Source organism: Hydrogenophaga sp. (assembly GCF_051860785.1).
GTDB lineage: Bacteria > Pseudomonadota > Gammaproteobacteria > Burkholderiales > Burkholderiaceae_C > Hydrogenophaga.
The window spans coordinates 53,849-96,024 of the sequence record NZ_JBIMLB010000021.1 but is presented as its reverse complement, the minus strand read 5'-3'; the positions used below and the strand labels follow the sequence as shown (position 1 = coordinate 96,024).

Genomic DNA, 42,176 nt, shown 5'->3' with positions numbered 1-42,176 from the left:
CGCAGCGTGTCCGCCATCGTCTGGAACGCTGTCCGCGATGGGAATGGAATCACTGTCCGCCATCAGTGGAATGCGCACCTCGGTACAGCAAGGTGCCCAGCATGGCCATGGATGTACCAGCCAGGAGATGCAGGATCGAATCGTTGAAGGCTACCGGAAATTCAGTCGATCGGGTGTGCATCTCAACACCATCTACCGTCGCACAGTTGTAGAAATTTTTGGTTGCGTGCCCCAAAGGGGCCCGTCGGGAAATATGAAATTCATCCATCCAGCAGGACTCCCTTTCCCGAGCGAAGACCAATTTAACTATCGAATCGGCCAAGCGTTCTCCCTCAAGGAGCGGCAGATTCACAAGCTCGGCCAAGCCAGAGTGAGGAACCACCTGGCCCATTCATTGGGACGTTTCACCGAATCGGTCAGCAGCCTGATGGAGCGGACGGAACAAGATGGATATCAATGCGAAGAAGTGTGCAAGGGCTACCTGCCCGGCAGTCATCTGCCTCCCCTACTGACCGTGCGGATTCGGTGCACTGCCTCCGGAATCATTGCCGGGGTAGGTTTCTCGGTGGGCGCCGAAAAAGCATCGGCCTACCGCATGGCGTTATTCTGCGCCGCGATCGACAAGGTCAAGTTCGCGCAGCTATTTGGCTTGGAGTTGACGCCGCAAGACTGGCCAAGTCGAGGAGTATCTCCCCACGTGATCAACGACCGCGGACCTGGCAGCACTTCCAAGGCGGACGGGAAAGAGGAGGCATTCCAATTCATCATCAAGGAAGGCGCACCCAGCTATTCAGGGCAATCCAAGGCCACGGTGGAGACTCTGCACCCAAAGGCCGTTAAGAATGAGGGGAGCCCGACCTACAAAGAAACCCAAAAAACGATTCCCCAGCTTGCTCAGCAAGAGATTCTTCGTGCCGTTCGCGACAACAACGCAACCGATGTTTCTGATCGGTTAAATCACCGCTCATTGATCGCCGGTGTGCTTCCCAATCCTGTGGCGATTTGGAACCACCTTGATAGCCTGGGCCGCAGCCACGCGATGAACATGAGGTTTGAAGAGGCCGTCAGGGCCTACCTCACGCCGATCGAAGTAACGGTACAGGATGACGCTGTGTACTTTCGGGACGCACGGTTCGCCTCGAAAGCATTGACCGAATCGGGTGTGCTCCAAGCGGCGCACGACACCGGACGGTTCAAGCTTCGGGGCTACGCCCTGGATGTGTGTGTCAGGCACATATGGGTGGATCTGGGCCACCAGTTGATCGAAGTGGACGCTCAGCTTTCGATCCGCGATGGCGATGGCCAGCTTTACGTGTCGGTCGTCGAGTTGGAGAAAATCCAGCAGATTCGGCGGGATGGCAAACGCGAACACCGGCAACACCGCCAGGCCGTCCATGCCGACTTCGAAATGCGACTCCAGAGCGCCACTGGTGAGAAATTCGACCAGGCGACCAACAAGCCTGGGCGCTCGAAGCGCGGGAAGAAGGCATCGATTGCGGATCGGCAGCAGACCGTGCCGCACATGCAGTTCACTGAAGGTCGTAAATGATGAGCGCAGACCCGACCAGTAACTGGCTGTCGTGGTTCGAGGGACTTGAGACTGACGAGTCGATTCGCACCCTGGCGTACGCGCCCTGCCGGGAAATCACTGGTCTTTCATCGATGCCATCAGAGCAAGCTGGCAAAGCACTTGAAGATGCCTGGAAGGAGGTGTTCGTGCCGGGCAAGGACCATCTGGATCTGCTTGGACGGCTCTTGCAGATTGCCAAGACGTTCGCTCAAGACCAGTTCCCCACTCTCAATGCGTATAACCGGTTGCGAAGCGCCACGCCGACTGAGGAAGCTGCGTCTGAGTCGCTGATCTGCCTATGCGGACTCGCCGGCGTCAGCAAGTCATCGCTGATCAAGGCACTGGTGCGTGTGCTTCAGCCCGCGAACGGCACCAGTTTCGCGGCGGCGGGTCAGGTGCTGTCCATACATCCCGCGAAGCTGGCCACGATCAGCGGGAAACCCAGTGTCGCCAGCATCCTCAAATCACTTTCCAACCCAGTGATTGCATCCAGCAATTCGGTGTACTCCCTGCCGTTTCTCAAGACACACCTTCGCGATTGGTTTGGGGCCACTGCGACCTGCATGCTGGCGGTCGACGAGATGCAGTTTTTCACCCAGAGCAGCACTGCCAGCACACAAACGTCACAACTGATCATGACGTTTGCCAATTTGGGGGTACCGATGGTTTACATCGCCAACTACTCGCTGGTGAACAAGCTGAAAAAGCGCGCGCATGAAGAGACAGATCGACTGCTCGCACGCCCTATGGTTCTGAATCCACCGACGGTCGAGGACCCTGTGTGGCGTGATGTCATCGACGAGCTGCTGAAGGTCTCGCCCTCAATATTCTTACTCGATTCGTCCCGGGATGGAGAGGAGCTCCATCGCTACACCGGGGGCCTGTATCGGTTGCTTCGGGAGTTGCTTGTCGCAGCGTACAGAGACGTCCGCGACCAAGGTCGTTTCGATGTCACGATGCAGGACGTGCGACGGGCCTACCGCGGCCGTAGCTTTAGCATATCCCGGCGAAATGTGGAGGCCTTGGCGTCGCTGGCGGTATCCCGCACGATGGAGGAAAGCCGTCCCGACCTGGTGTGTCCATTCGAGGATCTGGATCCTCCCGCATGGAGACGCCCTGCTGCTCCTCCACGAACTCCGGCGACTCAAGCATCACCACCAGCCGTATCGACTCCCGAGGCGCTTATTCAAAGCACGCTGAGCGTCGCGGCCCGAGCGGCGCTCAAACAGCTCCGGGCTTCAGCCGTAGCTGCTGAAGACTCTGTCCCCTCCCCAACGCCGAAGGCAAAAAGGGCCCGAACCGTTCCTGTCACCGCTGAGGCATTGCTGCGAGGAGATCAGCTCCTCCGGAGCACCTCACCGAAAGCACGTCGGCCAGTCCCTCAAGGCCCCGCAGAAGGTGCGTCCCGTGAACAACCAAACTGAAATTCCAGGGTTCGTTTTTCGGCTACGTCCGTTTGGGGACGAGACACTGTTCAGCTGGTGCAGCCGGTACCACCGGCTGTCTGCGAATGGACGCGACGCAGCAACCTGTCTGCAGTTATTCGGAGACCGAAGAATCGGCACCGCACACGATCTCCCCGCCAGACTGGACGCTTTGGTGACCCGGAGCGGTGGTGCGATAGGAGATGCCGTCTCGATCATCAACCAACGCACCTTGCTCCCGTTTTACCTGCCCTTCCGATCGCCGAGGCTTGCAGCCCTCGCCCACGAGGCCATGCGAGGGCCAAGCATCGGGAGCCTTAAATACCAGCTTGGACTGCTCACCAGTGGGCTCGGGGCGGCCCACCCGCTGAAGTCTTGTCCTCGCTGCATAGCCGTTGATCAGGAGCGCCACGGCTGGGCTTATTGGCACAGGGTTCACCAGCTGCCAGGAACCTGGATCTGCACTACACACCATGTGCCTTTGAGAATTTCTCCATACAAGCTGGATCAACGAGCGCGGTTCGCTTGGGTGCTGCCGAGTCCCTCCTCCGAATCGATCCCCAGTGCAGTTTCACTGAACGCCAAAGATAGAGATTCGATGCGCTGGCTGACCAAATTGGCTTCCATGGGTGAGGAGCTGGTTCAACTAGAACACAGCACGTTCCATGACCCAGTGGGCCTCGGCCTCGCTTTGCGGCGTCGGCTGATCGATCTGAACTTGGCCAGCCAGTCCGGACAGATTCGATGGCGGGACATCGAACCCTCGCTTGATCTGCTTTCTAAACGCCAGTTGGCGCTACCTGAGATGCAGCACCTAGCGGACAAAGATCTCCTCAAGGGCCAGTTGCTGCGGGCGCTTTCTGGACGTTCGGTGACGCACCCACTGCGCTGGCTGCTCTGGTGTTCGGTCTGGTTCAAGGATCTACATGCACTCATGGCGTCGTATGACCAATCAGCACCGAGCGAGGAAGTGCAACCCGATCCCACCCCCACCCGCACCCCCACCACAAATGGCCCCCATGCTTGGCAGGGAACGATTCTGTCCGAGGCATGCGCCGGAAAGATCAGCATGTCCCGCGCTGCCCAACAAGCCGGCGTCTCGTACAGCACATTCACAGCGTGGGCGAGTGCGCAAGGAACTGAGGCCCCTCACCGTCCCCAAAAGCTCACCCACGAAATACGCGAGACGATCGTGACCCGTCTCCAACTAGGTCACGAAAAAAGCGATATGGCAACAGAGCTACAGCTGTCGATAGAAACGATCACCCGTGTTCTCCGAACCACCCCCGGTCTCCAGGTACAGTGGCACCAGTCTCGATTTGACCTCCGCCTTGCTAAGGCGCGAAATGGCTGGAATGGACTGCGCCAAGGTGAAAATGGCCTTGCTACTAAAGCTGCAAGAAGAGTGGCGCCTGCAACTTACGCTTGGCTGTATCGAAATGATCGGCAGTGGCTGGAGGATTCAGGTCAAGCATTCAACTTTGCAAATCGTGGGAACCACGCAACGCAGAGGCTGACAAATGCACAGCAGCGGCGATCAAGGGCAGTCGAACAACTTCGCGATAGGCTTGAGGGGTTCTCTGGTAGACAGGCTCACGGAACTTGAGACGCGGTAAATACGGCTGTGCTGCTCTACATACTTCATGACCCGCTTGGCAGCGTTTCCCGTCACTCGAGTTGCCTCGTTGATGACCCGATGAGAGGCTAAAGCAGCCATCTGCCCGGAAACACGTGGTCGCCAAACGATTGGTGCCACTGTCGACGCAAGTTGCCTTAAGCCTCAAAGAAGTCCTCGTCCACCTTTTTGAGGTGCAGCACATCCTCATCGCGGCAGCCCACGTTGTAGCGAATCATCAGCCGTGAGAGCTGCAGGCCATCGATCAGAACGATCCGTGAGCCGAGCCCGCGCGCAGTGTCGACCGCGGGCTGGCTGAAGGCCGAGGTCGTGACGAAGATGCCCTTGTGGGCCTTCTTCAGGCTCAGGGCGCCGTAGAAGTCGCGGATCGCGCCGGCGCCGATGTTGTTGCCTTCTGCGTAGCGCTTGGCCTGGACGAAGATCTGGTCCACGCCGAGCGGGTCTTGGTCTATGACCCCGTCGACGCCGTCGTCACCGCTCTGGCCCAGCGCACGGCCGGCCTCTTCTGATGTGCCGCCGTAGCCCATGGCCAGCAGCAGCTCAACGATCAGTTTCTCGAAGAAGGCCGGCGTGGCCTTGCGCACGCGGTCCAGCAGGTCGGTGGCCAGGGCCCCGGTGATGGCACTGTGGGCCTTGCGCAGGGCCTCGTCCGGGGTCTCGGTGCCAACCTGGGCACTGAAAGGTGCTGACGCCTGCGCTGTCGTCGCGGCGTTGGCACCGTCGGCCTCGTTGACCTTGGCTTTGAAGTCCTGGAACTCCTTGAACTGGTCGAGGTAGGCATTGTTGATTGTGGCCGTGACATCCGCCAGTGCGGCCTGGCCGCGCTGCGTGATGCGGAAGTAGCCGCGCCGCGTGTTTTCGACCAAGCCGGCCTTGGCCAAGTAGGCCTTGGCCCAGTTCACTCGATTCGCGAACCGGGATTGCTTACCGCTGGGTAGCAGCTCAGCGCACTCGTCAGGAGTCAGGCCCAGCTGGTTGGCCAGGTGCTCGACGGCATCGCCGATCCGGGTCTCGCCAGCCACAGCGCAGGCCAGAACGGGACGCATGAGGGTTTGGTAGTCGGGGATCATCCGAGCGCCTCTTCCATCTCACGATTCACTTGCAGGTCTGTTTCCGTGAACGCTCTCGCCAGCAGCGATCGGAACGTTGCTTCGGCCTTCTTAGCCGCAGCATCCTGCAGCGCGCCGACCCCCTCGACGGCCTCGACTTGCCGCCTGAAGCTCTCTTGCGCGGCCAACGGCGGAAGCAGAACCGGGAACGCGCTGAGCTGCGTCTTGTTGATGGACGCAATGCCTGTGGTCTTCTTTGCCACGCTGAGGAAGTACGCCTTCCCGTACGCGCTGCCGACCAGGGAGCGCAGGTACTCGGGGACCAGGCGATCCCTGTGGCTGCGGACCTTGAAGATGTGGTTCTGATGGACGCACAAGTTGATCTCGCCGCACCAGAGCGCTGCTCGCCCCAACTTGTCGGGGTCGCCGCCCTCCGTCATCAGCAGATCACCGGGCACGATGCGGAGCTTCTCGACCTCTGTCTTCTTGATGAGGATCGTCTTCACTTCATTCAGGTCAAGGCGGCCGTCCTTGACGTTGGCGACGCGCATGTAGGGCAGCTCGACGCTTTCATCGGCGGCCAGATCGCGACCCTTGGCGACGCCCGAGATCACCTCGGAGACCGCGCTCAGGGGGAACACAGGCCAGCCCTTCGGGTTCGTCACCGGGTCGCCGAACATGTCCACGAAGATTGCGGGGATCAGTTCAGCGGCCTTCTGCTGCGCTTGGCAGCGCAGGCGCACGATGCCTTCGGCGCGGGAGAGCTGATCGACGATGCGAAGTTGCTCGCCCATCGCCGGCAGCGGTATCTGCAACCCCAGAACAAAGCCCATGTCGGCGCGCGGCATCCGCGCTCCGGCCGTTCGCGCAGAGATGCGCTCGACTGTTCGCGGCGATCGCAGGAAGTAAGCTAGGTAGCTGCGATCCAGACCATCGGCTGGCCGAAGGGGCACTAGCTCCGTTGAGCATTTGCCAAGGAAGTCTGGCAACACAACCTTATTGAGGTATGGCCTCAGCTTCCCATACAGGACGTGTTCGGGTCCGAAGCTGAAGCTGTTGGCTTGCGGTTCCTCTGGGGTCTTCGATAGCGCGCCGTCGAGCAACCGCCCTGTATTCGATTCAACGGTCTCAAGTCCGATGTAGCGGAGATCTGCCGCTTCGCCGGGCCTTACAGACTGCCGATCTTGAGCGCACCAGTCACCAAGTCGCACAAGTTGAACACTCATGGAGCCTCGCTGAGCGCCGTGCGCAACGCCTCAACTTCTTCGGCGATCTCGACCTCGATTGCAGCCAGCTCGGCCAGCAGCTCGCGCGGGTCCTGGTGCGCGGCTTGCACCTGGCTCATCGGCCGGTAGCGGCTGGCCGATAGGTTGAAGTCGTTGGCTCGCAGCGCGGTGGCGTCGGCGAACCACCAGGGCGCAGCCCATTCGGTCTTGGGGTCGCGCTCGCTCCAGGCCTTGAGCCTGGACTCGCGGTCACGAAAGGCCGCAGCCAGGCCAGGCATGTCGTCAGCCTCGACCGGCGTGTCGTGGTTGGCGTCCATCTTGTAGCCGTCGTTGTCGGCGTGCAGGAACATGACGTTCTCGGTCTTGCCGCCACGGCGGAAGAACAGCACCGAGGTCTTCACGCCCGAGTAGGGCTGGAAGACGCCGCCGGGCAGGCTCATCACCGCCTCGACGCGGTTGTTTTCGAGGAGCTGTCTCCGCAGTTCTTTGTGTGCGCCGGTGGAGCCGAAGAGCACGCCCTCGGGCACGATGACGCCGCAGCGCCCGCCTGGGCGCAGGCTGTCCATCATGTACTTCATGAACAGCAGTTCGGTCGCCGTGCTGGTGCCGATCTTCACGTCGTCAACGATGCGGTCCTTGTCCACGCGCCCAGAGAACGGCGGGTTGGCCAGCACAACGTGGTAGCCCTCCGTAGGCAGGCCCAGCTCGGCCTTGCGTTCGTTGTCGAAGCTGGTGGTCAGCACGTTGCGCAGCAGCACACGCACGTTGGGCAGGCCGCGCAGCGTCAGGTTCATCGTGGCCAGGCGGATCATCTTCGGGTCCACGTCGTTGCCGAAGAATGTCTTGTTCTGGATGGCAGAAAGCTGCGCGCTGGACAGCTTGTCGCCTAGGCCGCGCGTGTGGATCTTGCCGTCGAACTCGACGTGCTGGATGGCGCCCGGTGACGAGTTGGCCAGGCGCATGTGGTTGTAGGCGGCCACGAGGAAGCCCGCGGTGCCGGCGGCCGGGTCATAGACGGTCTCGCCGACCTTGGGGTCTACGATCTCGACGATGGTGCGGATGATGTGCCGGGGCGTACGGAACTGGCCCAGCTCGCCGGCCTGCTTGATCTGCCGGAGCACATGCTCGAAGAGATCGCCCTTGGTGTCAGCGTCAGAACGGTCCAGGCGCAGGCCATCGACCAGAGTCACGACCTGGGTCAGCACGGTGGGCTCGTCGATGACCAGCCGCGCGCCGTGCATGAAATTGACGGCCGAGCCGCCCGCCACCTCGGTGAAGAACGGGAACACCTCATCGCGCAGGAAGCGCACCAGCGGTTCGCCCGACAGGCCCGTCGCCCAGATCGACCAGCGGAAGCGGTCTTTCGGGATGGTGGTCTCGCCCGTGGTGGGCGCGTTGAGCGGATTTTTCAGCGTCCAGAGGCCGTCGAACATGCTGGTGTAGGGCTGCTTAAGGACCTTGGCGCGCGCCTGGTTCTCAGCGTCGATGCCCTCGACCAGGTAGAAGAAGAACAGGAAGGCCAGCTGCTCGGCGTTGCTGACCGGGTCGGGGTAGCCGCCGCCGAACAGGTAGTTACGGATCGCGTCGACATCACGCCGCATGTCTGGGGTCAAAGGCATCGAGGGGTCTCTTGTCTTGCGGGTTCAGGACGGCGCGCGCGGCTGCACGCCCGGATCGGATTGAGATGGGTCCGCGTCGCCGAACACGGCGGCGCTGAGCGATTCGAGGATGTCGTTGAGGGCCTCGGCACCGCCGAACACGCGCATCGCCTCGGGCATGCCGCCCATCAGCGTGAAGGGCGGAAAGGCGAAGTGCCCAGCGGTGAACTCGTCCCAGGTGTCGGCGTTGGCGCGGAGCTGGCTGCCGACAGTGCGCAGCCAGCGCTCTTGGTCGGGCGTGAATTCCTCTTCGCGGGCCAGTATCCAGGCCTCGAAGCGGGCGCCGACCTGTTCCTGCTGCAGTTCGTTCGCTTCGGGAAAGACCAGGTTGCCGTCTTCGTCCACCGTCACCCAGGCACGAGTGTTGGGGTCGATGTGGTCGTCGACATCCAGGGACAGCAGCTTGCGGGGTTCGCTGTGCGGCCGGGGCTTGCGCTCCATGACGAGGCCGCCCTCACCTGATGCTTCGTCGTCACCATGGAAGTCGGTGACGCCGACGAAGTCGAACATCGTGAAGACCGGCTTGCCCTTGGCCTTGCGCGTGCCACGGCCGCGCATCTGCTGGTACAGGATGGTCGAGCGGGTGAAGCGCGCGAAGACCAGGCTAACGACCTCCGGGCAGTCGAAGCCGGTGTCGAGCATGTTCACCGAGACCAGGATCTGGGGGAAGGTCTCCTTCTTGAAGCGCTTGATCTTGGTCATGCCGTCAACCGTGTCGTCGTCACCCATGCCGGAGACAACGTAGTCGGCATAGCGCACCTCGGGTGAGGTCTTCTTGTCGGCAAAGGCCTGGTCGAACATGTTGGCCAGGGTCTCGGCATGGCGCTTGGTGACGGCGAAGACGATGACCTTGCCGAACAGCGGCTTGCGCAGCACGCCCTTGGCGTCGAGGTAGCCGTTATCCATCACCTGGCGAAACTCACGCACCATGGCGCGGTTGCGCTCCGGGATGGTGATCTTGCGTTCGAGGGCCGCCGGGTCGATGGTGATGGTCTTGGCACCATCGAACATCTCTTCCAGCTCGGCCTGGGTGGTGACGTCCATCGCCGACCAGTCGAGCTCGTCGCGCGCGACCTCGAATCCGCCTTCGGCCGCCGTCTTGACGGTTTTGGCCTTGTAGATCTGGTACGGCACGAGGTAGCCCTCGCGGATGGCGTCCTTCATCTTGTAGCTGAAGGTCGGCCGGTCGACCTCAAAGAAGCGCAGGGTGTCGCGGATGGCGAGCCGGTCGTCCTCGTCGTTGAAGGTCGAGGGGTCGGCAATGCACGGGGTGGCCGTTAGGCCCACCTGCACGCCGTCGAAGTGCTTGAGCACGCCGCTCCACTTGCCGTAGATCGAGCGGTGGCACTCGTCCGAGATCACCAAGTCGAAGTAGCCGGCCGAATACTCGTGATAGATGTTCACCATGCTCTGCAGCGTGGTGATGGTGATGCGCTTCTCGTCCTGGAAGCGGCGCCCGGCGCGCAGCACGTAGGCCGGAAAGTCGCTCAGGTGTTCGGCAAAGGCGTCTTCGGTTTGCTTGGCTAGCGGGATGCGGTCGACGAGGAAGAGGACGCGGGTGATCGCGCCGGCCTCGAACAGGCGCTTGATGAAAGCGGCGGCCGTGCGGGTCTTGCCGGTGCCGGTGGCCATCTCGACCAGGAGCTTGCGGCGGCCGGCCTGGATCTCTCGGCACAGCGCGTCAATGCAATCGGTCTGATATTCGCGCTCGACGATGTGCTTGTCGATCTCGACCGACAGCACGTTGCGCTTCACTTGGGAGGTGGCAGCCCGGCGCTCCAGATCGCTTTGGGAGAAGAAGGTCTTGACCAGGCGCGGGAAGGCCTCAGTCTGCCACTCCCAAAATCGGATCTCGTTACCGTTAGCCAGGAAGATGTAGGGGACCTTGAGCTGGGCGGCGTAGGCCTTGGCCTGGTCTTCAGCTTCGGCCGGGTTGATGGCCGCCTTCTTAGCTTCGACGACGGCCAGCGACCGGCCGTTGCGGTCGCACAGCACGTAGTCGGCCTTGGTGCGGTCGGGCAACACGTACTCGAAGCGCACAGCGTTCGTATTCGTGATCTCCCAGCCGTGGTCGCGGAGCTGGGCATCGATCTTCACGCGCGAGAACGCTTCGTTCGTCATCCTTCTGAACACCTTCCGACTGAATTGGTTGCCCCCGTGCCTGACGGTCGTGAAGGACACTGCAAGCTGGTTTCGCGTGTCGGCACTCCCGGCTGGACAGGCACCTCCGATTATCAAGCTCGAAGAGAGCGCTCCAAACGCTAGCCTCGGCGCCTTTTGGTTCCGCGAGCATGTGCTGAAGTCCGCAGTTTGGCTTGAGTCATTTCGGGTGCTTTCCTTCAGGTATTTGGCCACACACGTCGGCGGCTCGGCTTGAAACGCGACTTTCGGCCTGCTATGTGCAAAATCACGTCATAGTTTAGGTCGGACAGTATTCATGCGCTCGTCAGGGCAGACGCGCCAGGGATCGGTGCCTCACGGGCTACGTCGCTGGTGTCCGCTCCTGCGGAACCTATTCGCTGCGGCGCCGACTACGAACGACCGCATCCAGTCTGCTGACGCAGATGCTCGCTTGGTTTGGCCCACCCCTGGACACAAATGCCGCTACTCAGAAGTGGGCTTGGAAATGCACCCAGCAAGCAACGCCAGATCATTTTCAAGGGCTACGGCGTCCTTGAACCAAGCCTGCAGTGCATCCTGGGTGACCAAGCGCTCGCTATTGTTCACGCCCCGAACTTCAAACCGGATTTCGAGTTGGCCTGTATCGATGCTTTCAAACACATGCGCCATCGGCGCATTGTGTGCAGCAAAGTTGCGCTGCTTAGCAAGACTGCGAAGCCGTTTCGAAACCAAGCATTTCTCCGCATAGAGGTCCTGAGCGACTCCCCTTTCGCGCGCAAGCTTCAAAATTCGCTCTACACGAACACCCGATCTGCTGGCGTCGAGAATCAGAACGAAGGCAAGTTGGTCGTCATGTCTTCGTCTGGTGCATCTGGATGCTCCACTCCAGGTGCTTCGAGTATCAACAGCGAAATAGACATGTCATACCGGTCAGAGAGCACGACCATCTCGCGCACAGGCAACCTGATGGGCCAGACGCCTTCAGGGTGCTCCACGCCCGATCGATAGTCCGCAGTTGAAAGCGCTTGGTCCGGGCTCACAGCGATCGAGCCCGAAGGTAGTTCCATACCCTCCTGCAGCGTTCCAAACGTGTATTTCTTCGCACTGCTACTGGCCTTCCACCAGTGCAGCATTCCTTCCCGTCCCATGACTGCAACGGCGGCCTGATCAGTGAACTCCAACCACTTGAGAATCGCTGCCGTGAGAGAGACGCCGTAACGGTCTGCGCACTCGCCCAGCAGATCCAGGGTGATCCGACGCCCACGCACCTGCTGGGTGTAGTCGTCGATAGGCATAAGCAGGTACGACGCGAACTGGTCTGCCTCGCGCTCGATCCTGGCACCAGTGATGCCCAGTGTCGCGCTCTGAGAGCATTGAAACGCATCCTGCAATTTGCGGTGCAGGACGTAGTGCCCGAACTCGTGCGCAACAGTGAAGTTGGATCGACCTGGCAGATCGGGGTGCGGGTGGTACAGCAGCGCCCAGACCTTTCTCTCCTTCAGCCAGAACAACCCCCCTTCGAAACCTTTCAGCTCTTGGCCATGCAACTCGCCAATGGGGGCCTCGGGCACCACGTTTCTGGACCATTCCTGCGCCAGCGCTCCCGCGTTGAGTGGAAACGTGAGGCCATGGACGGCGCGCCATAGCTGCGCCATCTTGATTGCTTCGCGTACTGGAGAAAGCGCCTCGATCAAGGGCCCGCCTTCTTATCGAGGACGCTGAGGATCTCCTGCAACTGCTGCTTTACTCCGTTGTCCAGAGACTGGTACTTGCGGAAGAAGGCTTCGTCGGCCACGTCGATCGAGGGCTCGGCGACGTCGTCATTCATCAGGAATTCGGGCGTCACGCCTAGGACCTTCGCCACCTCATTGATCCGATCTGCGGACGGGCGGGCCTTTTCCTTGTTTTCCAATTCCCATACGGATGACTTTGACGCACCGATCTGTTCGGCGAACTGTTCCAACGTCAATCCTGCTTTCTTCCGCAGTGCGCGGACTTTCTCACCCAGTGTTGGCATGCTTGTTCGGATTCCCAATAAAAAAAGTACTTGACTTCAGGAGTTCTGAAGTCCACAATTTTTATTGTGATAGTTCCGAACTTTTTGCGCAACCCCGAGTTGGTAACGCGGCCAGGGGGAAGAGGTCAAGAACCGGAATATCGCAATCAACCAACCGATCCTGAAAGGGGACGACCATGAGCAAGACGTTGAAGCCCGGTACGCCGGCACCGAAATCCGGCCAGTACCAGAACCCGGGCACCGGCAATGAAGTAACCGGCGTGAAGGGCAAGCCGCTGCCGCCGACGCCGCGGCCAGGCCAAGGCTACAAGCTGGTGGACCCCACCAAGCACAAACGCTGAGCTTGGGTGAGTCCAGGTGAAACCGGCAGTCATCGACAAGAATTTCAAGGAGCTCCTGTGAACCGCGAACCTGTGACTCTCGCTCAGCGCCCTCGCATCTCCATGCGCTCGTCGGCGCGCTTTTTCCACTTGGTGGATGTCATCGCCCGGGCCCACGAGCCCACTTCCACCCAGTTGATGGCGCTGGAGCGCTCATACAACAGCACCGGCGAGTTCCTTTCGGCATGCCCGGAATTCCGAGGCGACCTGATTCAGATCCACGCCCATGGTTCTCGGCAGTTGGGCACGATCGTGCGGCCCCGGGATGGGACTCGGGAGGGCTTCGACATCGATTTGATCGCGCGCATGGCGTCGGGCGCACGTGGCCAATACGAGGGCGAGCAAGGGCCGGCCCTGCTGCTCGACCGTTTGCATCGCGCCTTGTCCCGCTACGCAGATGCACACGGGCTTCGGCTGCGTCGCTGGGAGCGTTGCGCGACACTGGAGTACGCTGAAGGCATGTGCGCCGACATCGCGCCGGTTATTGATTCCCCACTGCTGGCCGCGCCGTTCGGCGACACGCACGGCCTGATCCCTGATCGGGAACTGCGGCTCTTCGATTCCACGAATCCACGCGGGTACGCGAAACATTTCGATCTCGCGGCCGCGATCTCTCCAAATTTCACAGCGGCACTGAGCTTTTCGGAGGGGATGGATTCGGTGACGCGCGCGGATGTAACGCCGTTACCCGACGCGCAAGAGGTATTCGACCGGCTGCTGTGCCGACTGGTGCAACTGCTGAAGCTGCATCGCAATATGGCTTTCGGCATTGCGCAAGGCAGCCCGGACATGGCGCCCCCATCTGTATTCCTAACGACGTTGGCCGCAATGGCGTATGCGGTGGAGGCACCTCAGCCGCACGAGAGTCCCCTGGAATTGCTGCTCGATATCGTGGAGCGGATGCCGCTGCATTTCGGGCGGATTCCCCGGTCCGATGGTTCCGAAGAATGGGTCTTGCCTAACCCGTCCGCCCCGCGAGACAACCTGGCGGCCAGCATGAATTCGTCTGCGCGGCAGGAGGCGTTTTTCTCGTGGCATCGTCGCCTCATCGAGGATCTGAAGCGCATCCTCCAAGCGATCGAGAATCATGAGGGAATGGATGTGCTGATCACGGCGCTGGAGGACGCATTCGGACCACGTTGCGCGGGTGCCATCCAGCAGGACCAGAGCCAGCGTCGGCAAAGCAGCCGTGTCGCGGGCCGTGTGACGCTGATCTCGTCGGCGGCAGCCGCTCCGGTCAACGTCGCAGCACGGCCCCATACATATTTCGGCCGTTGATGACACCGTACCCGGCCCCGCCCGTATCGACCTTGGCCCAGCGAGCCATGGAACTGCGGGCCCTGCCTCTCGATGGCGCCAGGCTGATATTTCTGTCGGGCCGCGCCTTGCGCTATCGATTCCGTCTGGCGCCGAGCGAGTTCGGTCGCGTCTACGAGTGCGAGCTGCGCCTGACACCCGATTCGCGCCCACCGGAAATGTTCGTCTTGAGTCCTGACCTGACCACCCTGGTTGACGAAGCCGCGCTGCCGCACATCTACCCCAACGACGGCCCCGGCACCAAGCTGTGTCTATGGTGGCCGAAGCAGCGCGAGTGGCTGCCACAGATGAAGTTGCTCGACACTTACATCGCCTGGACCGCAGAGTGGCTGTGGCATTTCGAGGACTGGTTGACCACAGGAGTGTGGGCCGGCGGCGGTGAGCATCCGCAGCAACGCAGGAAGCGTTGGGCTTGAGACATCGATGACCGAGGCCGCAGGAGAAGAGCAATGATGCGAGGATCAGAGGGCAACATGAATGAAATCGATAAAAGGCAGGTGGAGCCGCGAATGCTCAACTTGCTGCGTGCCAGGACACTAATTTACCGGCGGGCCAAGAATGTCCAGGCTGCGGGCCTCGTGATCTCGCTCGTTTTCCCGATCGTCGGTCTGATCGTGTCAGCGCTGCTCCTCCCGTCGAAGCCGTTCATCGCATTCGCCGCCCTGATGTTCAGCTTCCTGGAGGTTCTGCTTCTTGATCGCTGGCACCGTGCGCAGCTCAAGAACGCGGCCAAGCTGCAGGAGGATTTCGACTGCACGGTATTGGAAATGGACTGGAACGCCTTTTTGGTTGGCAGCCGGATCGACCCCGAAGATGTCTTTGCCGACGCATGCAAGAAGCTCAGCGACAAAGACGAGCAACGGTTGATCAATTGGTACCCGCTCGCTGTCAAGGAACTGCCGCTCCATTTGGCAAGGCTGGTGTGCCAGCGCACCAATCTCTGGTACGACAGCGCTTTACGCAAGCGCTACAGGCGCGTTCTCTTGACCGGCTGCGTGGTGCTCATCGCCGTGGCTGGATTCGCGTCGCTTGCAATCGACCACACCATGACGACCTTCGTGCTATCGACGCTGGCCCCGATGACGCCGGTGATGATCTGGGCGCTCAGAGAAGGCAATCGACAGGCGGCGACCATTGAGTTGCTGGACCGTCTGAACGATGAAGTAAAGAAGCTCTGGGACCGCTCCCGCAGTGGCGCGGCGGAACAGGAGATCAGCATGCGGTCGCGCGAGCTGCAAGATGCCATCTTCAACCACCGCGCCTCCAGTCCATTGATCTTCGACTGGGTCTACAGCCTGTTGCGCAGACAGATGGAAGAGCGGATGAACGCTGGCGCGGACCACTGGGTGCGAGAACTGCGCGCGTCCGGCAACGTGCACTAAAGACGGGTAGAAGAATGAAACTGGTCCAAGACTTCAACGCCTTCCTGAACGACACCGTCAACCTCAACAGCACGCGCTTCGATCAGCTCGAAAGCAGTATCGAAGCCATCAAAACGGCGGTGCGAGGGCTGGACTGGAAGCCTTCCATCGTCGGCTTCGCCGCGCAAGGCTCCTGGGCTCACAAGACCATCATCAGGCCCCTGCCTGGAGATCCATTCGATGCGGATCTGCTGGTTTACGTGAAGCCGGTCGCGGGCTGGGAACCGAAGGACTACATCAACGAGCTTTATGCGGATATGGGCAAGCTCGGTCTGTACAAGGACAAGATCAGACGCCACTCGCATTGCATCACCATTGAGTACGCCGGCGAGCGCAAGATTGACGTGGCGCCTTGTGTGAAGGAGCGTCTTCACACCGGTGTCTGGGAGGTTTGCAATCGTGATACCAATCTCTTCGAGAAGTCCAACCCGCTCGACTACACGGACTGGCTGATCGAGCGCAACAGCATCTGCGGCAACAACAACTTCCGCAAGGCCACCCGGCTGCTGAAGTACCTCAGAGATATCAAGACGAACTTCACCAGCCCCTCGTTCCTCCTGACGACCCTACTTGGCAAGCATGTGTACGCCTCTGACAAAGGGGCTGCGGGTTTCGTGGATGTTCCCACGACTCTCAAGACGCTGATTGGTCGGCTCGATGACTGGTTGCAGGCCAACCCAAGCAAGCCCACGGTGCGCAATCCTGTATTGTTCGAGGAGATCCAAAGCACCGCCTGGGACGACACCAAATATTCGAACTTTCGAGCGAAGATCAATCTGTACCGTGGCTGGATCGATGACGCCTACGATGAGCCAGACAGAGAGGAAAGCATCGGAAAGTGGCAGCGTGTCTTCGGTGAGGACTTTGCCGTTCAGGAGGCCGTCGAGAAGGCTGGCAAGGTCAGTGAAGCTGCGCTGTCCGTTGTCCGGGGAAGCCCAATGTCAGCTGGCGTGGCCGATCTGGTGGCATTGGTGAAGAAGATCGGCCGCTCGGCTCTGCCCATTGGCTTTGATCGTCTGCCGCACATGCGCCGTCCGCGATGGCGATCAGCTGCAGGCTCGCGGCTGACCGTGAATGTTGGTGCGCAGCTGTGGACATCCCGCTATGGGCAGAAGGTCCACTCGCTTGCCTCGCTTGCGCCCACGCAGTCCGGATGCTGGGTCCGCTTTAACGCCAGCAACAATCTCGGGCTTCCTTTCCCAGCGACTTACAAGATCGAATGGCGCGTGACCAACACGGATGAAGTCGCGCGACGTGCAAACGCGCTCCGTGGCGATTACTACTGCTCGGATGAGCCATCGGTACGGTGGGAGCAGTTGTCGTACCGCGGCGTCCATATGGTGGAAGCCTTCCTGATCCGAAGATCCGATGACTTTCTACTAGGTCAGAGCGATCCGTTCTACGTGGTTATCGAGTAGGAGTGGGTGAGCGCAGCGGGTTTCGAGAGGCTTCGCCGCATCGTCGCCAATACCGGCCTTCTCGAGGGTCCGCTTTACGTCCAGCGGCACTCGTTGACGACAACACGCTGGACGTCCACCGCTGCACATCAGCCCTTCCTGTCAGTTGCCGCTCCGACGGACTTTATTCCGACCCGACGAACTTTATTCCGTCTAGTCAATGGCGTCGTGAAGCGTCACTCCACCGTCACGCTCTTCGCCAGGTTCCTCGGCTTGTCCACGTCCGTGCCTTTCGCCAAGGCCGTGTGGTACGCCAGCATCTGCAGCGGCACCACGTGCAGCAAGGGGCTGAGCGCGCCGTAGTGTTCGGGCATGCGAATGACGTGGATGCCTTCGCTGCTCGCGATGCGCGTGTCGGCATCGGCCAGCACGTAGAGCACACCGCCGCGCGCGCGCACTTCCTGCATGTTGCTCTTGAGTTTCTCCAGCAGGGCGTCGTTGGGTGCCACCGTCACCACCGGCATCGCCCCGGTCACCAGCGCCAGCGGGCCGTGCTTGAGTTCGCCGGCCGGGTAGGCCTCGGCGTGGATGTAGCTGATTTCCTTGAGCTTCAAGGCGCCTTCCAGCGCAATCGGGTAGTGCAGGCCACGGCCCAGGAAGAGCGCGTTGTCCATGCGGGCGAAATCTTCGGCCCAGCTGATCACCTGCGGCTCCAGCGCCAGCACGGCCTGCAGTGCCACGGGCAGGTGGCGCATGGCCTTGAGGTGTTCGTCTTCAGCTTCCTCGGTCAGGTGGCCACGCGCCTGCGCCAGCACCAGGGTGAGCAGGAACAGGCCAGCGAGCTGCGTGGTGAAGGCCTTGGTGGACGCCACGCCGATCTCCACCCCGGCGCGCGTGATGTAGGCCAGCTCGCATTCGCGCACCATGGCTGAGGTGGCCACGTTGCAGATGGTCAGCGTGTGCTTCATGCCCAGGCCCTGGGCGTGGCGCAATGCGGCCAGGGTATCGGCGGTTTCGCCGCTCTGCGTGATGGTCACCACCAGGGTGCGCGGGTTGGGCACGCTGGTGCGGTAACGGTATTCGCTCGCCACTTCCACCTGGGTCGGGATCTTCGCGATGCCCTCGAGCCAGTACTTGGCGGTGCAGCCGCTGTAATAGCTGGTGCCGCACGCCAGGATGAGCACGTTGTCGATGTCCTTGAACACGCTGTAGGCACGGTCACCAAACAGTTCTGGCGTGATGCCGGCAACGCCTTCCAGGGTGTCGCCAATGGCGCGTGGCTGTTCGAAGATTTCCTTCTGCATGTAGTGGCGGTAGGGGCCGAGTTCGGCCGCGCCACTGTGGGCCTGCACGGTCTTCACCGGCCGCTGCGTCGCATCGAGCGAGCGGCCTGCGGCGTCGAGCACCCAATAGCGGCCGAGCTGCAGGTCCACCAGGTCGCCCTCTTCCAGGTAGACGATCTGATCCGTCACGCCGGCCAGGGCCATGGCGTCGCTGGCCAGGAAGTGCTCGCCATCGGCCTTTCCCACGCCCAGCACCAGCGGTGACCCCGCGCGCGCGCCCACGACGCGGTGCGGTTCGTCCTTGTGGAACACGGCCAGCGCATAAGCGCCGTGCAACTGGCGCACCGCCGTCTGCAATGCGGCGAACACGTCGCCTTCGTAGAGCGAATCGATCAGGTGGGCGATCACCTCGGTGTCGGTCTGGCTCTCGAACACATACCCTTTGGCTTGCAGAGCGGCACGCAACTCGTCGTGGTTTTCGATGATGCCGTTGTGCACCAGGGCCACGCGGCCCGCGCTCGTGCTGCCGCCCGGGCCATGGCTGAAGTGCGGATGCGCGTTGTGCACCGCCGGGGCGCCGTGGGTCGCCCATCGGGTGTGGGCGATGCCGGTGCCGCTGGCGATGTGCTCAGCCTGCACCTGCACCGCCAGTTCCGCCACGCGCGCGGTGCTGCGCGCCCGCTTCAGGCCTCCGTCGTGCACGGCCACGCCACAGGAGTCGTAGCCCCGGTACTCCAGCCGTTGCAGCCCCTGAACCAGCACGGGCACGATGTCACGCCCTGAAACCCCTGCCACGATGCCGCACATGTCGCGCTCCTCAAAATGGAATGAAGGCGATGCTAATCATCTCCACTGAAAATTAATCTCCATAATTTCATAATTTTCAGCAGATAATTTCTTCACAAATCAATGAATGAATAATATTTCATAAAAGCATCGCGTATGGAATCAAAAGAAATCGACGAAGCTGACCTTCGATTGCTGGACCTGCTGCAAACCGACGCTTCGCGCAGCAACCAGGCCCTGGCCGAGCTGGCACACCTGTCGCCGCCAACCAGCCTGCGCCGTGTGAAGCGCCTGCGGCAGATGGGATTGATCGAACGCGAGGTGGCCTTGCTCAGCCCCGACCGGCTGGCCCCGTTGCTGGGCCACGGCCTCACCGCGCTGGTGGAGATCACGCTGGAGCGCCAGGGCGCCGAGCACCTCGATGCGTTCGAGACACGCGTGCTCCCGGTGGCCGAGGTGCAGCAGTGCTACCGCGTGAGCCCAGGGCCGGATTTCGTGCTGGTGGTGCATTGCATCGACATGCCCGGCTACCTGGCGCTGGCACAGCGGCTGTTCACTGGCGATGCCAACGTGCGCAACATCAAGGCCTTTTTCAGCCTCAAACGCGCAAAGTTCGAACCGCGCCTTCCACTGGGTATGGCGCCAAAGGACTGATGGATTTGTGTACCTTTGTCCGCACAAGGCCAGCGCTTTTGATGCAAAACGCACAGTTCCGGTATTCGAATCGGCTACCCGGTGTTGACGGGCCTGCCAGTCTGTAACAACCTCCACATCTCGAGTCCGGGCAGGCTTGCTGCCAGGTTCAAGGAGCTTGTATGGAATTCATGTGGATCGCCATCGCTGCGGCCGCCATCGTCTTGATGGGGTTGGGCGTCTGGGCCTACCGGAAATCGTCCCAGCGCAGGTCGTCGGGCCGTGATGACCGCTACACGCCCGAGCGCATTCTCACCATCGAACAGGTGCACATGCTCGACTACTTGCAGGACACCTTTCCAGGCCAGGTGGTGCTGCCCAATGTGCCACTCAAGAACATGCTCTCGGTGCGCCGCGCAGCAGATCGCCAGCGTGCCATGGAGCGCCTGAACCACCAGAAGGTGGACTTCGTGGTTTGCGGCGAAGACGGCCGGCCCAGCTTCGCCTTCGACATCGAGCAGTACCACCTGAGCGATGCCAAGGCCAAGACGCACCAGGCCAAGATGAAGAACCGCATCCTCAAGACCGCTGGTGTGCGCTTTGTGTTTCTGAAGAATGGCCTGCACCGCATGCCCTCACCCGCCGACTTCCGCGAGCAACTCAATCTGGCCGCCCTGCCCAAGCCCAAGTCCAAGGAAGACGCGCGCGAGAGCGCCCTGCAGCAACTGGAAAGCCAGTTCTCCGGGTTCGATCAGCAGCATTCGCAGACTGGTTTCCGCGACTCCGAAGTCATGGGTCTCAGCCGTCTGATGGATCTCAACGGCATTGGCCGTCGCCCCGCTGCGTACAGCGGCCACAGCGGCTTCGGCAACAGCCGATTCAACGGCCAGTCGCTCGACGTCAGGGGCGGCTGAAGTTTCTCAGCGCTTCTTCTCAGGTCGCTGCCAGTTCGCCAGAGACACCTGTTTGCCGCGCGCCACCGACAGCACACCAGGCGCCGTGCTCTTGCTGATGGTGGAGCCCGCGCCCACCGTGCCCCCTGCGCCGATGGTGACCGGCGCCACCAGCACGCAGTTGCTGCCCACGTGCACGTCGGCCTCGATCACGGTGCGGTGTTTGTTGGCCCCGTCGTAGTTCGCCGTGATGCTGCCCGCCCCGTAGTTCACCCGCTCGCCCACCGTGGCATCGCCCAGATAGGCCAGGTGGTTGGCCTTGGCGCCATCGGCCAGGGTCGAGTTCTTGACCTCGACGAAGTTGCCGATGTGCACGTCGGCACCCAGCTGTGCACCCGGACGCAGCCGCGCGAACGGTCCCACCAGCGCGCCGCGCCCCACCGATACACCCAGCTTCTCGCCGTCGATGTGGGTGAAGGGGTGGATGACCGCACCGGCGTCGATGGCAGCGTTGGCGATCACGCAGTTCGCACCGATGCGAACGCCCTCACCCAGCTTCACCCGGCCTTCGAACACGCAATTGACATCGATCTCCACGTCCTGGCCGCAGAGCAGTTCACCGCGCACGTCCAGCCGCGCCGGGTCGGCCAGACGAACGCCCTGCTCCATCAAGGCGTCAGCCAGCCGGCGCTGGTAAGCCCGTTCGAGCTCGGCGAGTTGCACCGGGCTGTTCACACCCGCCACCTCCACCGCGTCGCGCGTGGTGATGGCGCGCACCACCAGGCCCTGCGCCACCGCATGTTTCACGACATCCGTCAGGTAGTACTCGCCCTGGCTGTTGTCGTTGGTCAATCCCGCCAGCAAGGGTTTGAGCAGGGATGCCGGCGCCGCCATGACGCCGCTGTACCACTCGGTGATGCGCCGCTGCGCTTCGTTGGCGTCCTTGTGCTCCACGATCGCGTGCACCGACCGATCGGCATCCACGGCGCGCACGATGCGCCCATAGCCGGTGGCGTCGCCGCCCGTGTCCACACTGAGCAGCGCCAGATGCTGCCCGTCGCACGCCTGGAGCAGGGCCTCCAGCGTGGCCTGGCCGATCAAGGGCACATCGCCGTTGAGGATGAGCACGACACCGTCGTCGGCCAGGACCGGCACGGCCTGCTGCACCGCGTGGCCGGTGCCCAGCTGGGGCTCCTGGCGCACAAAGCGCAACTGCGGAGCGGTGCTGTCGCCGGCGGCCACCGGCGTCGCGAGGCCGGCCTCGACCTGCTCGGCCCCGTGGCCCGTGATCACCACCACCGAGCGCGCCGATAACCGCGCCGCGCAGTCGATCACGTGCTGAGCGAGTGCGCGGCCTCCCAAACGGTGCAACACTTTGGGCCGCTGACTCTTCATGCGCGTGCCTTTGCCGGCCGCCATCACCACCACATCCACTGGGAACGACATGAAAACCTCTTTCGGGGATTGGCTGCGCGGCGCACATGCCGGCCATCGCCTGCGGCGGATTATCCCCCGCCGGGTGGGCCAGCTGGGTGCGTGGCTGGTGCTGGCGGTGGCGCTGTCGGCCTGCACCGCCGCCCGTCTGGCCTACAACCAGGCGCCCACCATCACCTACTGGTGGCTGGACGCGTACGTGGACCTGGACAACGTGCAATCCACCCAGGCGCGCGATGCGCTCAACCAGTTCTTTCAGTGGCACCGCCAGAACGAACTGCCCATTTACGCCGGCCGGCTGCGGGAGTGGCAGGCGCTGGCCCCCGAAGACTTGACGCCGGCGCAGGCCTGCGCCCAGTTCGAGGACGTGCGCGAGCGGATCGAACGCGCGGCAGACCAGACCGTGGAACCCTTCAGCCGCCTGGCCCTGCAACTGACCCCTGCACAACTGGAGCATCTGCAGCGTCATCAGGCACGCAGCAACGAGGAATTCGAGAAGGACTTCCTGCGCGGCAACCCGGAGCAGCGCCTGAAGAAACGCCTCGATCGCGCCACCAGTCGCAGCGAAATGCTCTACGGCACGCTCAGCCGGGAGCAGCGCGCGCTCTTGCGCGAACTGATTCAGTCCTCGCCGTTCGACGCGGAGCGAACCCAGGAAGAGCGGCTGCGCCGCCAGGCCGACCTTCTGCAAACCCTGAAGGATGCGCAGGCCACCCCCGCGCGCGCGAGTCAGCTGGTGCGCGAACACTATGCGCGCGTGAAACGATCCCCTGCGCCGGGCTATGACGCCTACCAGCGCGAGCTGGTACGACAGGGCTGCGCCCAGTTTGCCCGCCTGCACAACAGCACCACGCCCCAGCAGCGGGCCAACGCGGTGCGCGTCCTCAAAGGTTACGAGGACGATTTCCGCGTGCTCAGCGCCCAGCGCTGAGCACGCACCAGAACAGCAGCCCGGCACCGCCGGGCGCAACGCGCTTTGGTGCGCGCAGGCGCGCGCGCACCCCGACTGCGCACAAGCCAGGTGCATTCATCTTGCATACAAGGCTTGTATGGCCGTGGCACGGAAATCGCATGAGAGGACTCCAGAGGTCTTTTCATGGTCAGTTCCACCGACATCACCCAACGCATCATCGAAGCCGTGCTGGCGCAGCGCCTGGCGCCCGGTACGCGCCTGGGTGAGCAAAGCCTGTCGATGCTGTTCGACTGCAGCCGCACGCTGGTGCGCGAAGCACTGGTGCGCCTCGCAGCGCGCGGCATCGTCACCGTCAGCTCGCGCCGCGGCTGGTACGTGGTGCAACCCTCCCACGATGAAGCACGCGACGCCTTCGAAGCCCGCCGCGTGATCGAAACGGGCCTGATCCGCAGCGCCCGCAACATCGACAAGAATGCCCTGCGCCGCCTGCGCCAGCACCTGAAACAGGAGCAGGCCGCGCTCAAGGGCGACGACGTGGGCCAGCGCAGTTACCTGCTCGGCGACTTTCACGTGTGCCTGGCCGAGTGCCTGGGCAACCAGTTGCTCGCCGACACGCTGCGCGACTTCACCGCGCGCACCACGCTCATCGCCATGCTCTACCAGAGCAACCACGACGCGGTGCAGTCGTGCCAGGACCATGTGGACATCGTGGCGGCGCTCGAACGCGGCGACGTGGCGGCCGCCGAACAACTGATGGCCACCCACATCGGCCAGGTGCAGGCCGCGCTGCGGCTCGGCTCGCCCAACGATCCCCTGGCCGATCTGCGCGAAGCACTCGCCCCAGTGCGTGAGGCCAGCCATACCGCCGCGAAAAAGCGCACCCGCAAGACAGACCCCGACCACCCCGCCACCCCGACCGAAACCTACCTAGGAGCCCTGCTATGAGAACCACCAAACGCGCCTTCCTCATGTCCACCCTGGCCCTGGCCACCACGCTCGGCCTGGGCACGGCCCAGGCCCAGACCGCGCTGGACGGCGTGATGAAGGCCAAGCTGATCAAGATCGCCGTGCCCACCGACTTCCCGCCCTACGGCTTCGTGGGCATCGACCTCAAGCCCCAGGGTCTGGACGTGGACACGGCCAACCTGATCGCCACCAAGCTGGGCGTGAAGGTCGAACTGGTGCCCGTGACCAGCGCCAACCGCATCCCCTACCTGCAGACCAAGAAGGCCGATCTGGTGATCTCCACGCTGGGCAAGAACCCCGAGCGCGAGAAGGTGATTGACTTCACCGCCGCCTACTCGCCCTTCTTCCAGGCCGTGTACGGCCCCAAGGGTTCGGCACTCGCGGACTTCAATGCCCTGGGCGGCAAGTCGGTGGCGGTCACGCGCGGCGCGATCGAAGACCAGGAGCTCACCAAGGTCGCTCCGGCCAACACCGACGTCAAGCGCTTCGAGGACAACAACGCCACGGTATCGGCCTTCGTGTCGGGCCAGACACAGTTCATTGCCACCGGTGTCTCCGTGGCCGACAACATGATCAAGCGCAACCCGGCGCTGGGTGCCGAATACAAGCTGCTGCTGAAAGACAGCCCGAACTTCATCGGTGTGGCCAAGGGTGAAGACGCGCTGCGCGCCAAAGTCAACGAGATCATCATCGCTGCCAAGAAGGCCGGCGAGCTCGATGCCATGGCGAAGAAGTGGCTGGGACGCCCTGCTGGCACGCTCCCGGAGTGAGTGGGCCCCATGGGCATCGAACTCGACTTCCCTGCGGTGCTCGCCCAGTGGCCCTTGCTGGCCAAGGGCGTGCTCTGGACACTCGGCCTGACCGCGATCTCGGCCGTGATCGGGCTGCTCCTGGGCACGGCCTGCGCCTGGGCGCGCAGCAGCGGGCCGCTGGCACTGCGCTGGATCGCCGCCACCTACGTGGAGCTGATCCGCAACACGCCCTTTATCGTGCAGTTGTTCTTCGTGTTCTTCGGCCTGCCGGCTGCGGGCGTGAAGCTCACGCCCGAGATCGCGTCGGTGATCGCGATGGTGATCAACCTCGGCGCCTACGCGGCCGAGATCATCCGCGCCGGCATCGAGGCCACGCCCAAGGGCCAGTTCGAGGCCGCCGCCAGCCTGGCGCTGTCGCGCGTGCAGACGTTCTTTCACGTGGTGCTCCCCCCCTCGCTCAAGAAGGTGTGGCCCGCACTCACGAGCCAGATCATCATCGTCATGCTCGGCTCGGCGGTGTGTGGGCAGATCTCCACGCAGGAACTCAGTTACGCCGCCAACCTGATCCAGAGCCGCAACTTCCGCGCGTTCGAGGCCTTCATCGTCGCCACCGGCATCTACCTGCTGTTGTCGATCGGCGTGCGGGCCTTGTTGAATTGGTTGGGTCCGCGCTATCTCTTTGGAGGCCGTCGTGGTTGACTTCACACTGTGGGACATCGTCCGCAACCTGTTGCTGGCTGCGCGCTGGACGGTCGTGCTCTCGCTCATCGCCTTCATCGGTGGCGGCATCGTCGGCATGGCGCTGCTGGTGGCGCGCACCGCGAAGTGGCCGGGCGCAGAAACCTTCGTCGCCGGCTACGTGCAGCTCTTCCAGGGCACACCGCTGCTGATGCAGCTCTTCCTGGCGTATTTCGGGCTGGCGCTGTTCGGCTTCGAGACCTCGGCCTGGACGGCGGCGTCGGTGGCGCTCACGCTCTACACCAGCGCCTTCCTGGTCGAGATCTGGCGCGGCTGCGTGGCGGCAGTGCCCAAAGGTCAATGGGAAGCAGCACAAAGCCTGGCGCTGAACTTCGGCGAACAACTGCGCTACGTGGTGTTGCCGCAGGCCACGCGCATCGCCATCGCGCCCACGGTGGGCTTCCTGGTGCAGGTGGTCAAGGGCACGGCGCTGGCCTCGGTGATCGGTTTCGTCGAACTCACCAAGGCCGGGACCATGATCACCAACGCCACCTTCGCACCCTTCCTGGTCTACAGCTGTGTGGCCCTGATGTATTTCGCGCTGTGCTTCCCCGTGAGCCTGTACGCACGCACCCTCGAGAGGAAACTCAATGCCAGTCGCTGAACGCACCATCGTCGACATCCAGCAGCTTCGCAAGTCCTACGGCAGCAACGAGGTGCTCAAGGGCATCGTCCTGCAGGTGAAGGCCGGCGAAGTGATCGCCATCATTGGCAAGAGCGGCTCGGGCAAGAGCACGCTTCTGCGCTGCATCAACGGGCTCGAGGTGTTTCAGGCCGGTTCGCTGAGCGTCGACGACAAGCCCCTGCTGCACAACAACGCTGCCGCCATGCGCGAGCTGCGCCAGCACGTCGGCATGATCTTCCAGAACTTCAACCTGTTCCCGCACCTGAGCGTGGGCCGCAACGTGATGCTCGCACCGGGCCTGGTGAAGAAGACGGCGCCAGCCGAAGGGGCCGAACGTGCGCGCCAGTTGCTCCAGCGCGTGGGCCTGGCCGAGAAGTTCGACTCGTTTCCCGATCAGCTTTCGGGTGGCCAGCAGCAGCGCGTGGCGATTGCACGAGCCCTCGCCATGCAGCCCAGTGTGCTGCTTTGCGACGAGATCACCTCTGCGCTGGACCCCGAACTGGTGGGCGAAGTACTGCGCGTGGTGGAGTCCTTGGCCGACGAAGGCATGACCTTGCTGATGGTGACGCACGAGATGAGTTTCGCGCGCAAGGTGAGCGATCGCGTGATCTTCATGCACCAGGGGCGTGTGCACGAAATGGGGCCACCCGCGAAGTTGTTTGGAACGCCGGAGACACCTGAGCTGCAGCAGTTCCTGTCGTCGATTCACTGAGCGCTAACGCGGGGTCGGACCTGGGAGCTGAACCCCTTGAAGTTCGTCCGACTTCTGGGGGTCAGTTCAATCCTGGGTCGATTCAGAGGCCACGGCCAGAGCTTCCAATTGGACCAGCATGCCTCCGCGAAGCGATGTCACCAGCGCATGACGAGCCGGCCGGTGTGCTGGGTCCGGAAAGTGCTGCAACCACGGAGCATTGACTGCAGCGCGATGGGTTTCATCGGCCAGATAGACCGTGATCTTGACCACATTCTGCATCCCAAGTCCAGCTGCTTCGAGAACCCGCTTGAGGTTGTCAAAACAGTTCACGGCTTGTGTGTCGGCGTCCTCCGGCATTTGATCGGTGTGAGGATTTCTGCCGCCGACGCCGGATGTGGCCAAGATCGGCCCAATTCGGCAGGCGCTGGGAATCGGCGCACTCTTGTGCGCGAGGCCTTCGACTTCAATACTTCTCTGGTGCACTGTGATGCTCCTTCGGTTGCTCGTTCAAATGTCCAGTACCAGCTTGGGGCTGCGGCTTCCAGAGCAGCAGATCATCATGGTCTTGTGGCTTGCTTGCGCTTCTGGAGACAGAACGAGATCGTGGTGTTCAGGAATGCCTTCCAGAACCGTGGTCTCGCAGGCGCCGCATACCCCTTGACTGCACGAGTACGCCACTTCAATACCCGCATCCAGCAGGGTGTCCAGAATGGTCTTCCCTGGTGCGACGACGAGGCTCCGCTGCGACTTCGCGAGCTCGACGACAAATTCACCCTCGGCAGGGGCCGGCGCTTGCGCGGAAAAATATTCTCTGTGTACGTACTGTGGCGCGAGATTCGATGTCACTTGCTCAAAGCGTTCGAGCATGCCAACGGGGCCGCAACAGTAGAAGTGGGTTTCCTTGGGCGCATCGACAATGATTTTTTCAAGGCCGAGGACGCTTCCGGCGCGACCTTCATCGAAGATGAATCTGGCGCGCCCCGATCCGGCATTCTCCAGTGCTTCGATTACAGAGGTGAAGGCAGCGGTCGCTCGACTGCGTGCAAAGTAGAAGAGCGCCCAATGCCGCTGCAGCGCGTTCAGCCGCTCGATCATGCAAAGCATTGGGGTGATGCCGATACCTCCGGCCACGAACGTCGAATGTTCGGCTTCTTCGTTCAGGGGAAAGTGATTGCGAGGCAAGCCTACGGCCACGGTAGCGCCGGGGCCGAGATGGTCATGCATGAACCGCGAGCCGCCCCGGCTTGCCGCGTCTTTGTTGACCGCGATGAGGTATCGATGCGTGTCGTCCTGGGAGTTGACGAGCGAGTAGCTTCGAACCAGGCCGTTGGGCAGTTTGATGTCGAGATGACCGCCTGCGGTGAAGGCAGGAAGTGACGCGCCATCTGGGTGCCGAATGTCGAATGACAGCACGTTTGTCGCTTCCCTTTTCACATCGTGCACGACAAGATCTTGAAATTCCAGTTTCATGAGAACTCTGTAAGCGGTCCGGTGGCCTTCATGCGTGCGGGGTTGCTGCCATTCGGTTGCCTTCGTCGGCGACGCGATTGCGAAGCAGGCCGACGCGCTCTATCTCCACCTCGATGACATCGCCGTCACGCAGGAAGAGTTGTGGGTTGCGCGCAAAGCCTACCCCGGCTGGTGTGCCGGTCAGGATCACATCGCCAGGCGCCAGCGTCATGACTTCGGAAGCGAGGGAGATCACGGTGGCGAGGTCGAACACCATCTCCGATGTGTTCGCGGATTGAACGATTTGTCCGTTGAGGCGGGTGCTTATCGCCAAGCCCACCGCGCCAGGAGGGAGTTCATCCGCCGATACGAACTCAGGGCCGATTGATCCGGATCTATCGAAATTCTTTCCCATCGTCCATTGCGGCGACTTGAATTGATAGTCGCGCACGCATCCTTCGTTCGATGTCGCATAACCGGCGACATGATCAAGAGCGGATTCTCTGGAGATGTGCTTGCCGCCTTTGCCGATGAAGGCAGCAAGCTCACCTTCATAGTCCAGTTGTTCCGAGCAAGCAGGACGAACGATGGCTTGTTCATGCCCGACGAGGCTGCCAGGGACTCTGAGAAACAGCGTCGGATAGGCTGGCTGCTCGAAGTTGCTTTCTTTGGTGTGATCCCGGTAGTTGAGGCCAACGCAAAGGATCTTGCCGGGCGCGGTCACGGGAGGAAGGAAGTCCACCGTATCGATGAGGACTGGCTCTCCATGCTGCTCGATGAGCGCATGGACTTCCCGCATGGCGGCGGGGCCATTCTCGATAAGGACTTTGAGGTCTTGGGGAACGCCTCGGGTATTGGCGTAAGGGAGCGCCAGAAGCCCCGAACTGGTTTGAATGGCGAGCCCCGCGTGGTCTGAATCTTTGGGCTTGAATGAAACGAATCGCATGTTGCTGTTGCTGTTGTTGGACCGATGATCGAGTGAGAGCCCGAATGGCGCGTACCTTTCGGGCGAAGCGTTGCCTGGTTTTCCCTTAGCCCACCATCTCCCAGTAGGCGAAGCCGACGCCGCAAGGTGAGGCATGAACCGGTATGTAGTCGATGACACGACCGGGCCTGTCGGCAACCGCAGCGGCCATGATCCAGTTGCGGGTCTCCCCCGAACCGCCGCCGACGCCGCGCGACATTCCGGTGCCGCCCGAAAACTGATCGAAGCACTTGAGGTGCTTCAACTCTTCGCGAGGTTTCCAGGCGTCGAAGTAAGAGGCCATGGCATCGGCGTTACCAGCCTGCAATCGGGTGAGTATTTCGCGATCGAACTCTTCGTCCAGATACGATTCCCGCGCGCCAGGCGTGTGCCACAGACCCCCTGAGCCGACGACCGCCACCCGCAGATCCTGCGGCCAGGTGTTCTCGACGATCTTGCGAACCTCTCGCGCCAGCGCGACGCAACGCGCGGCGGTGGGCTGAGGCGCATACAGGCAGTTGACCAATACCGGCACCATCGGCACGTCGAAACGGCCATCGGTCAATGGGCCCATGGGGCGCATGAAGGCATGCCCCATGCCGATGTCCTTGTCCGGTAGATCGAGCATGAAGGCTGGGTCGAATCCCGCATCCATCAATGCAAATTGCAATGACCTGGCGAGTTCGGGACGAGCGTCAATCTTGGCCCAGTGTTCTGGCACCTTGGGTTTGAACGGGCGGGCGCCGAGCTTTTCGGCATACCGCACTGCCTTGTAACCCTCGAATGCCGGGCCCACGTAAACCGCGAAAGAAGGGTGATTGTTCAGGTCGAACTGTTCGTCCTGGTCGTCTCCGAAGCACAGAACCACATCCGGTCGCGCCTCTTGAAACACATCGCGCAGCTTCACCATCCCTTGCTGGACGCGATCGAACTTTCTTGCGTTTTCCTCGTCGTCGTCAACGATCGCCCCTGGCGCGTAGCTGCGCCCGGCCCTCGTGTTGTTCCACCATGAAAGCGGTTCGAAGAGAAAGGGTGAATGGGACGTCGCGATGACGCTGCAGATTTTTGCCATGAAGTCTCCAAAAACGGATTGCTGTGGCCGACCGCCTATTCAAGCGAGTAGCCCTTTTCTTTGAGAACCTGGTCGACCCAGCTGCGGTCTGCGGTGCCCGATCGGAAGCTTTTCGCCACTTCGGTCTCCTTGGCCAGAATCCGCCTGGCAGACTCCAGGACACGTGTGGCGTCGTGCTGAGGGACGGCGACAAGGCCATCGGCGTCGCCGACCATGATGTCGCCGGGCTGGACTGGCAATTCGCCCACCACGATCGGGACGTTGATCTCTCCCGGCCCATTCCTGTAGGGCCCGCGATGCGTGATACCGGCTGCGTAGATCGGGAAGTCGGAGGCGGCCAGTTCCGCTGAATCGCGAATGGCGCCCCAGATCACGATGCCAGCGATTCCGCGCTGCTGGGCATACAGCGCCATCATCTCTCCGATGATCGCGTTGCCCGTGAGGCCACCGGCATCAACGACGATGACGTCGCCCGGCTGGGCCATGTCGAGCGCCTTGTGCACCAGCAGGTTGTCGCCAGGCGCTGTTCGCACCGTAAAGGCGGGTCCGGCGAGCTTCCCTCCCCGATGTATCGGCCGAAGCGCTGCGCCGCCGGCGTAGAGTCGCTCCATGCTGTCCGACAGGTGAGGGGTGACCATCGATCCGAGTGCCTGCACGAGCGCAGGGTCGGGGCGTGTCGGAATTTTCAGAATCCGTGATGGCGTGCTCATGACTGCACTCCAAGAGATGCGGGTCGATGCCCGCGCTGGGAAAGCAGCTTGTCGAGCATCGGGTAAACGCGCCGCGCGTTTCCTTCGAATATCTTGTAGCGGCTCTCTTCGCTGAGACCGGACAACCCATCGACGTAGCGGCGGGTGTCGTCGAAATGATGCCCCGTTTCCGGATCGATGCCGCGAACTGCCCCGACCATCTCGGAGCCGAAAAGAATGTTGTCTACCGGGATCACCTTCGAGAGGAGTTCGATCCCCGGCAGGTGATAGACACAGGTGTCGAAGAAAACGTTGTTTAGCAGATGCTCTGGCAGAGGGGGTTTTCCCAGATTCAGCGCAAGGCCGCGATAGCGCCCCCAGTGGTAGGGAACCGCACCGCCGCCGTGCGGGATGACGAATCGCAGCGTTGGGAAATGCTTGAACAGATTGCCCTGGACCAACTGCATGAAGGCCGTCGTGTCACCGTTGATGTAGTGGGCCCCGGTGCCATGAAAGTTCGGATTGCATGAGGACGACACATGAATCATCGCCGGCACATCGAGCTCGCAAAGCGCCTCGTAGAGCGGATACCAGTATTCGTCGATCAGGGGCGGATCCGTCCACATGCCGCCAGCCGGATCGGGGTTGAGGTTGACGCCGACGAATCCCAGTTCATTCACGATTCGCTTCAGTTCCGGGATGCATCGGCTCGGCGAGACGCCTGGAGATTGCGGCAGTTGTCCGACGCCGACGAAGCTGTCGGGCAAGAGTGTGCAGACTCGATGTACCAGGTCATTGCACATCGACGTCCATTGCTGGCTGATGGCTTCAGTACCCACGTGGTGTGCCATGCCCGCGGCGCGTGGCGAGAACAGCGTCAGATCGGTTCCTCGCTCTTTCTGGAACTTCAGCTGCGGCTGCACGCTTTCGACGATCGCTTCGTCTGTAAGACCGAGGTCCAAGGAACTGGGTCTTCGAGAGGCATCGGCAAGCCCGGCGAGTTGTCGGTCTCGGAATGCGTGGAAGGCGGCGGGCTCCGTGGTGTAGTGTCCGTGGATGTCGATGATCATTTTTCGTGCGTAGGAAATGCGCATTCAGCGCAGAAAGACTTCGCGACGCGAACGCGCGGATTGCTGAATGGCGAGACAGGCTTCCACCGTCCCAATGGCGAAGCGGCCGTCGTGCATGGGAGGGCGCTTCAGGAAGACGGCATCGCAGAGCTCATCGAGCACCTGCGTTCTGCCGCTGTTCTTGGCTGAAAGCTCGACGTGCTGCACACTTTCATCTGAATAGATGGCAAGGCCGGCAGGCGTTGTTCGGATATCGGCATGCTTGAAGGTCGCGACCAGAGTTCCGAAGTGCGATGGGTACTCGGGCTCGGCTTCTGTAGCCCCCGCTGGGGAGCCATATCCGTATCTTTCCGCCCTCAGCCGCAGCTCTGCGTCTTCGTCCAGGTTGGCGAGTGCGCGCCGGGCGTGGCCTTGCTTAGGCGTCTTCTTGCGCCCTGTGGCGCCCACCCAGCCGTGCAATTCGTCGCTGTCGAAGTGGTCATAGCCGCTATACACGAGGCTTGCTGACGCTCCGCTTTCGAAGTCGATGAAGGCGGAGCAACAACCTTCGGTGGGGCGGCGCGAATCCAGAATGGCTGTGGAGGCGCGCACACTGCGCACCGGTGACCTCGCCACGGCTCTGGCGATATCGACCTGGTGCGGAATCTGATTGAACAGAATGCCGCCGCCCTTGTCTGTATCGAGTTCTTCCGGGCGGCGAGGCCTGTAAAGAAAATCGGTGTAGTTCCACATCGCGAGCATGGCCAAAGGGCCATAGCTCGCGCGTTCCGCAAGCCGACTGATCTCTTTGATGGCTGGTTCGAAACTGAAGGTGTGACCGACGATAAGGGTCACATCATGTCGATCGGCTGCTGCGATCATCTCGTCGCAATCGGAGAGCGACAGCGCCATCGGTTTTTCGACAACGACATGCTTTCCGTGTGCCGCCGCCAACAGCGCTTGATCTTTGTGCATCTGATGGGGCGTTGCGATGTAGACCGCATCAATGTCCGGGCTTTCGATCAGCGAGCTGGCATCCTCATAGGTCGGAAGGTTGAAGTCCTGCGCGAATTTCTCGCGCAGGCGTGCATCGCGATCGGCCGCACCATTGAGAACACAGCGTGTATGTCCTGCCACATGAGGAACCATCAAAGCGCCAGCCATGCCCAGTCCGAGCACTCCGATGCGCAGCTTTCGGTCGATCGATTTCGCCATTTACTGGGGCTGTACGTTGGCAAGCCGAACCGCGCGCTCGAACTTCTTGAGGTTGTCGCCGATGATCTGACGGTAATCTTCGGGAGAAGTCCATCGGATTGGCCTCGTACCTTCCGCCGAAAGTGTTTCCCTCACGTCCGGACTTTCGAGCGTCGCCTTGAGAGCTCGTGACAGCTTCTCCACGATCTCCGGCGGCATGTTGGCCGGGCCGAGGATGCCGAGTTGCGATTCCATGTTGTAGCCCTTGACGAATTCGGAGAGCGATGGAATGTCGGGCAGCGCGGGCAGTCGTGCTCCGCCAGTCGCACCCAGCACCACGGCGCTGCCGGCCTTCACGTGGGGAGCCACCGTCTGATAGGCCGCGACCAGAATTGGAACGTCGCCTGCCAGGAACGCGGGCAGAGCCTGTCCGCCGCCCTTGTACGGAACGTGCATGACGTCGATCCCCGTACCGTCTTTGAAGGACTCCATCAAGAGGTGATGAATCGACCCGATCCCGGCGGTGCCATAACTCAGTTTGCCCGGCGCTGCCTTCGCCTCGCGGATCAGATCGGGAATCGACCGGATCGCCGTTGTCTTCGTATTCGCCACCAATACGATGCCGGCGCCATCAGTCATCATGCCGATCGGCGTGAGATCGGTCAGCGTCTTGTAGGGCAAGCTTTTGTAGACGAACGGAGCGATTTCGAGTTGCCCCGTTTCTCCGAGCAGCAGCGTGTAGCCGTCGGCGGGGGCATTCACGACCATCCCGGTGGCAATGGTGCCACCCGCGCCCGGCCTGTTCTCCACCACAACGGGTTGACCCAGGATTTGGGACAGCTTGGGTGCGACCGTGCGCGCCGAGAAGTCAGGCCCGGTCGCACCGGGGACGTACCCGACCAGCAGTCGAATGGGACGATTGGGATAGCCCTGCGCCATCGCGCTGGACATGAAGAGGGCTGTCAAAGCCGCCCAAAGGCATACCTTAAGGAAGTTCATGGGGCTCTTGTCTCCGTTGGATTTGTTGAAGCAGCTCGCGCTGCGGGCGGGGTGATACTTTCGAGATCGCGGCTGAGGTCAATGCTCCGCGTGACTGGGTTGAGGAGCCTCGTACTCCGAGAGATACTGATCGAGGGATCCCGTCGCGGAGATGCTGCTGATCGCTCGGGCCGTGTAGTGCGTGACATCCGATGCCGCTGCCGGCTCGATGCCTTGCTGTAGATCCTTCACCATCGCGAGCAGCTTGCGGCGTGCAGTGACGATGGCAATGTCGGAACCCATCAAACGCTCCTTGGTCCTGTCGACGATGCCGATGGGGCTGGAGGGCGCGGCTCTCATCCCTTCCTGTACTGAGCGGTCCTGCGCGTTGACGCCCCAGATGCCGGTGAAATTCCTGGTGCGCTGCATCTGCCGATCGATCATGTAATCGTTGTCCATGCCCGCTTCGGGTACGAACACATCGATGGGGCCTCTGTCTCCAAGCGCCAAGGCGACCTTCCTTGTGCGAGGTGGAAAGTGAGCCCCGCCGTTGATGAGCTCCAGTTCCTCATCGCTCAGCGGGCGATCCGGTCGAAAGCTGTATGCGAACGTCACGGTGTTGTAGTCATCGACCGGGACCCATGCGCGACCCCCGCTGCCGGTGAAGAACGGACTGGGCGCCCGCGGAATCAGACTGAACATCGGAGCGACCCATTGCGAGATGCGCCAGAAGTAGTCTTCCCCACGGCTGCGACGTGCTGCACTCGCGAAGCCATAGGCCATGTCTTTGAGTGTGATCACCGGTGCGCCGTCTACAGCGAGATCCGCTCCAGTCACGCCAAGCGCGGATTCGGCCGGATCGAGCTCTTGGTGCAGGAAGCTGATATGAGAGCTATCGATCTCGCCCTCAGCGCCTTGCAGCCAGTTGGAGCGCTGCAACCAGCGGGACACGTGACGATGCCCCTCAGGTACACGCGTCCATTCGAAATTCGGCGGCGGTGGCATCCGGTCTTTAGGGCCCATGTACACCCAGACCACACCGCCGGCCTCCACGACCGGATACGAGCCGATGGAGCAGGCCGCAAGCACGCGAGGGTTGTCTTTGATGCGGCAGTCATTGGGAATGTCCACGCAGTTGCCCTCGACGTCGAACTTCCAGCCGTGATAAGCGCAGCGCAGGCCGCCTTGTTCATTTCTCGCGAAGAACAAAGGAGCGCCTCGGTGGGCGCAGTACGCATCCACCAGACCCACACGACCGCTGCTGTCGCGAAACGCGAGCAGGTCCTCGCTCAGGATGCGCAACCGCACTGGCGCGGAGTCTGGCTGCGCAATTTCTTCGGAAAGCACGGCAGGCAACCAGAAGCGCCGAAACAAACTTCCCATTGGCGTTCCTGGTCCGACTCGCGTGAGCAAGTCGTTTTCTTCCTTCGAGAGCATAGGTTCTCCAGTCCAATCGTGGGACCGAAGTACATCACACGAGATGCCCATAGTTCAAGATAGCGCAACATATTTCGCATACGTGAAAAGTGAGATTTCGCAAATGCGAAAGTGAATGCGATTCTGCGAAAGAAAGGCATGCTGCGTGCTACGATCGATTCATGCTTGTTCGGACAGTCACCAGTGCTCTTCAGATCTTTGAAGCCTTCGCGGAACACCGAAGGCCGATGAACCTTTCGGAGCTTTCGCGCCTTCTGGACATCCCAACTTCGACATGCTTTGGACTTATGCGAACGCTGGAGGCCAGCGGCTATCTGTACGAAGTCGGCGGACGAAAGATGTTCTATCCAACAGCGCGTTGGCTGTTGAAGTCACGCGAAATCGGAACGCACGATCCAGTGCTCGGACTCGTGCGACCGCATCTTGAAAAGCTGCGCGATAGCAGCGGAGAAACCGTGATGCTCTCGAAGCGGCTGGCCGATTCGGTGGTGCTGCTCGATGTCATGGAGAGCAAGCAAACCATTCGCTACACCGCCGAGGTGGGCCAGCTCAAATCGCTGAATCTGACGTCCAGTGGCAAAGCATTGTTGAGTGCTCTGTCCGACGAAGAACGCGACTCGTCCCTATTGCGGCTGCACGGCGCAAACGGTGCGCGGCTGAGCGTGGCACAGCGCACTCAATTGAAGGACGAAATCAAAAAGGCTTCAGTCAAGGGCTGGTATGTAGGCCGCGCGGAGATCAGCATGGATGTGATGGGCGTGGCCGTCCCTGTCAGGCTTGCGGGAGAAGTCTTCGCGCTTGCAGTGGCCGGTCCGCTTCCTCGAATGGACCGGAGCGTTTCCGCCAATGCCAAGCAGCTTCTCGCTGCAGCCAAAACCTTGATGAAGCAGTTGTAGAAACGACTCACGCTGACATGCTGCGGCAAATTGCAGACATCGGTGCATCGCATGTTGATCGAACCACCACCTGGAGAAGCTCGATATGGATTTGGGAATTTCGGGGCGCAAAGCGCTCGTGTGCGCCTCATCGAAGGGGCTGGGCCTTGCCTGTGCTGAGGCGCTCGCCAAAGAGGGATGCAACGTCTGGATCAATGGCCGTGATTCGGCGCGACTGACGAATGCCGCCAAAGAGCTGAAGGCGCGCACCGGCGTCGAAGTGACGCCGGTTCAAGCGGATCTTCGTACGGAGGAAGGGCGGCAAGCATTGATCGCGGCCTGCCCTGATGCTGACATTCTGGTCAACAACAACGAGGGGCCGCGACCGGGCAATTGGGGCGACTGGACTTACGCCGATTGGGTCGGCGCGCTTGAAAACAACATGCTGCCCGCGATCATGATGATGACCGCCCTCGTGCCAGGCATGCAGCAGAGGAAGTTCGGCCGAGTCGTGAACATCACCTCGGCGATGGTGAAGATGCCCTATTCATGGATGATTCTGTCGGCCACCGCCCGTACTGGGTTGACCGCCTTCTCCAAAGCGCTTTCGATGGATGTGGCAATCGACAATGTCACGGTCAACAACCTCCTTCCAGAGCGCATCGATACTGACCGGCAGGAGTTGATGGCCCAGAGAATGATGAAGGAAAGCGGAATCTCGCGTGACGAAGCTCGGCGCCAGATCACTGAGACCATTGCTGCCAAGCGATTCGGTCAACCTCAGGAGGTCGGCGATATGTGCGCGTACCTCTGCAGCGTCCAAGCCAGTTTTGTCTCAGGCCAGAACATTCAGATCGATGGCGGATCCTATCCGGCGTTGATTTGATGGCTCATACAGGGTGAGCCGCTGCGTGCTGCGGTTGAGTCGCTGGCATTCATTGGCTTGACCGCATCCGGCTGTCAGTCCCTCACATCCACCAGCGCACCCAGCCCCACACCACGCCCAGCGTGATCAGCGTCACCGGAATGCCGGTGACGGCGTGGCGTTTCCAGTGAATCTCGATGCCCTGCTGGCGCGCAAGGTCGGCCACGATGAGGTTGGCGATCGAACCCACCAGAAGCAGATTGCCCGCGAAGGTGGTCACCAGCGCAAGCATCACACCCGCCTGTTCACCACTGCCCGCCAGATGGGGCAGCAACAGCATGACTGCCGGCACGTTGGACACCAGGTTGGAGAGCACCGCACCCGCCACCAGCAGTGGCCCGGGGTCGGTCAGGTGCACGCCCTGCGTGCCCAGCCATGCCACCGCCTGCGCCGCCAGGCCTGTGGTTTCGAACGCGTGATTCACCACGAACAGGCCCATGAAAAGGATGAGCAGGGGCCAATCGACCAACCCCAACACATGCGATGAGTGAAGACGTCGACTCAGCAGCAACACGCCAGCGCCCACGAGCGCGGCCACATCGCGTGGCCAGTTGGTGAACAGGAAGATCAGCAAGAGCGCGCCAGCGACAAAAAGGCCCTTGGCGGTCTGCCAGCCATCGAAAGCAGGTTCTGCGTCCGCATCTGTCCCCTCTCCCGCTGGCGGCAGAGGGCCGGGGTGAGGGCTCCCCCGACCCGGCCCGAACGCCAGCCACCCCCACAACAACGCCAAACCGATCAGCACGGGCGGCAGGGCCTGCCGCACATAACCCGCAAACGGCAACTGCAGCACCGAGCCGATCAGCATGTTCTGCGGATTGCCGATCAGCGTGGCGGCCGACCCGATGTTGGCCGCGCAGGCCAGACCGATCAGGAAAGGCAGCGGGTCGATGCCGCGGCGCAGGCACAGCCGCGCGACCACGGGTGTCATGGCAAGGCAGACGATGTCGTTGGAGAACACCGCCGAGAGCGCCCCCGCCACGAGGATGAGCGCCGCGAGCAGCCCGCTGCGCGAGAGCGGCATGTCGCCCACGCGGCGGGTGACCGCGCCATAGAAACCGCCGAGCCGCATCTGCGCCGACACCACCATGAAGGCAAACAGCAACACGATGGTGGGCAGGTCGATGGCACGCGCCGCGTCTTCCACCGGCAGGCCGGCCAACGCGATCACTGCGATGGCGCCGAGCAAGGCCACGCCCGAGCGGTCCAGCTTCAGCCGGGGCAGGCCGCCGAGAAACATGCCGAGGTAGACGATCGCAAAGACGGCGACGACGCCCCAGTCGGTGGCGGAATGGTTCAGGACGGTGGTGGGCATGAGCGGCAAGGATGAACGCAGCGGATCGTAGCGTGTCCCCAAAGGAAAAGCCGCCCGAAGGCGGCTTGCTCTGTGGTGGTCTGTGCGGTCAGGCCTGCAGCGCGCTCCACATCTCTTGATCGCGCTCGGCCGTCCAGATGCGGGGGTTCTTGATGCCCTTGGCTTCGTCGTAGGCGCGGCTCACGTCGAACGGCAGGCAGTGTTCGTAGATGAACACGTGGCCGAACACCGGGTCCATGCTCTTGCGGGTGTGGGCCATGGCGGCCTTGAGATCCATGCCGGCGGCGGCGGCTTCCTTGCCGGCCTGGAACAGCGTGGTCACCCAGCGCTGGGTGTAGTCCAGCGCCTTGTTCACGTCGGCATTGCCTTTCATGGCTTCGCCGCGACCTGGCACGATGTACTCGGCCTTGAGTGCGCGCAGGGCCTCGAGCGTGGCGGGCCACTCTTCCAGTTGGGCGTCGCCGGTGTAGACGCCGGCTTCGTACTCCACCAGGTCACCGCTGAACAGCACCTTCTCTTCTTCCACCCAGGCAATCGTGTCACCGCGCGTGTGACCCGGGCCCGGGTGCCAGATCTGCACCTTCACGCCGCCCAGGTCCACCTCGAGGCTGCCCTGGCGGCCGGGTTTTCCGTCGCCCACCACCAGGGTGGGCCAGGTCAGGCCGGGCACGCTGTCGGCACCGCGGAACAGGCGCGGGAAACGCTCCATCTCGCTCTGCATGTCCTCGGCGCCGCGCTCGACGATCAATTCGTAGGTGCCACGGCTGGCAATGATTTCAGTGGCGCCTTCGGCGGCGTAGGCGCTGGCACCCAGCACGCGCACCGCGTGGTAGTGAGTGAGCAGCACGTACTTGATGGGCTTGTCCGACACCTTGCGGATCTGCTGGATCAGGTCGCGCGCCATGGCGGGCGTGGCGGTGGCGTCGCTGACCATGATGAACTTCTCGCCAATGATCACGCCCGAGTTCGGGTCGCCTTCGGCGGTGTAGGCCCAGCAGTGCGGGCTGAGTTGCTCGAAGGTGATCTTCTTGTCGGCCAGGTCGGCCTGCGAGGCGAAAGCTTTGCTCATGGGATGTCTCCAGGTGGGGTGAGGCGCGATTTTAACTAAACGAAATCAATTACGCATCAGTAAATCATCAAATCCCGACCGCACCACCGGTCATGCCACGCTCCAGCATGGCCACCACCTCTTCAGCAAAGGCGCTGTAGCTCATGGGACCGCCAGGGCGCAGCCAGGTGAAAGTCCAGTTGATCATGCCGAGCAGCATCATGGTCAGCGCGGTCTGGTTGGCCGCCGTCACGCGATCGGGATAGGCGCGCTTGAGAAAGCGGGTGAAGGCCGCCACCACGTCGCGCTGGCGGTTGAGGATGAGTTCGCGCTGCACCTCACCCAGGAATTTCGTGTCGGACACCAGCGCCGCGTGGCGCGTGGCCGAGGTCTCGTACTCGGTCAGGAAAACCCGCACGAGTTCGTTGAGCGCCTCGCGTTCGCTCAGGTTCTTGCGCTGCGCGCGCGCTTCCGCTTCGCCAATGAGCGCCAACAAGCGCTGCGTGTAGCGATCCAGAAGGTCGTAGAGGATGGCTTCCTTGCTCTCGTAATAGTGGTAGAGCCGGGCCTTGCTGGTGCCGCAGGCAGCAGCGATGTCGTTCATGCTGGCGGCCGGAAAGCTCTGGCGCGCGAAGCACTGGGCAGCAACGTCGAGGATCTCGTCGCGCTTGAGGTCGTGGAAAGCTGACTTGGGTCTGGCCATCGGCGCATTCTGCCGGACGCCATCTAAGATGGCGCATGGCCAAGCCGATCGACCCTTTTGCCTCCTACGCCTGCGAACTGCTCTCGTGCGTGGGCCCTTGTGTGGCCAAGCGCATGTTCGGTGGCTGGGGCATCTCGGTCGATGGCATGAACATCGGCATCATTGCGTGGGACACGCTGTTCCTCAAGACCAACGCCGAGACCGAGCCGCAATGGCTGGCTGCCGGCGCCCAGCCCTTCGTGTTCGAGGCCAAGGGGAAGCGCATGAAGCTGAACTACCACACCCCTCCGGCGGAGGCGCTGGAGTCGCCCGCGCTCATGCTGCCTTGGGCGCGGCTGGCGCTCGCGGCCGCCGTGGCGGCGCGCAAGCCCAAACGCAAGACCCGTTGAGATCCGGCGCCGGGCCGCCCCAAGCCGGATCAGCCCCCTTGGGGGGCAGCGACCCGCGCAGCGGTGGAGCGTGGGGGTCGCTGGTTCAGGGCGGGTTCGACTCGAAAGGCGTGAGTACCCTTCCGCGACCTGCGACCAGGTATTCGCTGTAGCCCAGCAGGCCACGCACCAGCCTCAGGAACGCCCAGGCGGCCTGGCCGAGCGCCGCGACCAGTTCGCGACCGGGCTGCGCGACTTCTCGTCCGAAGCGGGTATCGACCTCTGCCGCACGGGCCTCCGACTCGCTGCACCACTCGAAGCGCACCGGCGTGGCTTGCGCGGGCTGCCACGGCTCCATGACCACGCGCGCACCGGCCGGCACCGCCAGGCTCTGGCCGGCTTCCAGCATGTGGTCGCCCAGCTCGTTGCCGTGGCCCTGGGTGGGCAGACCGAGCGTCACCCAGGCGCGGCCCTGGGTGATGTACAAACGGCTGGGTACCTTGGGGCGCAGGCTCATCGCGCGGCGGGCATCCAGCCGCCAGCCACGCGCGGCTGCAACGCCAATGGCGCGTTGCAGGGTCGGGGAGCAGGAAGCGGAATGGGTGGTCATGTGGAACTCCTGGTGGGGGACGATGGCTCATCCTGGGCATCAATCTTCGCCGCCTCTGCCCCTTTGGTCCAATGAATACGCAGTAGGCTATTGATTCGACAACCGCATCAATGTCCGGAGACAAGCCATGCAGCTGACCAGCAGCCACCCCCGCACCAGGCCCATCGCCGCGGGTCATCTGCGCGCCTTCGACGCCGTGGCCCGCCACCTGAACTTTCGTGCTGCCGCCGAGGAACTTTCGCTCACGCAAAGCGCGGTCAGCCGGCAGATCCAGGCGCTGGAGGACGAGGTCGGCACCGCCCTGTTTCTGCGCCACACGCGCGCCGTGGAACTCACCAGCGCAGGCTCGCAACTGCTGCGCGCCTCCAGCATGGCGCTGGAACGCATCGACACCGCCGTGCGGCAGATCCGCCAGAGCGCCGGGCGCAAGAGCGTGGCCATCACCACCTGGGCCTCGTTCGCCTCCATGTGGCTGATCCCCCGCCTGGAGGCCTTCCAGCGCGACCACCCGGATATCGACATCCGCATCGACGCGACCGACAACGCGGTTGACCTCGCCACGGCCGATGT

General features: G+C 62.1%; 42 protein-coding genes and 1 pseudogene (1 of these 43 cut by a window edge). 21 read left to right on the top strand and 22 right to left on the bottom strand.

Features of this window, described 5'->3' with window-relative positions; translation table 11 throughout:
• From ACTIF6_RS22055 to ACTIF6_RS22040, 4 genes and pseudogenes are all read left to right on the top strand, one after another.
• Positions 1–1,549 (top strand): hypothetical protein (locus ACTIF6_RS22055; RefSeq protein ID WP_439589966.1); only part of this gene is annotated, 1,549 nt, incomplete at its 5' end.
• Positions 1,546–2,994 carry a hypothetical protein gene (locus tag ACTIF6_RS22050; RefSeq protein ID WP_439589965.1) on the top strand — a complete coding sequence of 483 codons (1,449 nt, stop codon included), beginning with the start codon at positions 1,546–1,548 and terminating at the stop codon, positions 2,992–2,994. The genes ACTIF6_RS22055 and ACTIF6_RS22050, both read left to right, overlap by 4 nt.
• Positions 2,969–3,466: pseudogene (locus ACTIF6_RS22045) on the top strand (TniQ family protein); the annotation flags it as partial. The gene ACTIF6_RS22050 and the pseudogene ACTIF6_RS22045, both read left to right, overlap by 26 nt.
• Positions 3,467–3,592: 126 nt before the next feature.
• Complete coding sequence (locus ACTIF6_RS22040) at positions 3,593–4,600, top strand: TnsD family Tn7-like transposition protein (protein WP_439589969.1); 1,008 nt, start codon at positions 3,593–3,595, stop codon at positions 4,598–4,600.
• Between the two features lie 167 nt (positions 4,601–4,767).
• Here ACTIF6_RS22040 and ACTIF6_RS22035 read toward each other — a convergent pair whose 3' ends face one another.
• The 7 genes from ACTIF6_RS22035 to ACTIF6_RS22005 form a co-directional block, all read right to left on the bottom strand.
• Positions 4,768–5,700, bottom strand: a complete 933-nt coding sequence (locus ACTIF6_RS22035; RefSeq protein WP_439589964.1) for a restriction endonuclease — start codon at positions 5,698–5,700, stop codon at positions 4,768–4,770.
• On the bottom strand, positions 5,697–6,527 hold the full coding sequence (locus ACTIF6_RS22030; RefSeq protein ID WP_439589963.1) for a hypothetical protein: 831 nt from the start codon (positions 6,525–6,527) through the stop codon (positions 5,697–5,699). The genes ACTIF6_RS22035 and ACTIF6_RS22030 overlap by 4 nt, the downstream gene beginning before the upstream one ends.
• A 374-nt stretch (positions 6,528–6,901) precedes the next feature.
• A complete protein-coding gene (locus tag ACTIF6_RS22025) occupies positions 6,902–8,524 on the bottom strand; it encodes an HsdM family class I SAM-dependent methyltransferase (RefSeq protein ID WP_439589962.1) in 1,623 nt (540 codons plus the stop codon).
• A 24-nt stretch (positions 8,525–8,548) separates the two neighbouring features.
• On the bottom strand, positions 8,549–10,684 hold the full coding sequence (locus ACTIF6_RS22020) for a DEAD/DEAH box helicase family protein (protein WP_439589961.1): 2,136 nt from the start codon (positions 10,682–10,684) through the stop codon (positions 8,549–8,551).
• A gap of 483 nt (positions 10,685–11,167) precedes the next feature.
• On the bottom strand, positions 11,168–11,470 hold the full coding sequence (locus tag ACTIF6_RS22015) for a hypothetical protein (RefSeq protein ID WP_439589960.1): 303 nt from the start codon (positions 11,468–11,470) through the stop codon (positions 11,168–11,170).
• 41 nt (positions 11,471–11,511) lie between these two features.
• Positions 11,512–12,378, bottom strand: coding sequence for an ImmA/IrrE family metallo-endopeptidase (locus tag ACTIF6_RS22010; protein WP_439589959.1), 867 nt, complete (start codon positions 12,376–12,378; stop codon positions 11,512–11,514).
• Positions 12,375–12,701, bottom strand: a complete 327-nt coding sequence (locus ACTIF6_RS22005; RefSeq protein WP_137918368.1) for a helix-turn-helix domain-containing protein — start codon at positions 12,699–12,701, stop codon at positions 12,375–12,377. Before ACTIF6_RS22005 ends, ACTIF6_RS22010 begins: the two co-directional genes overlap by 4 nt.
• Before the next feature lie 176 nt (positions 12,702–12,877).
• Here ACTIF6_RS22005 and ACTIF6_RS22000 point away from each other — a divergent pair, with 176 nt between their 5' ends.
• The 5 genes from ACTIF6_RS22000 to ACTIF6_RS21980 are packed head-to-tail and all read left to right on the top strand — an operon-like array spanning position 12,878 to position 17,237.
• Positions 12,878–13,042, top strand: a complete 165-nt coding sequence (locus tag ACTIF6_RS22000; protein ID WP_171019920.1) for a hypothetical protein — start codon at positions 12,878–12,880, stop codon at positions 13,040–13,042.
• A gap of 57 nt (positions 13,043–13,099) precedes the next feature.
• Positions 13,100–14,359: a nucleotidyltransferase domain-containing protein gene (locus tag ACTIF6_RS21995; protein WP_439589958.1), complete on the top strand. Its 1,260-nt coding sequence runs from the start codon at positions 13,100–13,102 to the stop codon at positions 14,357–14,359.
• A gap of 47 nt (positions 14,360–14,406) precedes the next feature.
• Positions 14,407–14,814 (top strand): hypothetical protein, encoded by a 408-nt coding sequence (locus tag ACTIF6_RS21990; protein ID WP_439589957.1) that lies wholly within the window; start codon positions 14,407–14,409, stop codon positions 14,812–14,814.
• Positions 14,815–14,871: 57 nt separating this feature from the next.
• The gene (locus tag ACTIF6_RS21985; RefSeq protein WP_439589956.1) at positions 14,872–15,780 is read left to right on the top strand and encodes an S-4TM family putative pore-forming effector; all 909 of its coding nucleotides are present in this window, start codon (positions 14,872–14,874) and stop codon (positions 15,778–15,780) included.
• Between the two features lie 14 nt (positions 15,781–15,794).
• The gene (locus ACTIF6_RS21980; protein ID WP_439589955.1) at positions 15,795–17,237 is read left to right on the top strand and encodes an SMODS domain-containing nucleotidyltransferase; all 1,443 of its coding nucleotides are present in this window, start codon (positions 15,795–15,797) and stop codon (positions 17,235–17,237) included.
• A 215-nt stretch (positions 17,238–17,452) separates the two neighbouring features.
• On the opposite strand, the gene glmS is transcribed toward ACTIF6_RS21980, so the two are convergent.
• A complete protein-coding gene (gene glmS, locus ACTIF6_RS21975) occupies positions 17,453–19,306 on the bottom strand; it encodes a glutamine--fructose-6-phosphate transaminase (isomerizing) (RefSeq protein WP_439589954.1) in 1,854 nt (617 codons plus the stop codon).
• Positions 19,307–19,441: 135 nt separating this feature from the next.
• Between glmS and ACTIF6_RS21970 the strand changes: the two genes are divergently transcribed.
• Positions 19,442–19,939, top strand: coding sequence for an Lrp/AsnC family transcriptional regulator (locus tag ACTIF6_RS21970; protein ID WP_439589953.1), 498 nt, complete (start codon positions 19,442–19,444; stop codon positions 19,937–19,939).
• Between the two features lie 161 nt (positions 19,940–20,100).
• Positions 20,101–20,832, top strand: a complete 732-nt coding sequence (locus tag ACTIF6_RS21965; protein ID WP_439589952.1) for a DUF2726 domain-containing protein — start codon at positions 20,101–20,103, stop codon at positions 20,830–20,832.
• Positions 20,833–20,838: 6 nt separating this feature from the next.
• Here the strand turns inward: ACTIF6_RS21965 and glmU are convergent, their stop codons facing one another.
• Positions 20,839–22,257 carry a bifunctional UDP-N-acetylglucosamine diphosphorylase/glucosamine-1-phosphate N-acetyltransferase GlmU gene (gene glmU / locus ACTIF6_RS21960; protein ID WP_439589951.1) on the bottom strand — a complete coding sequence of 473 codons (1,419 nt, stop codon included), beginning with the start codon at positions 22,255–22,257 and terminating at the stop codon, positions 20,839–20,841.
• On the opposite strand from glmU, the gene ACTIF6_RS21955 reads away from it, so the two are divergent.
• The 6 genes from ACTIF6_RS21955 (at position 22,256) to ACTIF6_RS21930 (ending at position 26,951) form a co-directional block, all read left to right on the top strand.
• Positions 22,256–23,176 (top strand): DUF6279 family lipoprotein, encoded by a 921-nt coding sequence (locus ACTIF6_RS21955; protein WP_439589950.1) that lies wholly within the window; start codon positions 22,256–22,258, stop codon positions 23,174–23,176. The genes glmU and ACTIF6_RS21955 overlap by 2 nt on opposite strands.
• Positions 23,177–23,341: 165 nt before the next feature.
• Positions 23,342–24,103, top strand: a complete 762-nt coding sequence (locus ACTIF6_RS21950) for a GntR family transcriptional regulator (protein WP_439589949.1) — start codon at positions 23,342–23,344, stop codon at positions 24,101–24,103.
• Between the two features lie 23 nt (positions 24,104–24,126).
• Positions 24,127–24,894: a transporter substrate-binding domain-containing protein gene (locus ACTIF6_RS21945; RefSeq protein ID WP_439589968.1), complete on the top strand. Its 768-nt coding sequence runs from the start codon at positions 24,127–24,129 to the stop codon at positions 24,892–24,894.
• 9 nt (positions 24,895–24,903) lie between these two features.
• Entirely contained in the window at positions 24,904–25,575 is a 672-nt protein-coding gene (locus tag ACTIF6_RS21940; RefSeq protein WP_439589948.1) for an amino acid ABC transporter permease, read from the top strand.
• On the top strand, positions 25,568–26,218 hold the full coding sequence (locus ACTIF6_RS21935) for an amino acid ABC transporter permease (RefSeq protein WP_439589947.1): 651 nt from the start codon (positions 25,568–25,570) through the stop codon (positions 26,216–26,218). Before ACTIF6_RS21940 ends, ACTIF6_RS21935 begins: the two co-directional genes overlap by 8 nt.
• Positions 26,205–26,951, top strand: coding sequence for an amino acid ABC transporter ATP-binding protein (locus ACTIF6_RS21930; protein WP_439589946.1), 747 nt, complete (start codon positions 26,205–26,207; stop codon positions 26,949–26,951). Before ACTIF6_RS21935 ends, ACTIF6_RS21930 begins: the two co-directional genes overlap by 14 nt.
• 66 nt (positions 26,952–27,017) lie before the next feature.
• Here ACTIF6_RS21930 and ACTIF6_RS21925 read toward each other — a convergent pair whose 3' ends face one another.
• The 9 genes from ACTIF6_RS21925 to ACTIF6_RS21885 form a co-directional block, all read right to left on the bottom strand.
• Positions 27,018–27,416: a RidA family protein gene (locus tag ACTIF6_RS21925; protein ID WP_439589945.1), complete on the bottom strand. Its 399-nt coding sequence runs from the start codon at positions 27,414–27,416 to the stop codon at positions 27,018–27,020.
• A gap of 24 nt (positions 27,417–27,440) precedes the next feature.
• Positions 27,441–28,403 (bottom strand): PDR/VanB family oxidoreductase, encoded by a 963-nt coding sequence (locus tag ACTIF6_RS21920; RefSeq protein WP_439589944.1) that lies wholly within the window; start codon positions 28,401–28,403, stop codon positions 27,441–27,443.
• A 28-nt stretch (positions 28,404–28,431) separates the two neighbouring features.
• Complete coding sequence (locus tag ACTIF6_RS21915) at positions 28,432–29,328, bottom strand: fumarylacetoacetate hydrolase family protein (protein ID WP_439589943.1); 897 nt, start codon at positions 29,326–29,328, stop codon at positions 28,432–28,434.
• A gap of 85 nt (positions 29,329–29,413) precedes the next feature.
• On the bottom strand, positions 29,414–30,418 hold the full coding sequence (locus tag ACTIF6_RS21910; RefSeq protein WP_439589942.1) for a hypothetical protein: 1,005 nt from the start codon (positions 30,416–30,418) through the stop codon (positions 29,414–29,416).
• 35 nt (positions 30,419–30,453) lie between these two features.
• On the bottom strand, positions 30,454–31,128 hold the full coding sequence (locus ACTIF6_RS21905) for an RraA family protein (RefSeq protein ID WP_439589941.1): 675 nt from the start codon (positions 31,126–31,128) through the stop codon (positions 30,454–30,456).
• Entirely contained in the window at positions 31,125–32,177 is a 1,053-nt protein-coding gene (locus ACTIF6_RS21900; protein ID WP_439589940.1) for an amidohydrolase family protein, read from the bottom strand. The genes ACTIF6_RS21905 and ACTIF6_RS21900 overlap by 4 nt, the downstream gene beginning before the upstream one ends.
• Before the next feature lie 24 nt (positions 32,178–32,201).
• On the bottom strand, positions 32,202–33,371 hold the full coding sequence (locus ACTIF6_RS21895; protein WP_439589939.1) for a Gfo/Idh/MocA family protein: 1,170 nt from the start codon (positions 33,369–33,371) through the stop codon (positions 32,202–32,204).
• Entirely contained in the window at positions 33,372–34,349 is a 978-nt protein-coding gene (locus ACTIF6_RS21890; protein WP_439589938.1) for a Bug family tripartite tricarboxylate transporter substrate binding protein, read from the bottom strand.
• 78 nt (positions 34,350–34,427) lie between these two features.
• A complete protein-coding gene (locus tag ACTIF6_RS21885; RefSeq protein WP_439589937.1) occupies positions 34,428–35,765 on the bottom strand; it encodes a Rieske 2Fe-2S domain-containing protein in 1,338 nt (445 codons plus the stop codon).
• A 161-nt stretch (positions 35,766–35,926) separates the two neighbouring features.
• Between ACTIF6_RS21885 and ACTIF6_RS21880 the strand changes: the two genes are divergently transcribed.
• Both ACTIF6_RS21880 and ACTIF6_RS21875 read left to right on the top strand, forming a co-directional pair.
• Positions 35,927–36,661, top strand: coding sequence for an IclR family transcriptional regulator (locus ACTIF6_RS21880; protein ID WP_439589936.1), 735 nt, complete (start codon positions 35,927–35,929; stop codon positions 36,659–36,661).
• Positions 36,662–36,746: 85 nt separating this feature from the next.
• Positions 36,747–37,526 (top strand): SDR family oxidoreductase, encoded by a 780-nt coding sequence (locus tag ACTIF6_RS21875; protein ID WP_439589935.1) that lies wholly within the window; start codon positions 36,747–36,749, stop codon positions 37,524–37,526.
• Positions 37,527–37,608: 82 nt separating this feature from the next.
• On the opposite strand, the gene ACTIF6_RS21870 is transcribed toward ACTIF6_RS21875, so the two are convergent.
• The 3 genes from ACTIF6_RS21870 to ACTIF6_RS21860 all read right to left on the bottom strand — a co-directional run bounded on the left by ACTIF6_RS21870 (position 37,609) and on the right by ACTIF6_RS21860 (position 40,628).
• Positions 37,609–38,877 carry an anion transporter gene (locus ACTIF6_RS21870; protein WP_439589934.1) on the bottom strand — a complete coding sequence of 423 codons (1,269 nt, stop codon included), beginning with the start codon at positions 38,875–38,877 and terminating at the stop codon, positions 37,609–37,611.
• An 88-nt stretch (positions 38,878–38,965) separates the two neighbouring features.
• Positions 38,966–39,946: an MBL fold metallo-hydrolase gene (locus ACTIF6_RS21865; RefSeq protein WP_439589933.1), complete on the bottom strand. Its 981-nt coding sequence runs from the start codon at positions 39,944–39,946 to the stop codon at positions 38,966–38,968.
• A 67-nt stretch (positions 39,947–40,013) separates the two neighbouring features.
• Positions 40,014–40,628, bottom strand: a complete 615-nt coding sequence (locus ACTIF6_RS21860; protein WP_439589932.1) for a TetR/AcrR family transcriptional regulator — start codon at positions 40,626–40,628, stop codon at positions 40,014–40,016.
• Between the two features lie 35 nt (positions 40,629–40,663).
• Here ACTIF6_RS21860 and ACTIF6_RS21855 point away from each other — a divergent pair, with 35 nt between their 5' ends.
• A complete protein-coding gene (locus ACTIF6_RS21855; RefSeq protein WP_439589931.1) occupies positions 40,664–41,017 on the top strand; it encodes a TfoX/Sxy family protein in 354 nt (117 codons plus the stop codon).
• An 85-nt stretch (positions 41,018–41,102) separates the two neighbouring features.
• Here ACTIF6_RS21855 and ACTIF6_RS21850 read toward each other — a convergent pair whose 3' ends face one another.
• Positions 41,103–41,606 (bottom strand): DUF2917 domain-containing protein, encoded by a 504-nt coding sequence (locus ACTIF6_RS21850; protein WP_439589930.1) that lies wholly within the window; start codon positions 41,604–41,606, stop codon positions 41,103–41,105.
• Positions 41,607–41,733: 127 nt separating this feature from the next.
• On the opposite strand from ACTIF6_RS21850, the gene ACTIF6_RS21845 reads away from it, so the two are divergent.
• Positions 41,734–42,176, top strand: the beginning of a protein-coding gene (locus ACTIF6_RS21845; RefSeq protein WP_439589929.1) for a LysR substrate-binding domain-containing protein. Its footprint extends 592 nt past the window's final position; only the first 443 of its 1,035 coding nucleotides appear in the window; it begins with the start codon at positions 41,734–41,736; its stop codon lies off the right edge, out of view.

Coding starts and splice junctions, on each gene's coding strand:
- ACTIF6_RS21905 (WP_439589941.1), bottom strand. CDS start 31,128: ATGAGCACGCCATCACGGATTCTGAAAATTCCGACACGCCCCGACCCT.
- ACTIF6_RS21900 (WP_439589940.1), bottom strand. CDS start 32,177: ATGATCATCGACATCCACGGACACTACACCACGGAGCCCGCCGCCTTC.
- ACTIF6_RS21890 (WP_439589938.1), bottom strand. CDS start 34,349: ATGAACTTCCTTAAGGTATGCCTTTGGGCGGCTTTGACAGCCCTCTTC.
- ACTIF6_RS21885 (WP_439589937.1), bottom strand. CDS start 35,765: ATGCTCTCGAAGGAAGAAAACGACTTGCTCACGCGAGTCGGACCAGGA.
- ACTIF6_RS21860 (WP_439589932.1), bottom strand. CDS start 40,628: ATGGCCAGACCCAAGTCAGCTTTCCACGACCTCAAGCGCGACGAGATC.
- ACTIF6_RS22050 (WP_439589965.1), top strand. CDS start 1,546: ATGATGAGCGCAGACCCGACCAGTAACTGGCTGTCGTGGTTCGAGGGA.
- ACTIF6_RS21990 (WP_439589957.1), top strand. CDS start 14,407: ATGGAACTGCGGGCCCTGCCTCTCGATGGCGCCAGGCTGATATTTCTG.
- ACTIF6_RS21930 (WP_439589946.1), top strand. CDS start 26,205: ATGCCAGTCGCTGAACGCACCATCGTCGACATCCAGCAGCTTCGCAAG.
- ACTIF6_RS21910 (WP_439589942.1), bottom strand. CDS start 30,418: ATGGCAAAAATCTGCAGCGTCATCGCGACGTCCCATTCACCCTTTCTC.
- ACTIF6_RS21980 (WP_439589955.1), top strand. CDS start 15,795: ATGAAACTGGTCCAAGACTTCAACGCCTTCCTGAACGACACCGTCAAC.
- ACTIF6_RS22030 (WP_439589963.1), bottom strand. CDS start 6,527: ATGCCGCGCGCCGACATGGGCTTTGTTCTGGGGTTGCAGATACCGCTG.
- ACTIF6_RS21940 (WP_439589948.1), top strand. CDS start 24,904: ATGGGCATCGAACTCGACTTCCCTGCGGTGCTCGCCCAGTGGCCCTTG.
- ACTIF6_RS21915 (WP_439589943.1), bottom strand. CDS start 29,328: ATGCGATTCGTTTCATTCAAGCCCAAAGATTCAGACCACGCGGGGCTC.
- ACTIF6_RS21985 (WP_439589956.1), top strand. CDS start 14,872: ATGAATGAAATCGATAAAAGGCAGGTGGAGCCGCGAATGCTCAACTTG.
- ACTIF6_RS21850 (WP_439589930.1), bottom strand. CDS start 41,606: ATGACCACCCATTCCGCTTCCTGCTCCCCGACCCTGCAACGCGCCATT.
- ACTIF6_RS21920 (WP_439589944.1), bottom strand. CDS start 28,403: ATGAAACTGGAATTTCAAGATCTTGTCGTGCACGATGTGAAAAGGGAA.
- ACTIF6_RS21855 (WP_439589931.1), top strand. CDS start 40,664: ATGGCCAAGCCGATCGACCCTTTTGCCTCCTACGCCTGCGAACTGCTC.
- ACTIF6_RS22025 (WP_439589962.1), bottom strand. CDS start 8,524: ATGCCTTTGACCCCAGACATGCGGCGTGATGTCGACGCGATCCGTAAC.
- ACTIF6_RS21895 (WP_439589939.1), bottom strand. CDS start 33,371: ATGGCGAAATCGATCGACCGAAAGCTGCGCATCGGAGTGCTCGGACTG.
- ACTIF6_RS21865 (WP_439589933.1), bottom strand. CDS start 39,946: ATGAGCAAAGCTTTCGCCTCGCAGGCCGACCTGGCCGACAAGAAGATC.
- ACTIF6_RS22000 (WP_171019920.1), top strand. CDS start 12,878: ATGAGCAAGACGTTGAAGCCCGGTACGCCGGCACCGAAATCCGGCCAG.
- ACTIF6_RS21880 (WP_439589936.1), top strand. CDS start 35,927: ATGCTTGTTCGGACAGTCACCAGTGCTCTTCAGATCTTTGAAGCCTTC.
- ACTIF6_RS22020 (WP_439589961.1), bottom strand. CDS start 10,684: ATGACGAACGAAGCGTTCTCGCGCGTGAAGATCGATGCCCAGCTCCGC.
- ACTIF6_RS21875 (WP_439589935.1), top strand. CDS start 36,747: ATGGATTTGGGAATTTCGGGGCGCAAAGCGCTCGTGTGCGCCTCATCG.
- ACTIF6_RS21965 (WP_439589952.1), top strand. CDS start 20,101: ATGGAATTCATGTGGATCGCCATCGCTGCGGCCGCCATCGTCTTGATG.
- ACTIF6_RS21955 (WP_439589950.1), top strand. CDS start 22,256: ATGAAAACCTCTTTCGGGGATTGGCTGCGCGGCGCACATGCCGGCCAT.
- ACTIF6_RS22005 (WP_137918368.1), bottom strand. CDS start 12,701: ATGCCAACACTGGGTGAGAAAGTCCGCGCACTGCGGAAGAAAGCAGGA.
- ACTIF6_RS21950 (WP_439589949.1), top strand. CDS start 23,342: ATGGTCAGTTCCACCGACATCACCCAACGCATCATCGAAGCCGTGCTG.
- glmS (WP_439589954.1), bottom strand. CDS start 19,306: ATGTGCGGCATCGTGGCAGGGGTTTCAGGGCGTGACATCGTGCCCGTG.
- ACTIF6_RS21870 (WP_439589934.1), bottom strand. CDS start 38,877: ATGCCCACCACCGTCCTGAACCATTCCGCCACCGACTGGGGCGTCGTC.
- ACTIF6_RS22040 (WP_439589969.1), top strand. CDS start 3,593: ATGCGCTGGCTGACCAAATTGGCTTCCATGGGTGAGGAGCTGGTTCAA.
- glmU (WP_439589951.1), bottom strand. CDS start 22,257: ATGTCGTTCCCAGTGGATGTGGTGGTGATGGCGGCCGGCAAAGGCACG.
- ACTIF6_RS21945 (WP_439589968.1), top strand. CDS start 24,127: ATGTCCACCCTGGCCCTGGCCACCACGCTCGGCCTGGGCACGGCCCAG.
- ACTIF6_RS21970 (WP_439589953.1), top strand. CDS start 19,442: ATGGAATCAAAAGAAATCGACGAAGCTGACCTTCGATTGCTGGACCTG.
- ACTIF6_RS22035 (WP_439589964.1), bottom strand. CDS start 5,700: ATGATCCCCGACTACCAAACCCTCATGCGTCCCGTTCTGGCCTGCGCT.